Raw genomic sequence first — 57,671 nt, forward strand, 5'->3', positions numbered from 1 at the left:
GTTGAAGCTGAGTGCGAAAAACTCAAGGCGCAGCTGAAATTTGATACGCAAAAAATAGAAGAGACAGCACTTCAAACCTTACACGAAATCGAACAAAAAAAAGCTGAGGCTAATGCGGAGCGTCAATCTATTGAAGAGAAGATCAATGAACTCCAGATTGACTATAAAAGTAAGAAAGCCACCTACGACTCTCTAACTAAGCAAATTGCCATATTTAATGAGGATATTGAGCTTATTGAGCTTGGGTTCTATGAACCAAAGTTTGACTTTGATTCATCTGAAGCATTTAAAGAAGAGATTAACAAGTGCAAAGAACGCCAGAAAACTTTACTGAAAGAGAAGTCTTCTAGCGGAGCGATATATTGTTTCCGTGAATGGACTGTTGATGGTTCAAGAAGTGAAGGAAGGAAAATGACTGATAAGAGTATCCGCCTCACTGCTCGAGCCTTTAATAACGAATGTGAGGCAGCGACTGCAAATTGTACGTGGAAAAACGTCACAAAGATGGAAGAGCGTATAAATATGGCATTTGCAGCAATTAATAAGCTAAATGAACCAAATGCAATATCTATCACAGAACGTTATCTTAAAGAAAAATTGAGAGAACTTCAGTTGACCTATGAATATCGTCAAAAGAAACAACGCGAGAAAGAAGAGCAAGCGGAAATCAAAGCTCAAATGCGTGAGGAAGCAAGGATAGAGGCAGAGATAAAAAGAGCGGAAGATGAGGCTATTAAGGAGGAAAAGCGTTATCAAAAAGCCTTAGAAGTTGCGCGGCAGGAGCTTGAAAAGGCAAGTGATGAAATGAAATCAGAACTAGAAGAGCAGATAGCTCAGTTACAGGCCAACCTAGAAGAAGCTGAACGTAAGCACCAGCGTGTTCAATCAATGGCGGAACAAACCAAAAGAGGTCACGTTTATATTATTTCTAATATTGGTTCATTTGGAGAAAATATTTATAAGATAGGTATGACTCGCCGATTAGAGCCTATGGATAGAGTTAATGAGCTTGGAGATGCTTCGGTACCTTTTGCCTTCGATGTACATGCTATGATTTATACCAATGATGCACCAACTCTTGAGAAAAAACTTCACGACGAGTTTGATTCTCACCGATTAAATATGATTAATAGACGTAAAGAGTTTTTTAACGTATCTCTGGAAGGTATAAAACATGCGGTAAGTAAATTTTCCGAACAGTCTGTGGAGTTTATTGAAACAGCTGTTGCTCAGGATTATTACGAAACAAAAGCAATGAAGAAACAACTTTTGGTAAGACAAGGAAAGTTGGAATTAGAAGAGTCATATTCATCTAAAGCCATACCAAAATTTGCAGATGTACTGTAGAGCAGCTTAAAGCGTTTAGATTAAACGGGGGACATTTGAATAGCTTTGTCCAATCCTTAGATGACGAGATAGTTTGTGAATTGCCATTTTAGCACCAGTGACCGTTGGCGACAGGGCAGCTCATTCACATCTGACCCATAGGGATATGGGAAATGCCACTATGATGTTGGGAACATCATTGGCCATGTGATCGCTGCATTAGTACATCCTGTACCGCAGATGTCGCCGTCGAGCCTATATGGACACTTTTTGTGAAAGAATAGGACGGCGTGTCACTGGGGAGGTAATGGCAATTACTTTTACATTTTCGACCAACAGTACTCTGCCTTTTTCAAGACTATATTCATTCATTTGCTCTCTCTAAAAGTAAGTTTTTGAAGAATTAAGTTTGGCCAATATATATTTTGCTCTAACACCAACCATTCTACTTTATCGAAAAATCTAAGCGTGATTTCGCGTTATTCTTTTGCAAATTTCCTTGTTATTCTGCCTCCATCAGCATTGCCACTGTTTCACGCAGTCACTTCTAACTCAAGTGAGCGTGAGTGCACAGGCTAATGCCTTACGAGTTAGGAGCATAAAATGAAAGTCTTAGGTCAGTTTTCTGCTAAACCTGCGATGGATGGCGATGGGGTGAATATTCGCCGTGTGGCGGACTTTATCACGACCCATTTTGATCCGTTTTTGATGATGGATGAGATTAAATCCGATGATAAACAGGATTTTATTGGTGGCTTTCCACCGCATCCGCACCGTGGGATGGAGACCTTTACTTACATCCGTAAGGGTGGGTTTGAGCATCGCGATCAGATGGGTAACGTCAAAGCGATTCGTGCTGGCGATGTGCAGTGGATGAGCACGGGTTACGGCGTGGTGCATTCTGAAATGCCGTTGGCCGATGCGCTTAATGGTCTGCATGGCTTCCAAATTTGGGTCAATATGCCTGCCAAGGACAAACTGCGCCCCGCGACGTATCAGGATACGGCTTCAACCCCTAGCGTTGAAACCACGAACGACACAGGCGCCACCCTTAAAGCCTTGGCGGGGGATTGGGCTTTTGCGGGTAAAAGCGCGATCAGTGCCACCATTCAAGGATTAGCGGGCGAGGCGGCGATTGCCGACTTGATGATTAACGCCAATGGTGAGGCGCAGCTCGATTTATCCAAGCATGAGTTTGCCGCCCTCTATCTTTACCAAGGTGGCTTGAGTAAAGGTGAAGGCTCGCAGTGGTCATTCAATGAAGGCCAGTTTTTAGTGCTCGATAGCCAAACGCCATTGCAGCTCAAGGCCGATGAACGCGGTGCGGGCATGCTACTGTTTGTGGGTAAACCGATTCGCGAAAAAATCGTCCAAATGGGGCCGTTTGTGATGAACACCCAAGCGGAAATTCAGCAGGCGATTCGCGATTATCAAGAGGGCCGCTTTGGCAGTATCGCCTAAGTCTCGATTGCGTGAAATCTTGACTCCTGACTTGAAAACACCGCTATTACAAAGCTTGTTTTTCCGTAAGTCACACCCACTAAGCCCTGCCAACGCAGGGCTTTTTGTTAGCGCGCTTCTTATCTATCAGAGACTTCAAAGCAGGCAATTAAGCCTGCTTGGGTAGTTAAGCGAAAGACTTCAGGAAAAGAGCGCGCTTTATTGCTACAATAGCCGAGCTTTGGATGGTGCGGATAAGACTGAGCATGGCAAGTTGCCAACTTAGCCTTATTGCGCGACTGGCGTAGCTTATTTAAAGAGCTAGTTTAAAGGGCTAAGTTAAAGGGTTAAGTTAAAGACTTTAGTTAAGGTTAACCGCCAGAAATAAAGGCCTAACGAAATGGCTAAACGCCCCAAAGCGATAAGCGTATTTAATCAGTAACACTATGCAATTTCAGTGACTTGCCTGAGTTTAAGCCAGCGCGGGTTACCCACCACAGGATATTCGCCTTGAGCAATTCAGACACTCAGCCTTCAATGGCTTTCTCGACTCTTAAGCTAAAACCCGAACTGCTTGAGAACCTTACCACTATGGGCTATTACGAAATGACGCCGATTCAGGCGCAGAGTCTGCCAGCCATTTTAGCGGGCGAGGATGTGATTGGTCAGGGCAAGACGGGTTCGGGTAAAACGGCGGCCTTCGGTTTAGGCTTGTTGAACAAGTTAGATGTGAAGCGTTTTCGCATTCAAACCTTAGTGCTGTGTCCAACCCGCGAACTGGCTGACCAAGTAGCGCAGGAGATCCGCACACTGGCGCGTGGTATTCACAACGTAAAAGTGCTTACCCTCTGTGGCGGCGTGCCCATGGGGCCGCAAATCGGTTCGCTCGAGCATGGCGCCCACATTATCGTTGGTACGCCGGGGCGGATTGTCGATCACTTAGAGCGTAACCGTTTAGACCTAAGCAACCTGAATATGCTCGTGCTTGACGAAGCCGACCGTATGCTGGAAATGGGCTTCCAACCCCAGCTCGATGCGATTATCGAGCAGTCGCCACGCGAGCGCCAAACCTTGCTGTTTAGCGCAACCTTCCCCGAGCAGATCCAGTCGATTGCCAAGCAAATTATGTACGACCCTGTGATGGTGAAAGTGGCCGTGACCCACGAAAAGAGCACCATTGAGCAGCATTTCTACCACTTGGATGACGACAAGGCGCGCATGCAGGCGCTGCAATTATTGCTGCTGGATCGCAAGCCCGAGAGTGCGGTGGTGTTTTGTAATACCAAGCGCGAAACCCAAAAAGTGGCCGATGAACTCAGCGATGCAGGCTTTAGCGTTATCGCCCTGCACGGCGACTTAGAGCAGCGTGACCGGGATGAAACCCTGCTGCAATTTGCCAACAAGAGCGCCTGTGTGTTGGTCGCAACCGATGTGGCTGCCCGTGGCCTCGATATCGACGCACTGGACGCGGTATTTAACTACCATGTGGCCTATGATACCGAAGTGCATATTCACCGTATTGGCCGTACCGGCCGTGCGGGCAGTAAGGGCGCGGCTTTTACCTTCTTTAACGATCAAGATGGCTACAAAATTGCGTTATTAGAAGAGTACTTAGAGCGCGATATTCAGAGCGAAGCCTTACCATCATTAAGTTTGCTGGGCACTGCGCCCAATGCGCCAACCATGATCACCCTGCAAATCGATGGCGGTAAAAAAGAGAAACTCCGCCCCGGTGATATCCTCGGCGCCCTCACTGGTGAGAATGGTATCGAAGGCTCGCAGGTCGGCAAAATCCTTGTGACCGATTACCGCGCCTATGTGGCGGTGAATCGTAAAGTCGCTAAAAAGGCACTGAGTAAGATCACCAGCGGCCGCATTAAAGGCAAGTCCTACCGCGCGTGGTTAATGAAATAAGCCGCAGTTAAGTGATTAAAAAGCGAAGCCAAATGGCTTCGCTTTTTGTTTTACAGCATCTAGGTTGATAGTGCCTTGTTATGTCCGGGTGCTTGACTGTACTAGCGACGCTTGGCATTACTGCGTTTGTATCGAGGGTGGGTTAGCCTATTTATTCAATCACATAGTCACTGGCATCTTTTGGCCATGGGATGATTAGGGGTCAATTGCAGTAAATCCCAACGGTTGCCATAGAGATCCTCGAACACGGCAACGGTGCCGTAATCCTGCTGCTGCGGTTCACGAATAAAGCGGATCCCAATGGACTGCATATAGTGATAATCGCGCCAAAAATCATCGGTATTTAAGAATAGAAACACCCGGCCGCCAGCCTGATTACCGATAAAGGGTGCTTGCTCTGGCTTAGAGGCCTTGGCTAACAATAAGGCGGTACCACTGGAGTTGGGCGGGGCTACCACGACCCAACGCTTATCTTGCTCGGGTTGATAGCTGTCTTCAATCAATTCGAATTTGAGTTTCTTGACATAAAAATCAATCGCCTCATCGTAATCTCTTACGACAAGTGCGATATGGACAATCGCCTGTTTCATCTTTTTCTCGAGTTTTGATGTCTATTACAAGGGCTATTGTAATCGCTATCACAACGGTCGGGATACCGCTGCGATAGCATAAAACATCAATCAGTAGCGTAAGTCAGCGACTGACTTTAAGACTAAGGACAAGGCAATCTAAATGTATCTGACAGTTCGTTTAGTCGTGCGAGTAACTCGGGGGAGAGGCTGACCTTTAAGCTGTCGATATTCTCTTTCAGCTGGTATAAGTCCGTGGCACCAATGATATTTGAGCCAACAAATTTACGCGAGTTAACAAAGGCTAACGCCATTTGCGCAGGCGAGATATTAAACTCGCGGGCTAAGTCTACGTAGGCAGCGGTGGCATCGAGTGCCATTTGCGAGCCTGTATAACGGGCGAAGCGTTTAAACAGGGTTAAGCGCGCGCCTTCTGGCCATTGATTATTGCAATATTTGCCGCTCAAGGCACCAAAGGCCAAGGGCGAGTAGGCCAGCAGTGGCAACTCTTCGCGGTGGCTGATTTCACTCATGCCGACTTCAAAGCTGCGGTTGAGCAGGTTATAGGGGTTTTGCACTGTCACAATGCGCGGCAGGCCATGTTTTTCCGCCAGTTGCAGGTACTTCATCAGTCCCCAAGGGGTTTCGTTCGACACGCCGATGTAGCGCACTTTACCTTGTCGAATGACTTCGGCGAGGGCTTCGAGGGTTTCGAGGATCGGCGTTTGCTGCTCAATCTCTTGCTCGTCGTAAAATAATTCCCCGAAGAAGTTGGTATTGCGGTCTGGCCAATGCACTTGGTAGAGATCGATAGTATCGATTTGTAGGCGTTCGAGTGAGGCATCGACTGCTTGGTGGATATTGTTCCAGTCCAGCGCCATATTCTTGCGAATATAGTCACTCTTGCCACCCGGTGCGGCAATCTTAGTGGCGATTACTAGGTCATCACGGTTGCCACGGGCCTTAATGTATTGGCCCAAAATGCGCTCGGTTTCCCCTTGGGTTTCCGGCTTGGGCGGCACAGGGTACATTTCCGCAGTGTCAATAAAGTTGATGCCACTGCCGATGGCGTAGTCTAGCTGTGCGAAGGCTTCGGCTTGGGTATTTTGTTCGCCCCAAGTCATAGTGCCTAAACAGATTTTGCTCACCTCGAGATTAGAATGCGGTATGCGTCTGTATTCCATCTATTTCTCCTACGGAAACTATCTTAGTTCGAGGCTATCAAGCTTTTGCTGTAAAGCAAAGGTTAATAGGGCGTCAAACATTTTACTGCAGTAAAAATAACCAATGCTCTAAAGTCGGGAACCGCAGTGAGGTTGCGGGGCTGGCACCTTGGATTGCACACGAACTCGCCACCGACTTAGTGTTTTACGCCTTTGTCAAAAATTTGGGCTGAAAGGGGAGATTTTTGTCAGTTTTTATCTAGTTAAGTCGTAACTAAATCAGAAACACAGGAATTATGAATTATTTGTTATAAAACTACATTTGCAATTTCGCGCTGCAATTGATGTGAATCTATGTCACAAAATGGCGCGAATTTACGTATATTACTTACGAAATTGCGGCGGAATGTGACGCCAATATCGGATTATCTGTTAACAAACATCTACCCTAAATTTATCTAAAAATTTTCATGGTTGATATTTGTGATGGCAGATTTTTCAAACCAAGTTATAACGATCAAAAAAGGCCTCGACTTGCCGATTTCGGGTGAGCCTAGGCAGATCATCGAACCCGGTAACAGGCCATCCCAAGTGGCCTTGTTGGGTGAGGAGTATGTTGGCTTAAAACCGACTATGTTGGTGGAAGTCGGCGATAAGGTCAAAAAAGGCCAACCTTTGTTTGAAGATAAAAAAACAAAGGGCGTGCTGTTTACCGCTCCCGCCAGTGGTGAGATTGTTGCAATCCACCGTGGTGAACGTCGGGTGTTGCAATCCGTGGTGATCCGCTGCAATGGCTTAGACGCCGATGAGCAGATCCGTTTCGACATACACACCGATTTACAGGCCTTATCTGCGGATGTGGTTAAAGCGCAACTGGTTAAGAGCGGCCTGTGGACGGCGCTGCGTACCCGTCCTTTCTCCCGCGTTCCCGCACTCGATGCCAAACCCGCAGGCATTTTCGTGACGGCGATGGATACCAATCCACTCGCCGCCGATCCTAGATTGATTATTGCCGAGCAGAGCGACGCCTTTAAGGCGGGCTTAGCGGTACTGAGTCATTTAACCGAAGGCAAGGTTTACCTCTGCCAAGATAAGGGCGAGACCTTAGTCGGCGCCGACTTACCTAAAGTGCAAGTGCGCCGTTTTACTGGGGTACATCCTGCCGGATTAGCCGGGACTCACATTCACTTTACCTTACCCGTCAGCATTGAACGTCAGGTGTGGCATATCGGCTATCAAGACGTTATCGCCTACGGCAAGCTGTTCCAAACCGGTGAGCTTTATACCGACCGCGTCGTGGCGCTGGGTGGCCCGAGCGTGCTTAACCCACGTTTACTGCGCACTCAGTTAGGTGCAGAGCTGAGCGCCTTAGTGGCCGACGAAGTGAAACCCGGTAACAACCGTGTGGTATCAGGCTCAGTGTTATCTGGCCATACAGCTAGGGGCGTACATGACTTTTTAGGTCGTTTCCACAACCAAGTATCGGTTCTTGCTGAAGATGCGCAGCACCAAGTATTGCCTTGGGTGCGTGGCGGTTCGGACAAGTTCTCTATCACCCGTGCGGTGACTTCACGCTTATTTGGCCTGACCAAGTCCTTCGAATTTACGACGCATCAGGGCGGCTCTCACCGCGCCATGATGGCCTTTGGTCAGCTCGATCGCGTTATGCCATTAGATATTTTACCCACTCTACTAGTGCGTGACTTAGTGGTGCGAGATACCGACGAGGCGCAGGCGTTAGGCGCATTGGAGTTAGATGAAGAAGATTTAGCCCTGTGTACCTTTGTGTGCCCCGGCAAGTATGACTTCGGTAAAGAGTTACGTGCCTGTCTAGATGTTATTGAGAGGGAAGGTTAATGACGACACAACCTAAAAAACCTGATTTACAGGACGCCCCTGATTTGCAGCAAGAGTATTACGCCACGGGTAAATCGATGAAGGGCTTTGTGCGCTCATTGGTGATCGCCAGTGGTCGCAGCACTAAGGGACAAGTACACGTACGTGACGCCATTGACGTAAAACGTACCATGACCTTAGTGGGTCTTTGTTTATTACCCGCCATTTTATTTGGCTTATATAACGTAGGCTTACAGGCTCAGCTCGCACTAGCAAGTGGCCTAACGACGCCAGAAACCTGGAAACTCGCACTGTTTAATGCCCTAAGCGGTGGCTTAAGTGTCGAGACGGGCGTGATTGGCCTGTTCCTCTATGGCTTAAGTTTTTATCTGCCGATTTACTTAACGGCCTTGCTGACCAGCCTGTTCTGGGAAGTGGTGTTTGCCAAGGTGCGTCGTCAAGAATTGCACGAAGGCTTCTTCGTCACTGCCTTGTTATTTACGCTGATTTTACCCGTTTCGATTCCACTCTGGTTGGTGGTGATGGGGATTAGCTTTGGGGTGGTAATTGCCAAAGAGCTGTTTGGTGGCATGGGATACAACTTCCTTAACCCCGCATTAGCAGGTTTGGCGTTTATCTATTTTGCTTACCCTTCTGAAGTGTCAACCGTTAAGCAACTGGTTGCTGTAGATGGCTTTTCAGGCGCGACAGCCTTAGCGCAAGCCGCAGCCGGCAAGCTGCAATTTGCCGATTACGCTTGGTACAGCGCCTTTAGCGATCCTAACTGGTGGAATAATTTCTTCGGCTTTACCGTAGGTGCGATTGGTGAAACCAGCACACTTGCTGTGCTGCTCGGTGGGTTATTGCTGCTTATCACCCGTTTAGCCGACTGGCGCATCGTGGTGGGCGTGATGTTGGGCATGATTGCCACTGCAACCTTGTTCAATGTTATTGGTTCAAGCACTAACCAGATGATGGCAATGCCTTGGACATGGCACTTAGTCACGGGCGGCTTTGCTATCGCGATGATGTTTATGGCGACCGATCCAGTGACGACCTCTTATACCCGCCAAGGCAAGTTTGCCTACGGCGCCTTGATTGGTTTTATGACAATCCTTATCCGTGTGGCTAACCCCAAAATGCCAGAAGGCGTGATGTTAGCCATCCTGTTCGCCAACCTGTGGGCGCCGCTGTTCGATTATCTGGTGGCCCGTGCCAACATCAAGCGGAGAGTAAAACGTCATGGTATTTAAGAAAGATACTGTGGTGGGGACCATGATCTTCACCATCACGCTCTGCCTTTTGTGCTCCTTTATGATTACTGGCACCGCAGGCGTGTTGAAAGAGCGTAAGCTCGCGAAAAAACGCGATGAGTTACAACGTTATGTGTTGATGGCGGCCGATGTAAATATTGGCCAAGGCAATGAGTTTAGAGAGATTTTTGCTAAATCCGTTAAGCCATTATTGATTAATCTCGACACAGGCAAAGTGGACTCTGATGCCAATGTACTCGACTTTGATGAGCGCATGGCGGCGATTAACCCAGAAACCTCAAGCGCCCCTAAAAAAGATATCGCCAAAATCAAGACCCGCGCCAACGATGCCCGCGTGTTTAAGGTGTTCGATGATAGCGGCAAGTTATCCAGCGTGGTCGTGCCTTTCTACGGTAAAGGGCTGTGGTCGATGATCTACGGTTACGTGGCCGTCGAACCTGACTTTAACACTATTAAAGGCATGGTGGTTTACGAGCACGGTGAAACCCCTGGTATCGGTGACTTTGTGACTGACCCACATTGGTTATCCCTGTGGAAGGGTAAACAACTCTTTGATGAAAAAGGCAAGTTTGCGATGCGCCTCGTGAAAGGCGGCGCCAAAGAGGGTGATATCCACGGTGTTGATGCTGTGAGTGGCGCGACCATGACCGGCCGTGGCGTGCAGCGTGCAATGGAGTTTTGGTTTGGCGTCGAGGGTTTCCAAACCTTCTTCAACCAATTAAAAGCATCGGCTGAACAAGGTGAGTTGGGAGGTGCAAAATGAGCAACAGTTTATCCATGCGGGACATGCTAGCAGGCCCTGTGTTTGCCAATAACCCAGTGGCGATGCAAGTGCTGGGCGTATGTTCGGCGCTGGCGGTGAGTAACTCCATGCAGACGGCCGTGGTGATGACACTGGCGGTGACCTTCGTACTGGTGTTCTCAAACCTTATCATCTCCGCCATTCGCAACTTTATCCCTAACAGCGTGCGGATTATTGCCCAGATGACGGTCATTGCCTCCTTGGTGATTATCGTCGACATGGTGTTGCAGGATGTGGCTTACGAGCTATCTAAGCAACTATCTGTATTTGTTGGGTTAATCATCACTAACTGTATCATCATGGGCCGCGCCGAAGCCTTTGCGATGAAGTATCCACCTCACTTAGCCGTGGTCGATGCCGTGGGTAACGCGGCGGGTTATGGCTTGGTGCTGATCAGTGTGGCCTTTGTGCGTGAGCTATTAGGCACGGGCAATTTGTTTGGGCATAGCGTGTTGACTACGGTTGAAAACGGCGGCTGGTACTTACCCAATGAGATGTTTAAGTTGCCCCCAAGCGCCTTCTTCCTAATTGGCCTGCTGATCTGGACCATTAACGTGATCCAGCGTAAACGCGGTTAAGGAGCGGATATGGAACACTATATTAATCTGTTTTTACAGGCCACATTCTTAGACAACATGGCGCTGTCGTTCTTCCTCGGTATGTGTACCTTCTTAGCCGTGTCTAAAAAGGTGTCGACCGCCTTCGGCTTAGGCGTAGCGGTTATCGTGGTGATGACCTTAGCCGTGCCTTTAAACCAACTGATCTATGTGAAGGTGTTAGCACCGGGCGCATTGGCTTGGGCGGGCATGCCTGGTATCGACTTAAGTTACCTGCAACTGATCACCTTTATCGGTGTGATTGCGGCCTTAGTGCAAATCCTTGAAATGTTTTTAGATAAATACATTCCAAGCCTGTATGACTCCCTCGGGATCTTCCTGCCACTGCTCACCGTAAACTGCGCGATTTTTGCCGGGGTGATCTTTATGGCTAACCGTGATTACAACTTTGCCGAATCGGCGGTGTTTGCTATGGGTTCGGGCACGGGGTGGGCGCTGGCGATTGTGATGCTGGCCGGGCTGCGTGAACGGATGAAGTTTCATGCGATTCCCGAAGGCTTACAGGGGATTGGTATCACCTTTATTACCACAGGGTTGATGGCACTTGGCTTTATGTCTTTCTCGGGGATCTCGCTGTAACGCGTGGCTGAGAAAGTGAAACCGCATTCTGTTTAGAAAAAGGGTTATCGAATGGAAATGGCAATAGGCATAGGCATGTTCACCTTAGTGGTGTGCCTACTGGTGATAGTAATCCTTATCGCCAAAAAGAAATTAGTGACTACCGGTGAGATCACTATCGGGATTAACGACGATGCCGAGAAAAGCATTAAAGTTGCCGCGGGCGACAAACTGCTTGGCGCCTTGGCGAGTAAGAATATTTTTATTCCCTCGGCCTGTGGCGGCGGCGGTACCTGCGGCCAGTGCCGGGTGAAAGTCAAATCGGGCGGTGGTGATATTCTGCCAACAGAACAAGGGCATATCACTAAAAAAGAAGCCAAAGAAGGTTGTCGTCTCGCCTGCCAAGTCGCGGTGAAAACCGATATGGAACTTGAGCTAGAGGAAGAAATATTCGGTGTGAAGAAGTGGCAATGTGAGGTGATCTCAAACGATAACAAGGCCACCTTTATCAAAGAGTTATTGCTAAAACTGCCCGAGGGTGAAGACGTACACTTCAAGGCGGGTGGCTATATTCAAATTGAAGCGCCAGCCCATGTGGTGAAGTATGCCGATTTTGATATTCCGGCTAAGTACCGCGACGATTGGGAAAAATACGGCCTGTTCGACTTAGTTTCCACCGTCAATGAAGACGTGCTGCGCGCCTATTCGATGGCGAACTATCCCGATGAAAAGGGCCGCATCATGCTTAACGTGCGGATTGCCACGCCACCATCGGCCAATGTGCCACCGGGTAAGATGTCTTCTTACATCTTTAACCTCAAGGCGGGGGATAAGGTGACCATCTCTGGCCCATTCGGCGAGTTCTTTGTGAAAGAAACCGATGCGGAAATGGTATTTATCGGCGGTGGTGCGGGTATGGCACCGATGCGCTCGCATATTTTCGATCAGCTAAAGAGTAAAAAGACCAAGCGTAAGATGAGCTTCTGGTACGGCGCACGCTCAAGCCGCGAAGTGTTTTACCAGCAGGACTTCGACACCTTGGCCGCCGAGAACGACAACTTCGTCTGGCATGTGGCGTTGTCTGAGCCGCTGCCAGAGGATAATTGGACGGGTTACACTGGCTTTATTCATAATGTGCTCTATGAGAATTATCTTAAAAATCACAAGGCACCAGAGGATTGTGAGTTCTATATGTGTGGCCCACCGATCATGAACTCCTCGGTGATCCGTATGCTCGAAAGCCTAGGGGTCGAGCCTGAAAATATCCTGCTCGATGACTTTGGTGATTAAGCAGTAAGTGGAAAAGAAAATCGCGTTAGGCAGGGCTAGTACAGCTGAGTCTAACGCGATTTTTTTTTATAGGGCTTTTGATATCTAGCTAAAAGATTTTCCACTATGGCGGATTAAATAGCCCAGCATACGCTGACTTTCAGCGGTGTAAGACGGCATATGAAACTCACCATGCCAAATTGTTGAGCCTCAAACGAAGGCCAAAAACTTCTGGTAGGCAGGTTATTGCCTTGTCTTACAAAAGATATTCATTTATATCTCGATAAACTTAGTGATTAAGCACAGCCATTCCAGTGACACGCAGCAAGTACGTATATGGACACCTCGAATAGATCAACCACTTTTTAAGTAACAGAAAGTAATACTGCGTACGTATATCCGACCTGTTTATGAGAATCTTTGCTCTCTGGCCTTAATGAGAACCGCGCCTTTGCAGCTTATCGTCCGTCCGGAGTCATATGCTCCTTGTACTCTCTCAGCATCTGCAAAGGCCGGTATTACCTGTTACTTCATTATCTGTAGTCGTGTTTTTGGGGTGAGTTTAATACTCGATTTTTACAAATTAACAAGACCGATATTCGCTGCGATGAAACAGCAGCGCCCAAATGATCCGCGCCAATTTGTTTGCAATTGCTACTGCCGCTTTCTGTTTACCCCGCCGCTCAATCACCTTTAAGGCCCATACGGAGATCCTGTCATTACTCTTACTTGCATAGCGAATAATCGACCAAGCTCCCTGGATCAGTTGCCGCCGCAGATAGCTGTTACCTCGTTTGGTTATGCCGCTTAATTTCTGTTTTCCCCCACTGGAAAACTCTTTAGGAACCAGTCCTAAATTTGCAGAAAAATGCCGAGCACCATGATAGCCAGAGCCATCTCCGGCAAATGACACCGCGGCAGTGGCAATGATTTCTGCAACGCCTCTTATACCCATTAGTCGCTTGGCATCTGGGTGCGTTCTTGCCTGCAGTTTGATGTCTTTTTCCAGTGAACCTATTGCAACGTTGATCGCACGCAACTCTTCCATCAGCTCACGCATGTATTGGCGTGCAATCGTAGTGAGTTGATTACTGGCATCCTCAAGTAATTCCGGCAGTAAAAGATTCAATGGATTACGTCCTTTAGGGAGGGCTATTCCATATTCACTTAGTAAACCTCTGATTTGATTGGTTAGTGCAGTGCGTATTCTGATCCGGCGCTCGCGAATTCTGTGAGTAATGATGATATCAACCTGCGCTAAGGTTCTCGGCTGGACGAAAATCAGGTTCGGTCTCTGCGCCGCCTCACAGATAGCGAAGGCATCATTGCGATCGTTCTTATTGCCTTTGACAAATGGCTTAACATGCTGAGGCGGGATCAGTTTGACGTCATGCCCGAGAGAAAGTAACTCTCTGCCCCAATAGTTAGAGCCACTGCAGGCTTCCATCGCAATAGTGGCATCAGGGTAAGTACGCAGAAAAGTAAGGAGCTGAGCACGTTTAATCGAACGGTTAAAAACACTCTTGCCAGCTTGATTTACCCCACATACTTGGAAGATATTTTTTGCGAGATCAATTCCTATTAGTGTAACTTTCATTTTGGACACCTTTTGTTGTTATTGAACGTGCAAATTCAATATGGCGTAAATGACGCCTACTTCACAAGAGGTGTCCATCCCATCATCCATGTATGCTCGACCGTGACATCCATGTCACGGACGGCCACTTCCATATCTGTGCTTAATCCTGCTGACCACAGCGTATCCTCTTAGCTTGAATATGCCTCAAATTTGTCTTTTCTTTGTAAAATTTAACAATGGGTGTCTCAATAGATTTATTACTTGAACCTCAGTCAAAAGATTTAACCTTAGTCAATTCAGCTTAAGTTTCTTTAGTTTACGAGCGGAATTTCGTAAGTTGAATCGTCTTATCTAAGTACTTATGCCTATAGGTATTATTTAATCATGGATTCAACCGTTTGTAGGATAGGAGGTTCGTTTGAAAAGGCTAGCCATAGCATTACTTATCAGTTTCTCCCTTAGTGCATGTTCTTCACTCAATGAAATTAAATTAGACGCTCAATCGGCACCCAGTTATATCGGCGAAAAAGTCAAAGTCACCACTGTATCGGGTAAACAGGTGGAATTTACCGTCGAAAGAGTGACTGATCAGCAGATTGAGGGAGAAGGAAAAGAAGTCAAAATTGAAGAGATACAAACATTGGAGGTTGAAGAGTTTAGCCCGCTAAAATCGATATCACTCACAGCGGGTTTATATATGTTGGGTGCGGTAATTATTGCCGTTGTGGTGTTATAACGAATTATCAATTGCTTCCTAACTGGCACTCCAAACCTCAAGTCACACTTAAGGTGTGCCTGTGATAAGCTGCCGCTTTCTAATCAGGCTGTATTTGCTAATTAAGTTAAGGATAACCCATGCGTTTGAGTGTTATTGGCTCCCTGCTATCGGGGCTGTTATTACTCCCAAGTGCCAATAGTGTTGGCGAGTCACTTGAAACTGCAATTGTGCCGGAAAGCGCGCAAGGCGGTCAGTCAGTTAAGCTTGAAAGCCAAACTGCATCTTCAGAATCTAAGCTTGGGGAGATTAAGAGCTTAATCCAAGCGGCGATAATGGATTCGCCGCAGCCATTTAGCGGTAGCGTTATTCTACTTGAAGAGGGGAAACCACTGCTTGAATTACAAAAGGGCGAAGGTATCAATCAAGATTCGCGGTTTGTAATGGCATCGCTCTCGAAACAAATTACCGCAACGCTAGTGTTGCAGGCACTCGATGCGGGGAAACTCGATTTAAATCAAACGCTAAACCATTACCTTTTTGGCGATCTTGAGGCGGAATCTAAGGCGCTAAAAGCCACTGATGCGGGCGCCAATGCGGGGGATTTGAATCCCAACCGTTATGATGAGCGCATTACTTTGCACCAACTGCTGAACCATACATCGGGTGTTGCCAGCATTGGACAGGCCAATCGCTTCGAGCCGGGTAGCCAATTTGAATACTCTAATTTGGGTTATTCACTGCTTGGGCAAGTGCTCGAGAAGGTGAATCACCAATCCTTTACCGAGCAGCTGGCACAATTTGCTGCGCGGTACCAACTCAATGGCTTAAGTGCCGAGCTTGGCAGCCTTGAGGTGATTCATGCCAAAGTGCCAAGTCTGGCAGTGGGATTGCAGGAAAGCGAATTGATTGCGCCTGCTGAGCTGGTGATTGATGAAGCGTTATTGCCCGCAGGGGGATTAATTGCCTCGACGGCTACTTATGCCGCCTTTCAGCAGCAATTACATGCTGGCAAGTTGTTGAGCCCTGAGAGTTATCAGCGGATGACCACTGCGTATATCGAGTTGCCATTTTTGTGGCCGAATATGCGCTATGGTTATGGGATAAGGATCAATAAGGACAATGACTTGGTCGAATATAGCCATACGGGGTATGTTTCGGGTTATATGTCGATGACGCTGCATTATCCCGAGTTTAATCTGGACTTGGTAATGCTGGAAAATCTCTCCTTAAACCTTAACGACCGTAACCGGGTATTTGAACTGCATAATCAAATACGCCAAATCATTCGTAGTCAGTTGCTTGCTAAAGCTTTTAAGGCTTAAGACTTGCCATTATGTTGGCTAATAGCCATCCAAGTGTGCAGGTGCGAAGGTAGGCTTAACTTCGAAAGCATAAAGCCCCTTTAAATGACGATATAAAAGGGGCTTTATCTTGGGTTGCTAGCTAAGGAGCTCTCTGTTACCAAAAGCGATTTCTTAGCGCAGTTTCGATTTCAATCTCTACCCTAAAGTATTGCAAAATTGTCCAGACAGAATCGACTAAAGTTTCGGTAAGCGCGGGGTAATCATCCCCGATAATTTTGTTGATTTCATCCACCATTTCATCGAGATAGTCCTGAACTCCTTCTTCAAACTCAGCTTTAGTCGCTTGATTGCGGAAAAAGCTGAAGTGGTCGAGCTTTTCAATCAATAGTTCCACCTGTTCTTTAACCGAATTTAACTGCTGAGTCGTGATGCTTGGATCGCTGGCAATCGGCTTAAAGAAATGCAGTACCTTGCTTTTGAGATCGAACAGCGTCGGAATTTGGCTTCTATCCACCGCCGCATCACTGACCTCTAGTCTAGTTTTTTGGGGTTGAGCGGTTTTTGGTGCCTCCACATAGGTCGTGGGTGAGTCTGGCGGGAGTGATGCTTGTTCTGACTTCGCTGCGTTAAGGCCGATAACTGTTGGGGCTGGAGGTATTTCACGCCCTAGTTTCTGTAATAGCCGACGTTGGAAATAACTTTGTGGTTGGGCTTTGCTCAAGGCGTGCTCAAGTTGAGTCTCGCTGTAGGGAACGATTTGCAACAGTACTTCGAATACCTCTTTGTACTCCTGCTCCATAGTCACGCTTAACGGGTTATAACCTAAGCTGTTACTTACGGTTAAGTCAGCGCCATATTGCTGCAATAGTCTTAAAATCCGCACCGCCGTTGACTCAAAGCGTGGAAACTCATTCGAGCTGCCGCCCATCACGGCGCAAAGCGCTGGAGTGGTGTCTTCGGCATTGATGGCATTTGGGTTAGCATTATGTTCGAGTAACACCTCAACGCAGGACTGCGCGCCGTAATAGCAGGCGCACATTAGTGGCGTAAATTGCTCATCTACTGAGAATTCTTCAATTTTGGCTCCGTGGCGCAGTAATAGTTCCACGGTATTACGTCGCATGGGGCCAGTAATCTGATCCCACCAATAGGTTGAAATTGCCTTGTGCAGAATAGGCGAATTATCATGGCCGCAATGGGTAAAAATATCCCCGCCTTGGTTAATCAGCCATTCAAGTACTTGGGTTCGACAGGCGATGGCCGCAGCGGACACATAGTTAGTGTTGTAGATATTGGTAAGGCTTAAATCGAGTCCCTTGGTGAGCAGATATTCCATCACTTGGATAAGTGTTGCCTGATCTTCCTTACCCGAACCACGTTGGCAGATAGTCAGCAAGCTTGGTTCATCCACAGCACCAAACTTTTTATTGATATCCATGCCATATTTTATGAAGAGGTCAAGAAACTCCGGCAGAAAGGTTTTCTTCTCGACCATCGGATAAACCAATAGTCGCAAGTTCGACCAGGCTAACATTTCATAGGGTTTACCCGCATTCATAAATACGGAATTTGGATCCGCGCCATATTTGAGCAACAGCTCTAGTGCTTGGTAGATATACTCCCGTTTATTCACATCGGTAAATTGGGCGTTATCAATAAATTGGTTGAGCACGGGTGAATGGTCGGCATCAGGCGGTGTCATCCTATAGATGCGATTGATATCGACGGTCGCCTTAATCAATTTTTCGATAATGCTGAGGTCAAATTCTGAGGTCAATGCCGCATAGAGCAAACTTTTCGCGTGGGAGTCGGCCTTGAGTTGCGGATAATGATCTAGCAGATATTCAGTGTATTCCTGCGCTTTTGCGTAGACACAGAGTTCGAGTAAATTGGCGTCATCCCAAAAGCTGCTATCGTTGGCCATAATATAACGTGACTTTTTATACTCAGGATAGCGTTTCACTAATGGTTCGAAGGTTTCAACTCCCCAAAAATCGCTGGAAAGAATAATCTCTTCTATCAGGCTTAATTGGCCAATGTCCAAATAAATGTCTTTATTAATAATATGTAAAAAGACTTCTTTACTGCGATCTGCATAAAGGATTTCTAAGGGATGATTTAACTCGCCATTGGTCCAAAAACTCACCGAATGATTGATATCCAGTCCCTGCTCCAGCAGCAGTTCTAGCATAGCGATGCGCTGATTATCTTGATAAATATACTGAGGGTTAGGGTGGTATAAGTAGTTTAACCAGCAGTTATTATATTGATTTTGGTAGTAAAGATTAGCGCCAGCCTTGAGGTAGAGCTTTACCAATTCAGGATTATTAAATTCAAGTGCAGAGTGTAAGGCACTAAAACCATTACATTCAATTTGAGCGCCATTATCCAGCAGATATTGTATCAATTCGAGGTCGGATTCAGGACTACGAGAAAGCGGGACTAACACATTACAGGGGGAAATATCGGGATCAATAAAATTAATATCACCGCCATTGGCGAGGTACTTGGTTATTTTTTGTATTTTCTTGGTCGTCGACAATTCGTTATTTAAACATATTTCCCGCAGTGTGAGGTTATTATCACCAAAAATCCAATTTAGCATATGCTTCCCTATTTAATGCTTTAACAAAAATGCAGCAAATTTCATCTAGATAAATATCATTTTACCGGATGAAAAAGAGGCCTAGTTTAATACAGGTGCTGAATAAAAAACTATGTGAATTAGGAGGGATAAAAACAGACTTGCTCGAATTTTGGCATAAATCACAACACATTATTCAATGAGTAAATTACTCATTTACAGGTTCAGCAGGCCTATAGCCTGCTGATATTGGCGAGTGGTTATGGGGTTAGTTCGGCGTGCAGTGGTAATAGCATTGGGATTTCACAGGCGTCGTGGCCAGTATTGCCAAGGGGGGCGCTTAAGTAGTTAAACCCTAAGTGTTCGTAGAGCTTTAGGGCCTCTTTGAGTAATGCGGTGGTTTCGAGATAGCAGCTCTGATAACCCGCTCCACGGGCGAAGTCTAGAGCCAGCAGTGCTAAACGTTTGGCTAAGCCTTTACCACGGATCTCGGGTATAAAGTACATTTTTTGCAGTTCACAAATACCGGCATTGTTAGCCAGTGGCGCTATGCCTGCGCCGCCAACCACTTGGCCTTCATGCTCTATCACCCAGTATTGGGCGCCCGGCTGCGAATAGATTTGGCTTAAACAATCTAAGGTTGGGTCGGCCACGCTATAGCCTTTATCCGCGGTTAAGCCGTATTCGGCGGAAACTGCGCGGATCACTTGGGCAATGGCAGCATCATCGGCGGCGGTCGCTTCACGGATAAGATAACCCGATTGTTGTTTGGCTTTATGTATGGCTTGGTTGTATTGCATTAGGGCTTGCTCGATTTGTTGAATTTGCTCTGGGGTCAGCTGAGCCAAGATTTCTTGAAAGAGTTGATTTTGCTGGCTATCTAACTTAGCGAGCAGCTTTTTACCCGCAGGAGTCAGTTGAACGACGAGGCAGCGATTATCCCGCGGATGCATTTGGCTCTGGGCGAGGTTTTTATCGACTAAGTGCTTGATTGCGCGGCTAGCATTGGATTTATCTATGCTCAGTTTGCAGGCGAGTTCCTTAATGGTTTGCGGTTGATTGCCTATCTCAAACAAGGCGTGGGCCTGTACTGGGGACAGAGGTAAATCGCCAAAGGCCGCATTGAGCATGCCTAAGTGTCTGACCATATAGCGGGAAAGGTGTCTCAGTTGGCTAGATGAGCCGGGATCATTTGCCATAGTCGGATTGAATGCCATCAGGGTTAACCAAAGTTGAGCCATGCAAGCACTAGTGTGGGCTGGCAGTGGCTCAGTTCGAATCATTTAGTTGCAAGTTACAACGAAATTAGCGGGCTTTGCTCGGCTTTGCAATATTTCATTAACAAAATTTAAGGGTACAACTCAGGATTTAAAAACGGCGCCATGGCGAGGATGATCGCTTGGGTATAATTGCTCTCACGGGTGGCGTGGCCGCGGGTGAGTAGGCCTATTGCGCCGCCTTTTTGTTTGATGTTAACCGTATTAAACAGTCTATCCATCACATGACCCAACTCTTCACCCGCCTCGAGCGCCTGATAGACCTGCATAGGTAGCGGCAACAAGGCGCCTCGGCCAATGCTCAAACGGGCTTGGTGGGCAATAGCAATATAGGCGAAGGTCGCAGGACCAAACTCGAAACAATCGACGCCGCCTTCCATCGCAAAGTAATAATCCGCTTCAATTTGTTGCTGGCAATAGTGGACACGGTTGATAGCCCCTTGGCGGGTGTCGCTATCTGTCATGGGCTGCGCGGGGACGCCTGAGGGCGCATCCATACCTTGAGTTTGGATCTCATATTCAGGGAAGAGCAGCGCCATGGCATTGGCCGCCGCGTTAATTTTGACGGGGTTTTTCGAACCGACGATCACTTTGATAATGTTTTGTTGCATATAAGTTATTTATTTTGGTTTTTAATGTGGACGCTCGTTTGAATCATTGCTTAAATGGTCGGAGGTGTCTCGCCTCTGGGTTTTCTATTTTGCCATATTCATCGCCTTGGCTCAGTAAAAAAGCGAATGTATGGGGAGCAAATAGCCAGAGTCGTGCATCAGGAAGCGACATACGACTATTGCTCCTTCAGTCAATTAGCTGATTTAAGCAGTAAAGCTATGTCATTGAAGGAACTAAAATTAAGAGATAATAATAATGAAATTCAACAAACTCATGATCGCGATGGGGATGGCCTGCGGCGTTATGCTCACAGGCTGTAACGACAGCGAAGATAGCACTCCACCTACCGAACCTGAAACCCAGCTGCAAACCTTTGCCCCCAACGGCTTACTCAAAGCCAATATTCGTCGAACTACCTACGGTGTGCCCCATATCCAAGCCGATAACTTAGAAAGCTTAGGTTTTGGTAGCGGTTACGCGCAGGCGCAGGACAACCTCTGTGTGCTCGCCGATGGTTTTATTAAGGCCAACTCCCAACGCTCTATGTACTTTGGTCCCCATGCGTCGATTGATTTCACCACAGGGCAGCCCACCGCCGAAGACAATGGCAACTTAATCTCCGACTTTGCCTATAAAGCCTTAAAAATCCGTGAGCAAGCCGAGGCCAAATGGCCGCAGTTTAGCGAGCGCTCCCGTGCATTAATCCAAGGTTTTACCGCAGGTTATAACCAATACCTTGCCGATGTTGAGGCGGGTAAACAAACCGCCGAACCTTTCTGTGGCGGTCAGCCGTGGGTGAAGCCCATAGTGCCAGAGGATGTGGTCACTTATCTTTTTTCCATCGCCCTATTACCCGGCGCGGCTAACTTCCTCGATTTGATTTTCTACGCCAACCCAGGGGATGGGCAGGAGTACATGCCGCGCATCGTCGGACCTGCACCAAGCCAAGAACAAACTGCGTTTGTCAGCGATATGCAGTCTAAGTTGCTTGCCCGTGCGGCGCGCATTAGCACACCCGAGACTAATCCACGGGATTTAGGCTCTAACGGTTGGGGACTGGGTAAAGATAAGACCGAAAATGGTCGTGGCATGGTGCTAGGCAATCCGCATTTCCCACACACGGGCAACCTGCGCTTCTGGCAATCACACATTACTATCCCTGGCCAATTGGATATGATGGGCGGCTCGCTCGTGGGCATGCCAGGCCCTATCAACATCGGGTTTAACAAAGACTTAGCTTGGACTCATACCTTCTCAACCGCTGAACACTTTGTGATGTACAACCTCGAGCTGGTTTCGGGCGACAGATTGCAATACCTGTTCGATGGGCAGCCGATGCCGATCAATAAAGAGACAGTGTCTATCCTAGTGAACGCTGGCCCCACTGGCATGTTAGTGGCTGAAAAGGATATTTACACCACCGCAAAAGGACCTATGGTCGAGGCGCCACCCTCGCTTGCACCTTTTGGTTGGGATGATGGCAGTGCCTTTATGATCCAAGATGCCAACATGGCTAATATGGATCCGGTCGATCATTGGCTCGCCATGAACTTAGCGACCAATAAAGACGAATTCCAACAAGCCTTTAAAGACTACGATGGGGTAATTTTCAATAACACTATGTATGCCGATAAAGAGGGTAACGCCTTCTATATCGACGACTCGACCGTGCCCGGTTTATCCGAGTCTGCCGTGGTGGTGCTCAAGACTTCGCCCGATATTAAGGCGGCCAAGCAGCAGGCGGGCTTTACTATTCTGCCGGGGAATACCTCGTTATTTAGCTTTAGTGGCCCAACCCCCTATGAGCGTGCGCCTAAGCTTGAGCGCAGTGACTTTGTGCAAAACTCCAATGACTCCTTCTGGTCTACCAACTTAAACGAGCCACTGACGTACTTCTCGCCCATGTATGGTCCAGAAGCCGGGCAATTATCGCTGCGTACTCGTATGGGCTTAACCCTAATGCAGGATGCGGCGGGTAGCGATGGCAAGTTTAATCTGGAAGAGTTAGAAGCTGCGGTATTGTCGAATCGCAGTTATTTAGCTGAGTTGGTATTACCGGATTTGATTGCCCAATGTGAGGCGCAGGGCAGTACGCCTGTGGTGGTATCTGCGAGCTTATCTAAGGATCTCACCTCAGCCTGTGCAGCGCTCAAAGCTTGGAACGGTAAGCAAGATAACGACAGTAAAGGCGGTGCCTTACTGCGTGAGTTTGCCCATCAGTTCAGCCAAAAAACCATGCTGACCAAGGGATTCGACCCCGTGAATGCGGCGACCACGCCTAATACGCTTACCACCGACGGTAGCGCATTAGTGGCGCTTGCCCATGCGGCCTTGAATCTTGAAGCCGCAGGTTTTGCCTTAGATGCACCGCTCGGTGATGTGCAGTTTGTCGAGAAATCACTCCCCGATGGCACTGCCAGCGGCGCGCGTTTACCTTGGCCGGGCAGCCATAACGCAGAAGGTGGATTCAACGTATTTTCGACGAGCTTATCGGGAGATGACACTCTGATCCCGCAGCATAAGTACGCGCCTTTGATGGACGTTGTTACGGGTAAGGCGATGGCCTCAGGCATGACGGTCAAGGGTTACCAAGTGCGTTACGGCTCAAGCTGGATGATGGCGGTAAGCTTTACCGATGAAGGCCCTGTCGCGCGCGGCATACTCACCTATTCGGAGTCGAGCAATATACTGTCACCTTCCTTTACCGACCAAAGCAATCTGTATTCCAGCAGTAAGAGTTTCCGTCCTTTACTGTTTAAGGAAGCCGATATTGCCCCTGCGGTGATTTCGACTACAGAGCTGACACTGCAAAAAGCTCAGTAATGGCTTAGCTATTTGTTTGATTAATTGGCCCACTTAGGTGGGCCTTTTTTATGAGGCGGGGGCATGCTGTAACAAAATGTAAAAATTTAACAATTTGCACAGTGATCTTGATCAAGCTTTTATAGGGCTGGCCTGAGATGGCTCACGTTAAGTGCGTTTTTGTGACTTTAGTGTGGCTTTGTGGTTTTTATCGACAAACCGCTCGTGTCAAAGCTTAGGAGCAAGCGTGAATCAACTGTACGTTATTGGTGTTTTTATGTGATCTTTTTGATGCATTATTGGAAATTTATTACGAAAATTCATGGATCTAGATCTCAAACTCGGGTTTATTTGAAATTTCATTACTTAAAATAGTGTTAGATCAACTTTTGCTAAAGCTTTTTCGTTATCCTTACGTCGAATTTTTTATGCGGTATCACCGTAAGGTAATTTTAATATGCAAAAAGATGCGATCAGTGTTCTCGAAACACCTCAAAGCACGCAAGAAAACACAACAAGACACTTACCATGGACGCGCCAAGACACGACTTGGATGCTAAGTTTATTTGGCACCGCTGTGGGGGCGGGCATTCTATTTCTTCCAATCAATGCGGGCATGGGCGGTTTTTGGCCCTTAGTCTTGATGGCCATTATCATTGGGCCTATGACCTATCTCGCGCACCGTGGCCTATCGCGCTTCGTATGTTCATCGAGCATTCCCGGCAGTGACATTACCCAAGTGGTCGAAGAACACTTTGGGATTGGCGCGGGCAAGGCGATTACGCTGCTGTATTTTTTAGCGATTTATCCCATCGTATTGATCTACGGCGTGGGGATCACTAATACCGTCGACAGCTTTATCGTCAACCAATTGGGCATGGCTTCACCGCCACGTTTTTTGCTGTCTGGCATTTTGATTTTCGGCATGATGGCTGTGATGGTCTCTGGTGAGCAATTTATGCTGAAGGTGACTCAGTTGCTGGTGTATCCGCTGGTGGGCATTTTAGCCTTTATGTCCATCTATCTGGTCCCAGAGTGGAAAATGGATGCGCTGCAAGTCGTGCCAGAAACGGGCGCCTTTTTAGGCACAGTATGGTTAACCATTCCTGTACTGGTGTTTGCCTTTAATCATTCTCCGGCGATTTCGCAATTTTCGGTTTCCCTTAAGCGTGACCATGGGGCCAACGCGGCCCGTAAGGCCGATGTGATCCTGCGTAATACCTCGATGATGTTAGTCGGCTTTGTGATGTTATTCGTGTTCTCCTGCGTCTTGTCACTGTCGCCAGAACAGTTGGCTGAAGCGAAGTCGAAGAACCTGCCGATTTTATCTTACCTTGCGAACGTGCATGACAGTGGTTTTGTCAGCTATTTCGGGCCTTTCATCGCGTTTGTGGCGATTGTATCTTCTTTCTTTGGCCACTACATGGGGGCGACTGAGGGCATGAAGGGCATTATCGTTAAGCAGCTGCGTTCAAGTAACAAACAAATCAGTGAGAACAAGCTGAACAATTTTATCTTAGTGTTTATGTTTGCCACGATTTGGGCCGTTGCGATTATAAACCCAAGTATTTTGGGAATGATCGAGGCGCTGGGCGGCCCGATTATTGCGGCGATTTTGTACTTAATGCCAATGTATGCCGTGTACAAAGTGCCGGCGCTGAAGGCTTATCGAAACCGCATCAGCAACGTATTTGTGATTATTGCGGGCCTACTGGCGATGACCGCCATTCTGTTTGGTCTCCTGAGATAAGCTTGAGATTTATTGCCGTTTGAAATGAAGGATCGGGTTATGCCCGATCCTTTTTTATTACTTCTCTTCGTACATCAGATAGTAACTCTGCTTCATCCCTAGCGCTTGGTAAGTTTGCTGAGCGGCGGTATTTTCCTGCTCCACATAGAGACGGAAACTGGCGGCGCCACCATTGATCTCAGCCAGTTGCTTTACCTCAGCATAGAGCTTGCCATAAATCCCCTGACGGCGATTTTGCGGACGAATATAAACGCTTTGGATCCAGTAATAATCTTTGGCGCGCCAGTCGCTCCATTCGAAGGTCACCATCAGCGAACCGACAATTTCGCCATCAATCTCTGCTACCAGATAAAAGCCTTTTTCTGGGTGATTCAGTAGGGTATTAACGCCTTTAATCAGGGTCGTTTCGTCTAAGGCGAGACCTTCGGTTTCCTGCGCCATTGCCTGATTAAATTGAACTAGGGCGGTGAGATCTTGCACTTTAGCTTTACGGATCAACATATAACAACTCCTCGGCGGTTAGTACATCTACCGCTCTTGTGTATGGGGATGACGCTTATGCATCGCTTTTATTCGGCGGCACACTTTAGCACGGAACCGTTTAGAAGAACGAGTGAACAGCATTTCAAATCCTGCTTTAATCGCGGCTAATTTTTGTACGACCAAAGTCTAATCTGCTAGGCTTGAATAAGGTTTTCATCCTAAGGGAGTGGTGCGATTATGGCATTCGTAAAATCAACTCGTCGCTTTAAGCTAAGATTTTTACAACCCTATGATGTGCAAAAAGATCTTCAGATTAATCACGCTATGCACTTTATGCTCACCTTAATCACCTTTGGGCTATGGGGGCTGGTTTGGTGGTATTTGATCCTCAAATCGCAGGGGGATAATCAGTCACTCTTCAGCGGTTTTGACGATGACTATTGGAGCTACCTTATCGAGTGCGAACAGCCGCCCGCATCCCTTTATCGCCAACGTTTTGCCGCCTCAGCCAATTCGGTGCAATTTGAGGCCTAGGCTTTGCCTTAGCTGGATTTTGCAGCGGTTGGCATCAACGTGATATAGATCATCCTTAGAATTTTATCCCTTATGTTAGACTCGGCGGCTGGCTAATTTAAGTTAGTCCCGCCAAGGATAAGGCTCAGCCCTATCATCATTTCAAACTCAAGGTTATAAACATGTCAAAACATAGGTCATCAGCCCTAGGCCGGATCTGGTCTTCCTGGATGTCAGTGCCCCTGTGGCTGCAAATTTTCGTTGGTATGGTGTTGGGGATTGCGGTGGGCGTCAGCTTAGGTGAGCAGGCTTCTTACCTGAAACCTATTGGCACCCTGTTTGTGAATACCATCAAGATGCTGATTGTGCCTTTAGTGTTTTGTTCATTGATTGTCGGTGTGACCTCAATGGAAGACACCGCCAAAATGGGCCGAATTGGTTTTAAATCCTTTGCGTTTTACCTTTGCACCACCGCGATTGCGATCAGTTTAGGTTTAGCCGTGGGCTATGTGGTGCAACCCGGTGCGGGCGTGCCTTTACTGCAACACGAAGCGGTGCAAACGGCGAAAGAAGTGCCTTCGGTGATGCAAACCCTGATTGATATTGTCCCTACTAACCCCGTTGCCGCCTTGGCGAGTGGCCAAATCCTGCAAGTCATTGTGTTTGCCGTGGCCTTAGGGATTGCCTTGGTCTTGATTGGCGACCATGGAAAGCCTGCGATTAAGGTATTTGAAAGCCTTGCCGAGGCCATGTACAAGCTTACCGACATGGTGATGAAGCTTGCTCCTTATGGGGTATTTGGTCTGATGGCATGGGTCGCGGGCGAGTATGGCATCGATATGCTGTGGCCGCTGATTAAAGTGATTATTGCCGTATATATTGGCTGTATTATCCACGTGTTAGGCTTCTACAGTATAGTGCTGCGCCTATTTGCCAAGCTGAATCCACTGCATTTTTTCAAGGGGATCAGCAATGCGATGGCGGTGGCATTTACCACTTCAAGTTCGGCGGGTACCTTACCGGCCAGCATGAAATGTGCGAGCGAATATCTCGGGGTCAATAAGAAGATCTCTAGCTTTGTGCTGCCCTTAGGGACCACCATCAATATGGATGGTACGGCCTTGTATCAAGGCGTGACCGCGCTGTTTGTGGCGCAGGCCTTTGGTATCGATTTAACTTGGGTCGACTATCTAACGATTATTTTAACCGCGACCTTAGCCTCAATCGGCACCGCGGGTGTGCCGGGCGCAGGCTTAGTGATGTTGACCTTAGTGCTTTCGACCGTGGGCTTACCCTTAGAAGGTGTGGCCTTGATTGCGGGGATTGACCGTATTCTCGATATGGCACGTACTGTCGTAAACGTTTCTGGTGACTTAGTGGCGACGACTGTGATTGCTAAGTCGGAAGATGAGCTGGATGTTGAACATTACAATGCCGACATGGTACAGAGCGCTATGATTGCCGAGCAAAACGCCGCGACGAAAAGTTAATTCATCGAATAATAAAAAACCGCCAACTAGGCGGTTTTTTATTATCGAAGCGAGCTTATTTAAGCTGGCTTAGGACGAGTACGGGCTTATCGTCGCTGCTAAGCAGAGTTAAACGACCTTGCACTAACTTGGCCTTAGCGACTAATGGGAGGGCTTGCATCACTTTATGCTCTTGCTGCATCAGCGCATCGACGCAGGCCTTCATCGTGCTGCCGCCAGGAATGATTTTTAGCTCCTGTCCCTGCTGGCTATATTGGCCAAAGAAGTTGTTGCAGCTGTTATTGCCAGAGAGTTTACCTTCATCGGCGAAGGTGATTTGCGCAGGGCTGTAATCCACTGTGGGTTGCCCTTGAACGGCTTCAATATGCCAGCTTCCCTGTAATGGCACTGTGTCCTGATTGGCAACGTCTGTGCTCTGGCATGCGGTTAAACCAAAAAGTAATGCGCTTAATAGAAATGTTTGTTTTAACATTGTCTCAGTTCCTTTTTCCGTATTCATGCCCATAGTGTACAAGTTTAGCGGGAGATAAAAAGAGGTTTATATGACAGATACCATTAAAAGCACTATGAATTTATTGAAGTTTTTACATTGGTTAGGTGTTTTGATGTTAGTTTGTGGACTTGGGATCTATATGTTGACCCAATGGAGTCTAGAAATCAGCGGTATGTTATTGATCTCAAGCCTCATAGGTTTAGGGTTGGTGCTGATGTCTCCCTATCCCGTGGTGCTGTTTATCCAATGGGCGAAGCGTCAGGACGAGCGTCCCAAAGACTGACGCCCGCCTATAGCTAAAGTTCGGCGGAGTCGGCGGCGGGATTATCGTACTGCTTGGCATCGATCTTGGCCGTTTGATTGGCCGAGGTTGGTTCAGGCTCTGGCTGCATGGATTTGAGTTTACTGCGGGCATCTTCCATCATGGGCGCTAACTTGGCTGTCGATTCGGGGGTAAAAAAGCTGTAACTGGCATCGAGTTTGAGATGGTGATTTTGCTGCTCTAATTGTTTTTCGACCCGTTTCATAATGTGCAATATATCGCGCTCACTATCGACAAAGGCTAACACCACAAACTGAGTTGCACTGTAATGGGCGGCCACATCGGCGGTGCGAATAGTATCCTGGACCAAATTGCCCAGCAGTCTGTGGTGTTTCTCTTCTAAGTTGTTTTCTGACGTGTTTGCCCCAATCAATTCGAAGAATAGGAGTCCTGCATGGGCGCCGAAACGGCGTCCGAGATTGAGCTGCCGAGGCGCCATCATCATAAAGCCATAATGGTTGAGCATGCCGGTCTCTTGATCGCGCATCGACAGCGATTCAATCCGGTGGTTTTGGCATAGCAGTGACAATTCCTGCTGCAACAAGATTTGGAAAGGCTCCAGCATAGCACTGTTGTTCAAAGGATCGACCATATGGGGATTTAACACGCACAGGGAGCCAAATTGACTGCCGTCGGGCCAAGCGATAGGGCGGGAGAGAATATGTTGAATACCATCAAAATCCCGTGGTAATTCATCGAGCATAAAACGGCCGAGATTAAGATAGTCTCCCTCGGCAGGGCTATGCTTTAGTTGTTCAAACAGGGGGAAATCGTTCGCAAACAAAGTGCCTGAGGTAAACAGTGGCGTCTCACTCACCGAGCTGACAATTACTTCAAACCCAGACTGAGTCATTTGCAGCACAAATACACTGCTGGCGCTGTAGTAGCTTTTAATCAACTCGCATTGGTGCATCCAGCGACCGAGATTGACCTGTTGGTGATCGCTATCGAGTAGGCTGACATTGGGGTTGATGGTTTCGGGCAACATGGTGGCGCCTAATGGGCAAAAAATATGCCTTAAGTTTGGAAAACAACAGGATAATTTGCAAATCAATGGGCTAAAAAAACACCATTTTTTGTGCATCTATTATTGGGATGATTTATGACTCCTGTATACTGGCGCGCCGCCAGCCATACAGCTCGCCAAATTGAGTGAAGAGAATGACAGTGAATATACGCCCAGCTACGACTCAAGATATTGATTTTTTAGTTGTATTAGAAAGAACCTTTCTTAATGACGAGCTGACATCTTCGGCGATGGGCTTGGAGGGACAAGCCTTTGGCCGTGGTGAACTGACTGAGTTAGTGACTCGACATTGGGTCGTTGTCGCCGAGGAAAAAGGGCGGATTATCGGCTATGTGATTGCCGGGCGCTGGGCTTTTTTCGCCACTTGGCCAATTTATCGCACCATGCTCAACCGCTTGGCTAAGGCCGAGTGGGATGGCCCTAGATTAACGCAGCAGAACAGTTGCCAATATGGTCCGATTTGGATTGATCAACATTACCGAGGTCAGGGGATTTTTGAGGCCTTAGTTAAAGGTATTTATCAGCAAATTGCTCCTCATTTTGCCTATGCGGTGACCTTTATTGCGGAGGAAAACGAGCGTTCCTTTGCGGCACATACGCAAAAGGCAGCAATGCAGGTTGCAGATTTCTTTACGGTTTCGGCAAGGGATTACTATTTAATGGTGGCACGTACTTAAGCTTAATGAACCGTCATTGTACGGCTTGTTCTTGCTTGGAAATTCAGTATTTAGCGCATTGGGTTATGAGGAATACTGAGTATCGACTATGGTTAGTGCATATAAACCTATATAAATAGCGCTATGAAGTTTGAGCTACGTCAATTTCTCGATAGAAGCTTTCTTATCTCGATACGTGAATCCTTTATCGCGTTACTGCCTTTTATTTTAATCAATTCTTTTCTCTCCCTGATAATTACATTGCTCGACCTTAGTATTCCGGCTTGGCAGAGCACTGCATTTCATCAGAGTATTAGTTTCTTTTCGGTACAACTTTCAAAAATTTTCCCGTTACTTGCGCTGATTTCTCTGTCTTTTCACTTTGCTAAATATTTACAGTTATCGGCGATTGTGGTGTGTTCTTTGTCGCTGAGTCTTTTGCTCGCGATTAATGCCCAAGATACGGGGAATGTATTTAATCTCGATTATGTGCGCGCTATTTTAGCGGATCCTAGGATTGCGGTTTTACCGATTATTTCAGCCTATTTATTACGATTTTTAACCGCTTGGAACGGATTAACCTTTATTAGGGCAAAGGCTCTTAGCCGTTACTTAAAGCTGCACTTAAACTTATTTTTCCCCATAGTAATCGGCTTTATTGGCCTGTTCGCCATCGTTGCTGAAGCCTCTATCTTTTTAGAATGGTTGTTTGCCCCATTCATCGATGCACTACAGCAGGCGAGTCTTGGCGTGCAATTGTTTATGCGGATCCTAATCACCCATGTACTTTGGTGTTTTGGGGTGCATGGCGATAATGCCTATCTGCTGCTGATTGGTGTCGATAATGGCTTAATGGAATTGGTGCCGCACCTGACTGCGAGCCAGTTTATGGACTTGTTTATTATCTATGGCGGTAGTGGCGCCACCCTATCCTTAATCATTGCCATTTTTATCGGTGCCAAAGATAGCGCCACTCGGCATATTGCTAAAATTGCCACGCCCTTTGCGATTTTTAACATCAACGAGATTTTGATCTATGGCCTCCCCATTATCTTTAATCCACGTTTATTAGTGCCGTTTATTCTGTCGCCGTTGATTAATTTCATCTTAGCTTACAGTGCTATCCATGCTGGGATCTTGAGTTTTGAGGGACAAAGCTTTCCTTGGATCACGCCGCCACTGCTAAACGCTTACATTGCCAGCGGCCATTTGAGCGCGGTGTTTTTTCAAGTGTTTTTAATCGGCCTTGGGGTGTTGATTTATCTTCCCTTTGTGCGGCGTTTCTCCTTGATGTCTGAGCACTATGAGTTTGATAGCGAGTTAATCAAACGCGTGCAGTTTCAGGCGGATATTGACCGTATGACCGAGCAGCATTACTCACAGCAGCAGTCTGAATCACTAAAAGCTGAATTAAACCTCGAGAAGACCATTAAAGAAGTCTTGGCTGGGGAGTTACAGCTGCATTATCAGCCAAAAATTGCCCTCAGCAGTGACCATGTAGTGGGGTTTGAGGCGCTTATACGATTGAAGGATGAACATGGTCACTTGAAGGGACCTTACTTTATTGATGCCTTTCAACGAGCGGGGTATTCCCACATCATCGACCGTTTTGTAATAAATACGGTGGCAGAGGATCTGGCCCGCTGGGAATTAGAAGGCTTTTTGCCTAAGGTGAGCATCAATATCGACCCAAACAATATTACCGATCCCCAGTTGCTCGCGACGTTGCACGAAAGATTAGGCAGCGTTGCCGACCGAGTCGAGATTGAGATGTTAGAATCGGCCTTTATGTTAGATTTGAATCGCATCGATAGCAGCATGAGGCAGCTTAAACAATATGGCTTTCGCTTCTTATTAGATGATTTCGGTACTGGGTTTTCGAGTTTAAGTTTACTGAGTCGGATCAATGTCGATGGGATTAAGCTCGACCGCAGTATTCTGGCGAATACCAATGAGCCTAAAGGGCGGACTTTGTACCTACAAATCTGTAAGCTTTGTAATAGTTTAGGCTTTAGTTTGATTGCCGAAGGGGTTGAAACGCCCGCCGAGGCCGAGTTTGTCAAAGAGGCGGGTGTGGGTTATGTGCAGGGCTGGTTATACGCCAAAGCGATGCCAGGCCCCGAGGCCAAAGCCTTTTGGTTGGAGAGAAATAGTGACTAATACTTTAGTCAGCACCCTGCTGACGACATACGCCAATGTGAGCTTGTCGGCTTGGGATAATTTGCGAGTCTTGCTATCCGAGTGTGCGTTGCAGCAATGTGAAGCCCGTGGATTTGAAGTCGATTGCGACGACAGTCGCCCCCATTATTGGCTGCAGATTGAAGATTGTTGGCTCGATTGTGGCAAAACCAATGCATACAGCGCGGCTATCGTCCGTTTAGCGCCTGAGACCGTTAAGGGCGCAAGGATAATCGGCGTGCAAGACTGTGCACTGTTATCCGCCGCGCAGATAAACCTCTTGTGTATGCAAAACGCCCACTTTGACCACTGTTAATCCGGATTACAGGATTAACCATTTCCCCGTCGGGTAATTTCCTTGATAGCCAAAAGGAAGCCGTCCCTGCAAGTACCAGGCTAAACGTTCTTGTGTGAAGTCACATAGCGTGACTTCGGCTAACAATAAGGTGGCTAAGGTATCGGCATCATCTGCGACTAGTGCGCAAATTTCGGCAACGGGCATTATTTTCCACGTTTCCAGATAGGCGGTTTTCGCGATTTGAGCAACGATTTCGCTAGAGACTTGGGGCTTTAAACTGTCGGCTTGTTGATGGTCGCTAACACATAAGCTTTCATAGGGTTCAGTGTAGGGCGGTTCGAAAAAACGGTCGGGATCCCTTTTAAGGCAAGTGGCGATGTCTTCTAGGCTGCCTAAGGTGTTGGCCATGGGCTCGAGATGGCCCACCTTGGTCGCCCAAGAACAGTATTGGAGTTGTGCGATTAACGGCTTCATTGAGTCTCTGCCTTTTGCCTACAATGAAAGCCATCTTGCTGAGGGGAATGGAGTTAGGCAATACATCCTAAGCATAAAAAAACCGCCCTTAGGCGGTTTTTTCGTGCGAAAGCGTGAGCTTAATGCAGATTATAGACCTGCATCGGCGCGCAGTGCGTCAGCTTTATCCGTCGCTTCCCATGGGAACTCGTTACGGCCAAAGTGACCATAAGCGGCGGTTGCTTGATAGATTGGGCGAGCTAGGTTCAACATTTCAGTCAGGCCGTATGGGCGCAGGTCGAAGTGTTGACGGACTAACTTGATTAAGACTTCTTCTGACACTTTACCTGTACCGAAGGTCTCAACGCTGATAGAAGTAGGTTCAGCCACACCAATAGCGTAAGACACTTGGATCTCACAACGATCTGCCAGACCTGCAGCTACGATGTTTTTCGCTACGTAACGGGCAGCATAGGCCGCACTACGGTCAACTTTTGATGGGTCTTTACCAGAGAAAGCACCACCACCGTGACGCGCCATACCACCGTAGGTATCTACGATGATCTTACGACCGGTTAAACCACAGTCACCCATTGGACCACCGATAACGAAACGGCCAGTTGGGTTGATGAAGTATTTAGTGTCTTTGTTAAGCCATTGTGCTGGCAGAACTGGCTTGATGATGGTTTCCATCACGCCTTCGATCAGATCCGCTTGGGCGATATCAGGGCTGTGTTGGGTAGACAGTACGATCGCATCGATACCAACAATCTTGTTGTCTTCGTAAGCGAAGGTGACTTGGCTTTTCGCATCTGGACGTAACCATGGCAGAGTGCCATCTTTACGCACTTCTGATTGACGCTTCACTAATGCGTGGGCATAAGTGATAGGCGCTGGCATCAGAATGTCGGTTTCGTTGCTGGCATAACCAAACATTAAACCTTGGTCGCCGGCACCTTGCTCTTTGGGATCGGCACGGTCAACACCTTGGTTGATGTCTGGAGACTGTTTACCAATCGCATTTAATACTGCGCAAGAATCGGCATCGAAGCCCATATCTGAATGGACATAACCAATTTCACGAACCGTTTTACGGGTTAGTTCTTCAATATCAACCCAGGCAGAGGTGGTCACTTCGCCACCTACTAATACCATGCCAGTTTTGACATAGGTTTCGCACGCAACACGTGCTTTAGGATCTTGGGCTAGAATCGCATCTAGCACAGCATCAGAAATCTGATCTGCAATCTTATCGGGATGACCTTCTGAGACCGACTCAGAAGTAAACAAGTGCTTTGCCATAGTAGGAAAATCTCGTCGTTAGCAATCAAACGTGTAGAAGCATCTACATCTAGACGGCTATTTTAGTGGAATTTCCCTTAGTTGACACCCCCTAAACTAAATATTTGTGTGTAAAGTGAGGTAAGCCCCAAATCGGGGAGCGTTTATAGGTTTTGAGTTCCTGTTCTAACTAAATGAATTGATAGCAGTATGTGGTTTTTGACCAATGTGAGTTACGTAAATCGCCGCTAAATTGGGCTAAAACTAAGGTTGTAGCCTTATCGCTATGGGGGCAATGTAATAAAGGATATAACATATTTGAGTTATTGTATTACAAATATGTTTAATGTGTTTTAAGATGAAATTAGCCTAAACCTTCAAAGGTGTAATCCACCAGACTGGGCATTGGAATGCAATTTTCGTTTGCGTCGCTTCGCTATGTAGGGGAAAATATGCGTCCAAATTGCCCGCTAGACCCCACAAATTAAGCAGGAGAGAGCATGTCTTCCCGTAAAGTACTCGCCAACGCAATCCGTGCGTTAAGTATGGATGCAGTTCAAAAAGCAAACTCAGGCCACCCTGGCGCCCCAATGGGCATGGCAGATATTGCTGAAGTGCTGTGGAATGATTTCCTTAAGCACAATCCGAACAATCCGAAATGGGTAGATAGAGATCGTTTTATCCTCTCTAACGGTCACGGATCTATGCTGATCTACTCTTTATTACACCTGACTGGCTACGACCTGCCTATCGATGAACTGAAGCAATTCCGTCAGTTACATTCAAAAACTCCGGGTCACCCAGAATACGGTTACACCCCAGGTGTTGAAACCACCACTGGCCCATTAGGGGCGGGGATCAGCAACGCTGTGGGTATGGCGATTGCAGAAAAAACCTTAGCGGCACAGTTTAACCGTGAAGGTCACGAGATTGTTGACCACTACACTTACTGCTTCCTCGGCGATGGCTGCTTGATGGAAGGTATTTCCCACGAGGCTTGTTCTCTTGCTGGTACCTTAGGCCTAGGCAAACTGATCGCATTTTGGGATGACAACGGCATCTCTATCGACGGTCATGTTGAAGGCTGGTTTACCGATGACACGCCAAAACGTTTCGAATCATACGGCTGGCATGTGATTGCTAACGTTGATGGTCACGATAGCGATGCGATTCGCGCGGCTATCGAAGCGGCAAAAGCGGTGACCGACAAGCCAACCATGATCTGCTGCAAAACCATTATCGGTTTTGGTTCTCCAAACAAATCTGGTAGCCACGATTGCCACGGCGCACCATTAGGTGATGCCGAAATCGCAGCGGCCCGTGAATTCTTAGGCTGGTCACATGCGCCATTCGAAATCCCTGCCGACGTATACGCAGGTTGGGATGCTAAAGAAGCCGGTAACGCCCGTGAAGCCGCATGGAACGACAAGTTTGCCGCTTACGCGAAAGCTTACCCAGAACTGGCTGCCGAATACGAGCGCCGTGTTCTGAAAGGTGAATTACCAGCAGATTTTGAAGCCAAAGCACAAGCCTTTATCCAAGAATGCCAAGCGAAAGGCGAAGGCATTGCGAGCCGTAAAGCGTCACAAAACGCGATTGCAGCCTTCGGTGCAGTTCTGCCTGAACTGTTAGGCGGCAGTGCTGACTTAGCGGGTTCTAACCTGACCCTGTGGGCAGGTTCTAAAGGTATTCAAGAAGATCCAGCGGGTAACTACGTGTACTACGGTGTGCGTGAGTTCGGTATGAGCGGCATCATGAACGGTGTGTCACTCCACGGTGGTTTCATCAACTACGGCGCGACTTTCATGATGTTCATGGAATACGCACGTAACGCAGTACGTATGTCTGCGCTGATGGGCATTCAAAACATCTTCGTTTATACCCATGACTCTATCGGTCAAGGTGAAGATGGTCCAACTCACCAACCAGTTGAGCAATTAGCTAACCTGCGTATGACGCCAAACATGGCGGTATGGCGTCCATGTGACGCGGCTGAAACCGCAGTGGCTTGGAAAGCGGCTATCGAACGTCGTCATGCACCAACATCGCTAGTATTCAGCCGTCAAAACCTGAAGGCTCAAGTACGTACTGCTGAGCAATTAGCGAATGTGGCAAAAGGCGCTTACGTACTGCAAGACTGTGCAGGTACGCCTGAGTACATCCTGATTGCGACCGGTAGTGAAGTGCAATTAGCGGTAGAAGCTGCAGCTGCGCTGACCGAACAAGGCAAACAAGTTCGCGTTGTTTCTATGCCATCAAACACTGAGTTTGATAAGCAAGATGCCGCTTACAAAGAATCTGTACTGCCAAAAGCTGTGACTAAGCGTATCGCTATCGAAGCGGCCCATACTGACTTCTGGTACAAGTATGTTGGTTTCGAAGGCACTGTTGTTGGCATGACCACTTTCGGTGAGTCTGCGCCAGGCAACGTGCTGCTGAAGCACTTCGGTTTCACCGTTGAAAATGTGCTGAATGCTGCAAAATCACTAGGCTAATCGCTTAGGTGATGAGATTACCGACAAAAGGTTAAACTTTTGAAAGGTTAATCTGTATAATGCGGCCTGCAATCGTTTGCAGGCCGTTTTTGTATATGCAGTATTGTTAAGAGGAAATAAAGACCTCAATGATCCGAGTCGCAATCAATGGTTATGGTCGTATTGGCCGCTCAATTCTTCGCGCTTTATATGAGTCCGGAAAACGTCAGCAAATACAAATTGTCGCAATCAACGAGTTGGCTAAGCCCGAAGCCATTGTTCACCTGACCCAGTACGACACTACCCACGGTCGGTTTCAGCCCAGAGTCAAATTAGTCGATGATCAGATGCTGATCGGCGATGACGTCATCAAAATTCTCCATGAACCGGATCCTGCTAAGTTGCCTTGGCACGAGATGGATATCGATATCGTCTATGAAGCGACTGGCGCCATCTTAGATCGCAACAGCTGCGAGGCCCATATCCACGCAGGCGCCAAACAGGTCTTAATCAGTCACCCTTCTTCTGCCGATGTTGATGGCACTATCGTTTACGGTGTGAACCAAGACTTACTGCGCGCCGAGCATACCGTGGTCTCCAACGCCTCTTGTACGACCAACTGTATCGTGCCCGTTATCGATGTACTGGATAAACACTTTGGTGTGAAAAGTGGCGCGATTACCACTATCCATTCGGCGATGAACGATCAGCAAGTGATTGATGCTTATCATGATGACTTACGCCGCACCCGAGCTGCGGGCCAGTCTATCATCCCAGTCGACACTAAACTTGCACGCGGCATCGAGCGAATTTTGCCGCACATGAAAGACAAGTTTGAGGCGATTTCGGTGCGCGTTCCCACGATCAACGTTACCGCTATCGATCTTTCGGTAACATTAGATAAAACAGTGGATATTGCGACCGTCAATCAAGTGTTAGAATTGGCCGCCAATGGACGATTTAACGGTATCTTAGGCTATACTGATGAGCCGCTCGTATCCTGTGATTTTAACCATGATCCGCGCTCAAGTATTGTCGATGGCACCCAAACTCGGGTGAGCGCAGGGCAGTTGGTTAAACTGTTGCTGTGGTGCGATAACGAGTGGGGCTTTGCAAATCGTATGCTAGATACCAGTTTGGCGATGATTGCAGCTAAACAAAGCTGAAGATAAGAATTTATACCAATGGGTTAAGCCTAGTGGCCAATTCGACGGGATGTCGAGTGCCGAGTAGCTATCTAAGCTAACCGATTGATGCAAAACCAGTTTGTTTTTTTGATTATAAAAGGAAGCGTTACCATGGCAATTATCAATATGTCAGATTTAGATCTCCAAGGTAAGCGAGTGCTTATTCGTGAAGATCTCAATGTGCCAGTCAGCAACGGCGTCGTCACTAGTGATGCACGTCTTCGCGCCTCTCTTCCCACTATCGAATTAGCCCTTGCCAAAGGCGCAGCGGTAATGGTGATGTCTCACTTAGGTCGTCCAACCGAAGGTGAATACAACAGCGAATTCTCCATGCAACCTGTGGTCGATTACTTGGCTAAAGCTCTGTCTTGCACCGTCCGTTTAGCGACCGACTATTTAGACGGCGTTGAAGTCGCGGTAGGCGAAGTGGTTGTGTTTGAAAACGTTCGCTTTAACAAAGGCGAGAAGAAAAACGACGAAGCCCTGTCAAAGAAAATGGCAGCCTTATGTGATGTGTATGTGATGGATGCCTTCGGCACCGCTCACCGCGCAGAAGCGTCAACCAATGGTGTTGGCTTACACGCTCCTATCGCCTGTGCTGGTCCATTATTAGCGCAAGAATTAGAAGCGTTAGGCAAAGCCTTAGACAACCCAGCGCGCCCATTAGTGGCCATCGTTGGCGGTTCTAAAGTGTCGACTAAGCTGACCGTATTAGAAAGCTTATCTGGTATTGTGGACCAGTTAGTCGTTGGCGGTGGTATCGCCAACACCTTTATCGCTGCGGCGGGCCACAATGTAGGTAAATCCTTATACGAAGCGGATTTAATTGATGAAGCTAAGCGCTTAGTGGCAAACGCCCAAAGCCGCGGTGGCGACATTCCTGTGCCTACCGATGTAGTTGTTGCGGGTGAGTTTAGCCCTACAGCTGCTGCGACCTTAAAAGCGGTCAACGAAGTAGCCGATAGCGACATGATTTTCGACATCGGTCCCGACAGCGCCGAAGCCTTAGCGAAAATCATCGAGTCTGCTGGCACTATCGTATGGAACGGCCCTGTGGGCGTGTTCGAATTCGACCAATTCGGTGAAGGCACTAAGCGTATCGCACAAGCTATCGCTGATTCTAAAGCCTTCTCTATCGCGGGCGGTGGTGACACCTTAGCGGCGGTCGACAAGTATGATATCGCCGATAAAGTCTCTTACATTTCTACTGGCGGTGGCGCTTTCCTTGAGTTTTTAGAAGGTAAAGAGTTACCCGCTGTAGCTATGCTAAAACAACGCGGTGCCTAATATTGAGTTAGGTATTGCGCCATCGCGGCAGGGTGCTGCGATGGCACTAAAGCTTGATAAAAAATTATAAAAAACCGCTCATTCTCTTAAGAGCATTAACCTGTTCTTGAGTGATTGAGCATAAAAATCCATCCAAACGATAGCGACCTCGGTGACCTAACGTCGATGTGACAGTCACCCTATTATTGGAGTTAAAAAATGGCGTTAATTTCCCTACGACAACTACTCGATCACGCGGCAGAGCATGGATACGGTGTGCCAGCGTTCAACGTAAACAACCTTGAGCAAATGCGCGCCATCATGCAGGCCGCAGAAGCTACAGACAGCCCAGTTATCGTGCAAGCCTCTGCGGGTGCACGTAAATATGCGCGTCCACAATTCTTAAAATACCTGATGACGGCTGCACTTGAGCAGTATCCTGATATCCCTGTCTGTATTCACCAAGACCATGGTACCGATCCTGACATCTGTCAGCGTTCTATCCAATTAGGTATGTCATCAGTCATGATGGACGGTTCATTAATGGCCGACGGTAAAACCCCAGCTTCTTACGAGTACAACGTTGATGTGACTCGCAGAACTGTTGCATTCGCCCACGCGTGTGGTGTGTCTGTAGAGGGGGAAATCGGTTGTTTAGGCAGCTTAGAAACCGGTACTGCCGGTGAAGAAGACGGTGTGGGTGCAGAAGGCGTATTAAGCCACGACCAACTGCTGACCAGCCCAGAAGAAGCGGCTCGCTTCGTTGCTGATACCCATGTTGACGCGCTGGCGATTGCGATTGGTACTAGCCACGGTGCATACAAGTTCAGCCGTAAACCAACGGGTGATGTACTGCGTATCGACCGCATCAAAGAAATCCATGCCCGCATTCCTAACACTCACTTAGTGATGCACGGTTCTTCTTCAGTGCCACAGGAATGGTTACAGATCATCAACCAATACGGTGGTCAAATTCCTGAAACTTACGGCGTGCCATTAGAAGAAATCGTTGAAGGTATCAAACACGGCGTGCGTAAAGTGAACATCGATACCGATTTGCGCTTAGCATCTACCGGTGCGGTACGTAAATACTTGGCCGAACATCCAAGCGAGTTCGACCCTCGTAAGTTCCTGAAAGCCTCTATGGAAGCGATGGCAGACATCTGTACTGTTCGCTACGAAGCTTTCGGTTGTGCGGGTCAAGCTTCTAAGATTAAGCCATTGTCTTTACAAGCAATGTACAAAGCTTATCAGTCAGGCGCATTAGATCCTAAGATCAATCTCTAAGCCTTAAATACTGCTCTAAAAAGCCCGCCAAAGTGCGGGCTTTTTTATGCAAAAAACCGTTGAATTTTCATTTTTTAATCGTAAATGTTAGTATTGCCATGATTTTTAGGGGATTAAACGGAACGGGAACGGATAAACATGAAGAAAGTACTGACCGCAGCACTATTAATGACGGCACCATTTATGGCGAATGCGGGAGCCGATTTTGTTAAAGGCGATAGGACATTCGCAGGCGAAGCCGAGTTAGGTGCAACCTTAACCACAGGTAACACCGATACCTCATCCTATAAGGGTCGCTTAAGCCTTAAACATGAATTGGGTGACTGGGAAAACCAATATCTTTTAGAAGGTTTGTATAAAGAAGATACGGGTGAAGTGACCGCTAAGCGTTATTTAGCGGGCGCACAGGGTAACTATAAAATGACAGATCGCAGCTATCTGTTTGCCAACGCTAACTATGAAGTTGACCCTTTTACCGGTTATGACTATACAGCCTCTGGGGCCGCGGGTTATGGTCACAGACTCTATGACACCAGCAAAACATTTTTAGATGTGGAAATCGGTCCCGGTTACATCTATCAGCGCCTCGATTCAGAGCAAGCGCTGTTAGAAGGCACAGATTCGAATGACAGTGTGGTTGCCCACGGTGTGATCAACTTCGAAACTGAAATCACAGAAACCTCAAAATTCCAGCAACGTTTTGTGGCCGACTATGGCGATAAATTGGATGCGCGTTCAGAAACCTCGCTCACGGCCAATATCATTGGCGCCTTGGCGATGAAGTTTGCGATTATTGTGCGCTACAACAGTGAGCCACTGGACGATAAAAAGAGCACTGATACCGAAACGAATATGACCTTGCTCTATTCGTTCTAATCAATGTGATTGATATCAATAAAAAAGCACCGAGAGGTGCTTTTTTATTGGCTGTTTTTGGACTAACTTGAAACAAAGTTAGTTAATTCTTTATTAGTTGTGTCTGTAGTTATACAAAAATTAATGTTGTAAGCGCCTTTAGTTATCGGGAAATACATAGAAAGTTGCGTTTTATCAAAATTTACACCGCCCGAGCTATGGTAATTTTCGAACTAATTTCCCTTGCAGAGATCAACTTTGATGAAATTACAACAGTGGTTTAAAAACAGTGGAGTGGTGCTATCTAGCCTATTCTGCGTTGCAATATTGAGCGGATTCTCACCAGCAGTTTGGGCAATGACCGAAGGAACAGAACGGCTCGATTTAACCGCTGCATCAGTGGGGTATATTGCCGTATGCGTCTTCGTTCTCGCCTATATTTTGGTGATGGCCGAAGAGGCGCTGCACCTGCGTAAATCCAAACCCGTATTGGTCGCAGCCGGCATTATTTGGGGCATGATAGGTTTTGTGTATGTGCAAAATGGCATGTCGGAGGTTTCCGAGGCGGCCTTTAAGCACAATCTACTGGAATACGCCGAGTTATTACTTTTCCTCTTAGTGGCGATGACTTATATCAACGCCATGGAGGAGCGTAACTTATTCGATGCGATCCGCGGTTGGTTAGTCGGACGGGGGTTTAGCCTGCGAACCGTGTTCTGGCTGACCGGGTTTATGGCGTTCTTCATCTCGCCGGTGGCCGATAACTTAACCACGGCGCTCTTGATGTGCGCCGTGGTGATGAAAGTGGGCGCTGGTCAGCGCAAATTTATTACACTGGCGTGTATTAACATTGTGGTCGCAGCGAATGCGGGCGGTGCCTTTAGCCCCTTTGGCGATATCACCACCCTGATGGTGTGGCAAAAGGGCTTAGTGCACTTTGCGGACTTCTTCCATCTGTTTATTCCCGCCTTGGTTAACTTTGCCTTACCCGCGGCCATCATGAGCGTGTTTATCCCAAGTTATGTGCCCGAGCCTGAAAAAGAGCAGGTGTACACTAAACCTGGCGCGAAACGTATCGTGGCGTTATTCCTGCTGACCATTGCGACGGCGGTATGCGCGCATTCCTTCTTCGGCATGCCGCCGGTCCTTGGGATGATGACGGGTCTAGGCTTCCTACAGTTCTTCGGTTACTACCTGCGTAAGACCTTCGATAAATCCGTTGCCCGTGAACGCGCGAAGGCGGAGTTACGCCGCGATGAGCGACGCCTACAACAACTCGGCAGTGTGGTGCCCTTCGATGTGTTTAGCCGGATCTCCCGTGCCGAATGGGATACCTTACTGTTCTTCTACGGTGTGGTGTTGTGTGTCGGCGGCCTTGGCTTTATGGGGTATTTGAGCCTAGTGTCTGAGGCGATGTATTCCCACTGGGATGCGACCTATGCCAACGTGGCTATCGGTCTGTTGTCTTCGGTTGTCGATAATATTCCGGTGATGTTCGCCGTGTTGACCATGAACCCTGAGATGGCCTTAGGCCAATGGTTACTGGTGACCTTAACCGCGGGCGTTGGTGGCAGTTTGTTGTCCATCGGCAGTGCGGCAGGGGTGGCATTGATGGGACAGGCGAGGGGGATTTACACCTTTGGCGCCCATTTACGTTGGACACCTGTGATCGCCCTAGGCTATATCGCCAGCATTTTAGTACATATGTGGATCAATGCTGCAATGTTCTAAAAACAACCGAAACAGAATGTAACTGCGTTTGTATTTAGCATTAAATGTTTTATTGATGCATTTCACAGATTATTCATCTGGTTCTGTTAGGTGGCGTTAAGAATACTGCGCTGTTTTCGTTCAAATTGTATACTCGGCCCCACATCAAATAGTGAAAGGGGCCGAGATGCAAATAGGCACTTGTTGGTTTAGTGCACAGGAACAAGTGCTGGTCGATGCAGCCTCAGGACGTAGCTGGTTATTGAGTGCGGATGAATTCCAAGCGCTTTCACTCTTGAGTGCGCAGCGTGGCAAAGTGGTCTCACGCATGGAGTTGCTGCAATCGATTACGCCCCATCTTAAGTTATCGATGCGCGCCGATGACTTGCTCAATAGTACTATTCGCCGCTTACGGTTATTTCTCGGTGACGACGCCGCTCATCTGTTGGTGAGTATCGCCAATCAAGGCTATATCCTTTACGCCACGCCCCGAAAACATTCACGTACCGCGCTGAACTCGCCTCTGTTCAAACTGAGTATGCCGCAGTTTATGCTGCTTACCCTTATGACCCTAGCTATGTTGTTGTGGGTAGGCTCTCATATCACGCATCCCACTAGCATTGCGCCGAATTATGCGAAGCAGTTGCCGACGCACGATGGGCATTATTCGGAAATTCAATTCTATACAGGTCAGCCGTCGGACCATTCGATGCGGCCCTTAGTCGACCATTTTGTCGAACAAGTGTCGGCTTGTGCGGTGTTTCCGTGGCAATCCATTGCGGCGACTATTTCGACGGATCAAAGGTTTGTGAGTCTTGTGCTGAAGAATAAGGATGCCGATGGCTTAAATTTCGAAACCATCAAAATGATGTCGGAAAACTTCAATGTCGATGTGATTGATGAGTTATGGCTAAAAAGAGTGGGGATCTGTGCTTAAACTGACAGGGATAAAAAACCACAACCGCCGACTTCGCCTCTGGCATGTGATTGCCATAGTGCTGGTGTTAGTCGGCATAGGTTTGGGCGCCTATGCGATGACGTTTAACAGCAAACAGTTAAATTTGAGTTGCCGCGCCAAGTTGTATGAGGCGCCTTTTAAGGCGGAGTCTTTTCCCACGTACAGCCAAAGTTTGGCACTGGATGTGAAGATTGCGGCTAATCACGCCAAGTTAAGTTACCGCTATGGGCAGAATGGCCAGGATATCGCCGCCTTGATTTATGAGGGAAGAGTCAGCGCCTTAGCGCCTGGCACTATGACCTATAAGCTCAACTTAGATCAGGCCAATTTAAAAATGGATTTGTTGCAAACCGAGGTACCGGAGTTAATGCGTGCGGAAGTGCAAAAATCCCGTAAGGCCTTATTTGAGCAGGGTGGAATGAGTTTTGATATGCAGATTGTGGACATGGAACCCTTAAACAATTACGTGCTGATCAAGTTTTATCCCAGCGGTCATTTGTGGGCTTGCCAGAGCAAATAGCATTATTAAGACGTAGAAAAGGCATCCAATTGGATGCCTTTTTTTGGGCGCGATGATGGGATTACTGCGGTGAGACTTGGACTAATGTCAGTCCATTATTGGCTTTAGCACCATAAATCTGAATGGCGACCTTGATTTGGGACACGGCGCCGCTTGGGTCTTGTTGCTGCCAATCGAGACCCGCGATTTCAAACTGATATTGGCCATTCTTTACTTCGGTCAGCTGACCCGTACATTCCCCTTGGCTCTGACAACGATAGCTTTGGGTGACATGCCAGCGCTTCCATGCCTTAGGATTGGCCGAGGCTTTATCCTTATTAGGGAAACCAAAGTAATAAATGTCATAGCTCTTGGCGGCGGTAATGGCCGCCTGGTTAGCATCGGTTAATGAGAAGACTAAGCTGCCGGTATTGGGGTCAAACTGTTCTACCGCCAGATTAATCTGGCTGGCCTCATCGATACTCACCGTGGTTTCTACCGGCGGCGGTGGCGGCGGAGGTGTGACCTCCTCGGATTTATCATCGTCACTACCACAGCCGACAAGGACGAGTGTACCTAGGGTTAATGCGAGTAATGGGTATTTCATCACTGCCTCCTTAATTGAAGTGGCCAGTGTGGCACGTGGTGCATTCCATATCGGTTTTAACACTTGCCGCCGAACCTAAGGTGCTGGTGCTGCCGTGGCAGACTTGGCAATCCTGCGCTTCGAGTGAGGGTTTACTGCCGGGCAGGGCGCCAATATTCTCGCCCTGATAGGCACGGTTTAGCAGTTCAACCAAGTAATAGGCCATAGAGGCAGATAGGCGATAGCAGCGCTCACCTTTCTTGGCGAAAGGCAGGCCCGAGGCCCGTGACCAGTTACTGATAGAAGAGTGGCACAATACGCTCATCGCCTTCGATGAGCTGCCTACGAGCGCGGTTTTTTCTGCGGTTGAACCTATACCTGCGACGAATTCGGGGGTCGATAGTGGCAAGGTGGTGTTTTCATAATAGCGGAAGGCATTGGCAATCACCGCGCTATTCTGGCCGTTAATATCATCTAAGATGTTGACTAACATGCCGATGGCGTTGAGGTTGCCGCAAAGTGTGCCTTGGCCTGTGACCCCGGCAAAACCATAACCCGCCAGAGCGGTGGGGATGGTTTTAAATTTATCGGCATCGGCACTATTAGATTGCGCTAGCATAGTGATAACCGAATGAAACACTTGGTGCATACAGCCGCCACCTGTCTCGTAGGCGAGTTTTGCGGTCGCCATGGCATCGAGTGGCACATATTTGAGTTTTTCCCCGAGGGCTAATTGATATTGACCGTCGGCATTGGTCGCCGCAAATGCTGACGTCCCCATTAAAGTTGCGCCCGCAGCCGCCGTGCTGATACCGATAATGCGAGTTAATGCTTGGCGTCGATTAATGCTCATCATGAATATCCTCTTTTATTAATTACTTTTATTTATCAATCAGTAACCATTGGTTGATGGCATCATTCTAGAAACTGCAGCAATAAATAGTGTGATTTGCGGCCGGGGATATTTGGTCTCCCCAAATCGCTGGCGGTGGGAGAAGAACAATCGTTTTAGCCGATGCTCGCGAAGTGGTTTTGTGGATATGTTCGATTTCAATGTGCATCAACGCACATTATTTGTGGCATTTATGTAAATTTATGCGGATTTATCACCAAGCTAAGCCGCTGCAAATGGCATTTATCGCTGTGAGCTAACGCAGATTTTTGTTTTATGGCGATCCGCTTGCGGGCTGGTTCACGAAATTTAACTATTTACCGCCTTGGGTTAACGGGATCACAGTAATCATTAGCAGGCTTGCATAGACTTAATTCGATGATTTTACAGGTTGGAGTTTGAGTTATGCAGGTGGGGGGCTGTTGGTTTGACCGTGAGCGTGGCTTACTTGTCGAACAGGCTCGTGATGAATCTTGGCACCTTCCCCGTGCCGAGTTGCAAGTGTTGAGCCTGTTGGTTGAACATCAAGGCAAACTGGTCTCCAAGCATGAGCTGAAGACTGGCGATGGGGCGCATCCTCCTCTTACTGACACTTCGTTAGCGCGGGCGGTCTTTATGATCCGCTCCTTCCTCGGGCCCCAATATGAGGGGCTGATTGAAACCGTCAAAGGTCAGGGCTATCTGCTGCACAGCACCCAAGGACAAAGGTTTAAAAGCTTACGTTATCCTAGGCTGCAATCCTTACCTTGGTGGAGTGTGTTGCTGGTTTTTGGATTTATGCTCGCGATTTCAGGCTTTTATCTTAGCCGAATCGACCACAGCGTACCGACTCAACCTTTGCTCTCTACCGATTTGCCCTTAGCCTCGGGGCAACATATTCGGCTGCATTTGTATGCCAATTCGAAAACCAACAACACCCTATTGTTTGAGTTAGGCGACCGCTTGGGCCAAGGGCTGAGTCGCTGCGGCCACAGTGATTGGTCCGAAGTGTACTCCTCGCTCTCCCACGATAAACAGGTGCTCAACATTACTATGCGGGGTTACAAACTCGGGCAATCGGTGATCCGTAACTTGAAGATCAGCGACTTTAGACGACCGAAGGAATTTATCGATGCAAACTGGCTGCTGGAGGTCGGGATCTGTGGCTAAGTGGCTCAAGTGGACGATAAATCTGACCATACTCTCGGCGCTTATCGTGGCCTGTGGGGTGATTTATCTGCAATCTGTCTCCAATAAGGCGGTGATCTTAAATTGCAGCTCCGAGCTTTTTGACCGCCATACTCAGCAAGTGGACGATGGTAAATTTTATCTATTGGTTGATGTACTGATCTCGGCTGGCAATGCACAGATCAATTATCGCTACTTTAACCTCGATGGCTCGAGTGCGGGGGCGATTCTGATGCAGGGCGAGGTCAAGAGCATGGAGCTAAACCGCATGACCTACAATGTATCGGTCAAAACCAAGACTGAGTCCGAAGACGTCGATAAAAAGTATTGGCCCGAGCACATGAAGTACCTTTCTTACATCAGCAGTTTGCACTTTAGTGAGTCTGGTCGACACAATCTCAGTATTGAAGTGTTAGACAGCGATGCCAACCAAGACTACGCGGTTGTCTTGTTTCAGCCGAGTAACACCGTTTGTGGCTGTAGAATCGTCAATAGCCGAATTTAATCAGTGAATTTGCCGCGCTTTCGGTTTAGATTATATTTTCCATGGTGTTAATGCCGACTCTTCCATCTCAATCATAAGGTTGTTGTGTTTAAGATACGTGTCAAACAAGAAGAATCCCTGTCGATTAAGTTCAGCCATCAGATGGAAAAGGGCGATAATCGTCAGCTCGATCTCTATTTCTTTTTACCAAAGGAAATGGGCATAGGCGCGCACACCTTAAATGAGGAGGAGTACTACCACAGCTCTATTGTCGGTCGTCGATCTTATTACTCCGAAGGGTTGCACTTGCCACTGGTGCAAGGACGTTTTGCCAGTATGAACCGTCGCACGGTGGAAGAATTCCGGCTGTACTTAAACCTGTTTGCCTACCAGTTTGCCGTCGCGGTTGAAAACGATGTCAAAGAACTCAATCGCATCGCCGATGTGGAACACTTCTATCTGGCGCTCGATGAGCTGTGCGAGCAAGTGACGCAACTGCTGAAAAAGTTTCGTCGCAATGAGCCGGGCGATCCTAAATGGAAATCCTATTTCGAGAATGCCGATAACTATCTCTCCTGGTTCTGCGAGCAGCAACTGTTAAAAGTGCTCGCCCATGCCACGCGCACCAGTGATTTTGCCGACATCCAAGAACGGGTGCTGACCCTATGCCGCAACGAATGCGCTTACCGCGACGCCAACAACTACAACTCTGCGCAGACCAAGCAAGATCCTAACCGAATCTCTAATAAGATGCTGTTATTACGGCGCTTAATTCAGCAAGGTGTGGTACTCAAAGAAGAGTTAAAACCCTTAGGCATTGGCCTTAAAAAGTTTACGACTGGACTTGCGACCGCGTTGGTTATGTTGGTGGTATCGGCGCTTATCATCGAGGCGCAGGGCGTCTTTAGCGGCTTTACCATCGCATTGGTGCTGACGTTGGCGGTCATTTACGGATTTCGTGAAATCTTTAAGGACGATGTGCGTAATGCTCTCTGGCGCTTTATTCAGCGTGGTCGGCCGCGTTGGAGCCGTATCTTAAGGGATACCACCAGTCAGTCGGTGATCGCTAAACAATTAGTTTGGCTCGAATTTATGCGGCAACAGGATTTGCCTGAAAAGGTTAACGAAATTCTAAAACAACGGCATAGCCAAAATAAGGTCGATGCCGAAGTCCTGCATTATAAGATTGCTACTCGGGTAAACCATGGCGAGTTTCAGGCGGGATATTCGACGATACAAGAGCAAGTGAACTTTAGTTTTGTGCCTTTTGCCCGCTACTTAGAGCGGGGCAAGGCCAAGATTTATAAGGAACTTGAGGGCAAGATCAGTCACGAGTCGGTCGAACGTCGTTATCAAGTGAATCTGATTTTAGTGCTGCGTGATGGCCGTGAAGAGCCGGAATACGCCCGCTATAAAATCACCATGAACCGCTCGGCCATTATCGAGATCACCCAAAGTAAGCTGCCCGATTCCTTTAACCCGCCCGCTAAGGCTGGTGGCGAGTAAAGGCCTGGCCGATATTCTGATCGTTATTCTGCTTCGCCCGTTTGAGCGCCAGCTCGGCATTGCTGAGGTATTGCTCTAGGCTTTGTCCTTCCTGATAACTCGCTATCCCTATGCTGATCCCTTCACCTAAGCCATTGCTGTTAAGCTTTTCAATGGTATTGAGTGCGAAGTGATGCGCCGCCGTAGCATCGGTATCTGGCAGTAACAACAACAGTTTACCTAGTTGCCAGTGAAGGATTTGGTAATGGGTTGGGATTTCGAGCAAGAGCTGCACTTCCACTTCCTGCTGGCGTGTCTCGAGTTGGTCGATATCACTCATATGGCTGAGTAAGCCTTCTGGGTTGATATCCATCACCAGCAAACTTGAGTGATTGCGGCTTTGGGGCGACAGCGAAGCAAAATAGCGTTCTAAATCGGTGAGATGCTGCAAAATGGTGCTGCGGTGCGGTACAAAGCTGCGCGGCTCGGTGCCTCTTAGGCTATCGGCGGCTTGCTCTAAGGTGCAGATGATGTAGTCAATCTCACCGTCAGAAGCCACATGGCCCTTCAAGGTGGCCTGTAAACAATTGGAATGGCGCAGATTAGGCGAGCAGAGGATCTGCCCTTGCCATTGGCCCTGCATGCTGATTTGGGCGGTGATCCGCTGCCACTGGTTACCCAAATCATTAGCGAGCAGTGAGGCTAAATCATGGTTTAAATCGCCATTAAGCTGCATTAACTGGTCGAATACTGGATTGATTTTTATCAGCTTACCATTGGCGTCTGTTAGCGCTGTGGCAACAGTGGTATCGCAGAGTAATTCGCTTAAGAAGGCTTGATTCTGGCAATCGAGCATAGCGCTAATATCTTCGAGGGATACTAACAAGTGAGGCAAACCGCGCCCTAATCTTGGCGCCTGACGCACACTGACGCTAAGTCTGGAGCCATTCTCATTGTCCAGCGACAGCTTGCCCGTCCATTCACCCTGTCGGTGTACTTGATCTAGCATTTGGGTATAGGTGAGATCATCGAGGTTGAGCGCACGTTGTAGGCTGCGGTCTGTGAGCTCATCCTGCGGCACCTGAGTCGCCTCGGCCGCCTTAGGGTTGGCACTGATAATCCGTGCCTGCTCATTGGCGAGAATAAAGCCTACATCACTGTTAAATAATGCGTTTGCTACATCGATGCTATATTGACGCGAGCGATACTGTAGTCGATACATATGACTCAGCAGGATAACCCATGCGGCCAGCATGGTTAGGATTAGCGAGGCAATGATGACGATGTTTTGCCACTGGGAAAATTTGGAGGCGATATCGGCATTGCGAATATAGGAGAGTAAAAAATACTCACGGCGCAGTTCTGGCTGATTGGTTAACTCGACTTTGAGATACACGAAGGTCGCATCTTCACCATGGAACTGGCCAAAGTTGCTCATCGACATTTCCCGCCACAGCGCGGGGTAACTCTGGCGCAAACTGGCGCCTAAGGTATCGGGAATATGAGTTAAGGGGGCCAGATCGCTCACGCCAGCGTAGAGCAAACCTTGGGTATCCAGCACTAGCATGGGCGATTTATTGCTTGAAAATGCAGGTTTTATTGCTTCGAGCATCTGTACCATAGAGTTATAGGTAATGAGATAACCCATAGCGCTTTGATCGGGTTTTTCAAGCCAAGTCATTTGATACATATAGGGTTCGAGCATGCCATTAAGGGGCACAAACTCTAAGGGCGAGGTGAAGACTTCTTTGCCACCTAAATTACGGCTCGAACCTAACAGGGCGGCGGGAAGCGCATCCTGACTAAAGTTTGAAGGTGTCGCAAACTTATAATTGCCTTGGGGATCGAACAGGGCAATTCCGAGAAGTTCGGGAATATGCTGCACCAGCTCCTGCCAGCTTTCCTGTAATTTCTGTTGAGAAGAGGCCGTTGGATTTTTCAGGTACTGCTTGAGCAGCTCATCCTTGGCAAATAACTGAGTACGAAATTGCTGGAAGGCAACCTTGTCGGTGATCAGTGTGCCTATGGTTTGCAACTCGCTATATCTTTGGGTTGCCCATTCTTCCTGTAAGCGGCGTTCACCTAAGGTTATGATTAAATTTGTTAAAATAATCATACCTATTACCAGCATCGATAACTGGCTCGCGACAGCCAACATGCGTTGGTGAGACCAATGCAGTCCTTGGGTTAATGATCGTAATGGCGCGAGTGGGTGTAGGCTTGGATTCTTTTTCAGCATGGGCCGATTTTGGGTTGATGAGCTGTTAATTAGGCTATGTTAACACGAATGAAATGTTACGACAGTGGCAAGTTGCTCGGCGACTGTGTTATCCCGAGCAGTGAATCAACCCAATGGAGACCAAGCCTGTCTGCTAGCCGAGTGCGCCTAGGACTCTATGTTTAAACTCGCAGCCAGCGGCGAGCACTTGTTCGCGGCAAAGATCGATGTCGACTCCTTCTAATCCCTCAATCGCCGAGACTTGTACCCGCTCAATGTAATGGGGGGCGAGGGCGATAAAGGCATTTACAGCGGCGTAGGAGCCTGCCAGTTTGGGGCGGCAATGTTGGTTATAGGCGGCTTCATTGTCGGCATTGAGGGAAATGGATAAGCCATCCACGCACTCGGCCAGTTCGGGCAGAATGTTACGTCTGTGCACTAGGTTGCCTAAACCATCGGTATTGACCCGCACACGCCCGCCACGGCGTTTGATTTCCTTGGCAACGGCCAACAGTGTCGGCAGGTTCATCGTTGGTTCACCATAGCCGCAGAACACATATTCCTCAAAGTCTTCCACTTTGCCTAATAGCGGGATGATTTCCTCCGGCTTAGGCTGGTGGGTCAATGCCAATTGATACTCGTGAATTTGTTTACTGCCATTATGTTTAGGGCAGAAGGCGCAGCGCAGGGTGCAACGTCCTGTGATATTTAGATAACGACTCCTGCGAATATCGTAGACTAAGGTTTCGGTCGCGCAGGTCTCATTGGTGCACACTTCTGCCGTTGTGTTGCCATTGGCTAGGGTTTCTGTGGTTTTGAGTGGAGCGGGCTTGATTCGGACAGGCTGTGAGTTTGGCATACTATCGATTTTCATTGGCATCTTGGCGATCACTTACGCTGAGTGTAACTAATGCCCTGTGTGATAACTGCCACCTAGATCGCACAATGCGCTTTCCTATTAAGTGGGGGCCAGACATAAAAAGAGAGCCTAGGCTCTCTTTTTATGGGGTGACTATGATGACTGAACGACCACTAATCCTGTTTATAGTCAGGTTCATTAAAGGCGTCTAAGGACACCTTGTGGGTCTCATTGGCATGTAAATGTATCTCCTGCGATGTTTTTGGACGCCACCACCAATGGTAGAAGCGGCTTCCAACGCGTTTCGCATCATCGAGTATGATGTACAACAAAGGCACCAGAATTAAGGTCACCACAGTCGAGAACAGGATACCGAAGGCGAGGGAGGTCGCCATGGGGATCACAATCTGCGCCTGTAAGCTGCGCTCAAGAATAATAGGCACTAGACCGACGAAGGTTGTCAATGAGGTCAAGATAATCGCCCTAAAACGATAACATCCCGAGTCCACCGCCGCTTGTTTTATCGATAGCCCTTGCTCCCGTGCTCGGTTCACAAAGTCCACTAAGATCAAGGAGTCGTTTACCACCACCCCGGCGAGCGCGACGATACCGCAAAGGCTTAACACGCTCATGGCGAGCCCTTGGATCAAATGTCCAAACAGGGCGCCGATAATCCCGAAGGGGATCACTGACATAATGATCAGCGGCTGGCTGTAGGACTTGAGCGGCACCGCCATTAAGGCATAAATGGTAAACAGCGCAAAGAAGAAGCCCTGCATTAGACCGACCATAGCATTCTGTTCATCCAAACTGCCACCATCGAGGGTGGTTTGGATTTTCGGATACTTGGCCTGTAACTGCGGCAGGAAATCCTTCTGGATTTCATTTACTACCTTAGAAGGTTCAACCTTGTGTTTGTTGGCATTGGCAATGATGGTAATCGCCCGTTTGCCATCGACACGGGTGATAGAGGCATAGGACTCACCCTTTTCGACTTCGGCTACGGTGGAGAAAGGCACCGACTTACCCTGCGGCGTGCGGATCAGCATATTCTCGAGGTAGCCAACGGTACGGCGCTGTTCTAATGGGTAGCGCACCATGACTTTGATTTCTTCTTTATTACGCAAAATGCGTTGTGCTTCATAACCATAGAAGCCATAACGGACTTGGCGAGCTAAATCAGACAAGGTTAAGCCTAACGCTTCGGCCTCTGGGCGGATCTTTAAGCGGATCTCATGGCTGCCCGAGGAGAAGTTATCGGCAATGTCATACACACCTTCGTAGGTGGCGAGCTTTTGCTTAAGCTCACGGGCGGCTGCGGATAATTCTTCGAGATCGCTCGAGGTCAATCTAAAGGAGATGTCACCACCGCCACCGCCGTTACCGCTGGCGTTAAAGTCGAGTTTTTTCACCGACAGTAATTCGGGCAATTGCTCGCGCCACGCGGCGGCAATGGTTTCGCCATCTACTTCCCGGTCTTCGCCCTTAGTGAGTTCGGCAAAGATAAAGGCGGAAGTGCGTGAGCTCATGTTGATAAAGCTGTGCTTCACCACTTCGCTGCCGTTGTCCTTCTCCATTTTGGCGTTCATCTTGTACAGGGCTTCTTCGATATCCTGCACCACCTTGAGGGTGTTCTGTTCAGAGCTGCCCTCATCCATCTCCAATTGCACTTGGATAAAGTCCGATGGAATATCGGGGAAGAATACCCAGCGCACTTTACCGCTGACGACTAAGGCGACGGATAAAATCAACACACCTATAAAAGCCGCGACCACGTTGTAGCGATGTTGGATACAGCGCTCGAGGAAGTTACGGTAACTGTGGTGAATAAAATGCTGAACGCGATTGTTAAATCGATCCTTAAAGCGACCAAAGAATCCCGTGGGTTCGCCTGGTTTTCTAAACTTCATGTGGGCTAAGTGCGCTGGCAGGATAAATTTAGATTCCACCAGTGAAAATGCCAGACACATGATGACCACCATGCCGATGGATTTCCAAATAATCCCCATTGGGCCAGAAACCATCAACATAGGGATAAAGGCGGCGATAGTGGTTAACACCCCGAAGGTGGCGGGCATGGCCACTTTTTGCGCCCCGCGGATCACGTTGTCAATCGAGTGTCCGTGCCGTTCGACCTCGCTGTAGGCGCTTTCGCCTATCACAATCGCATCGTCGACCACTATCCCCAAAACGAGAATAAAGGCGAACAATGTCAGCATGTTGATGGTCATGGAGAAAGGTTCTAGCGGCATGATCAGCATAGTGCCGAGGAAACAAACGGGTAATCCCATCATCACCCAGAAGGCGAGTTTGAGATCGAGGAACAGGGCTAAGATCACAAACACTAGCAGGGCGCCATAAAACATGTTTGACATCATCATGTTCAAACGGCCCTTGAGGTAGTGGGTTAAATCTCCCCAAGTGTCTAATTTTGCATTGGCAGGCAGAGTGGCACGGCGTTTCTCGACGTAGTCTTTGACCTGCTGAGCAATGTCGAGGGCGTTTTGATCGTTAACGCTGGTCACTTCAATAATGGCCGCAGGCTTGCCGTTGAAGCGGGTGTACTCTAAACGTTCTTCAAAATCGTCCTTAATGGTTGCCACTTGAGGCAACATCACTCGGCTACCATCGGCGCGGGTCGTGACGACGATATTGGCAAAATCATCGCCGGTATAGGCTTGGCCTTTAGTACGCAGCAGAATGTCGCCATCTTCGGCGCGGATCGAACCGCCCGGTAAGTCGATAGAAGAGTTTTGCACCGCCAAGGCGACTTGCGAGAAGGTTAAGCCGTATTCCCGTAGCTTATCTTCCGAGACTTCGATACCTATTTCATAGTCGCGCACACCTGTGACTTTCGCGCGGGTCACGGCGGGGAGTTGGGTCAAATCATCACGCACCGATTTGGCCAACTCCTTCATATCGTGCAGCGACATATCACCGTAAACCGATACCCAAATCACGTTGTTTTCAGGTTCGATTTTAAAGATTTGTGGTTTTTCGATGTTCACCGGAAAGGTGGAAATCGCGTCCAGTCGTAACTTGGCTTCGTCGAGTACGGTTTGCACGTCGTAGTCATCTTCGACTTCGACCGTGATGGCGCCAACCCCTTCACTGGCAACCGAGGTCACTTTTTTAATGCCGTTGATATCTTGGATGGCTTCTTCAATCTTGATGTTGATGCCTTCTTCGATTTCCTGTGGCGCAGCGCCGGGATAAGCAACGGTAATGCTCAATAAATTCAGGTTAAAAGAGGGGAAGACCTCTTTATTAATCAACACTGTGCTAAATAGACCGCCAATCAGTAGCGCCCACATTAACAGGTTGGCTGCCACGCTGTTGCGGGCAAACCAGGCTAAGATCCCTTTTTGAGTATCCATTAGTTCACTCCAGCGGCCGCAAGACTCGACTCAGGAGCATCTTCCTTAGGTGTGGGTGTCTGCACTGGCTTGGCATCTTCACCTATGATTTTGACCAGCTGGCCATTCGCCATATTGCTAAAGTGAGTGATGGCAACGCGCTCACCGGTTTTTAAGCTGTCCTTGATAAATACATGTTCAAGATCGCTACGCACTACATTCACGTGGCGCATTTCGACAATGTTTTGATCGTTAATCAAGGCAACATGCTCATTACGCACTACGTGGCGTGGCAGTTTGACAATGCCATCGACGGTACGACCTTTAATCACGGCGTTGACAAAGCTGCCATATTTCAGCGGTAAACTGCCAGGGGTTTTGTGCTCACGCAGGTAAGGATCTTTAATCTCGGCGACGAGGTAAACCATGCGGTTATCGGCATCGATCACGCCTTCACTGCGAATGATATTTCCTAGCCAAGTGTTTTCTTTACCCGCTAAAGAGGCGCTCAAGGTGACTTGGGTATCGGGATGATCGACCGATTCTAAATAGGCTAAATCATCGTTAGAGATAGGCAGACGAATTTCCGCAATGCGAGTGTCGTACAGCTCACCCAAGTTAGTGCCTAATGTAACGTACTGACCTAAATCGACATTTCTGGCTTTGATAATGCCGTCAAAGGGCGCGCGGATGACAGTGCGCTCTAAGTTACGTTGGGCGCGTGCCAGTGCTGCCTGGGCATATTTCACGTTGGCTTGTTCTTTTTTCAGCTGTGGAATACGTAAACCCAGCTCTGGCGGCAAGCCTTTGTCGTAGCCTTTAAATTCGATTTTAGCGACTTCGCCACGGGCGATTTCTTCATTGAGCGCCGCAGTTGCCTGAGCCAAGGTGGCTTCGGCTTGCATTAAATCGGCTTCGTAATCCGAAGGTTCGATCTGGGCTAATTGGTCGCCTTTCTTCACTATGCCACCGGCCACAAATTGCGGTGAAATGCTCAGCATCCGCCCTTGAACTTCGGTCACTAGTTGCGTCTTATATTTAGGCGTGACGACCCCGTAGGAGGGAAGATTAAGCGATACCGTTTGCTGCTCAACCTGCGTGACATCCACGATAGGTACTGGCATTTCTTCGGGTTTCTGTTCGGGAGCTTCCTTGGTTGACATCAGTGCAAACGCGCCAATAACAAATAACAGCAGTATAAACAGAGGAGATAATCTCCTGAGTAAAGTTTTCATCATATGATTGTTACATCCGTGCTAAATCGCTTAATGCGCCTAAAGTATCAGAGTAGAGCGGTGCAATAAATTTATTTTTGTAAATAAAATGTGTCGAAAGGTGATGTCGAGTTTTACGGTACGCCACATTTTTTTCACGACAGACAAGAATACGGACGATTAGAGTGTTTGGGTCACTCTGGTTTTGTTTGCTATGGAGACTTTTTGCGGCAAGTGAGCATAAAAAAGCCGCATTACGCGGCTTTAGGGAGTGTTTAAGATTGCTTCTTGCGGGCAATTTTACTGGCCTTTTTAGCGGCCTCTTTCTTGCTAGTTCGCTTCGCGGCTTCTTTGGCTTTCACTTTAGCCTTTTTCTTGGTTGGTACTCGAGCTTCTTTGTTCTTAGGGCGCAGTTCCTCAATGATACGGCGCTTAAGCGGCTGTTCGATATAACGCTCAATCTTACCGACAATACGCATATCGTGGGCTTCGGCTAATGAAATCGCTGTGCCTTTTGCACCAGCACGGCCAGTACGGCCAATACGGTGAATATAGGTATCGGCAGAGCGTGGCATATCGAAGTTAA

48 protein-coding genes (2 of these 48 only partly in view) are annotated in these 57,671 nt (G+C 48.0%); 30 read left to right on the forward strand and 18 right to left on the reverse strand.

All coding sequences use genetic code 11. The features are described from left to right. The 3 genes from SHEWMR4_RS03875 to dbpA all read left to right on the forward strand — a co-directional run. A protein-coding gene (locus SHEWMR4_RS03875; protein ID WP_198134662.1) for a DUF4041 domain-containing protein crosses the window boundary here: on the forward strand, positions 1–1,347 show its 3' portion. It extends 168 nt beyond the left edge of the window; only the last 1,347 of its 1,515 coding nucleotides appear in the window; its start codon lies off the left edge, out of view; its stop codon occupies positions 1,345–1,347. A 582-nt stretch (positions 1,348–1,929) separates the two neighbouring features. Beyond that, complete coding sequence (locus tag SHEWMR4_RS03880) at positions 1,930–2,787, forward strand: pirin family protein (protein ID WP_011621540.1); 858 nt, start codon at positions 1,930–1,932, stop codon at positions 2,785–2,787. Between the two features lie 516 nt (positions 2,788–3,303). Continuing rightward, positions 3,304–4,680: an ATP-dependent RNA helicase DbpA gene (dbpA, locus tag SHEWMR4_RS03885; protein WP_011621541.1), complete on the forward strand. Its 1,377-nt coding sequence runs from the start codon at positions 3,304–3,306 to the stop codon at positions 4,678–4,680. A 167-nt stretch (positions 4,681–4,847) separates the two neighbouring features. On the opposite strand, the gene SHEWMR4_RS03890 is transcribed toward dbpA, so the two are convergent. Beyond that, positions 4,848–5,270, reverse strand: coding sequence for a VOC family protein (locus SHEWMR4_RS03890; RefSeq protein ID WP_011621542.1), 423 nt, complete (start codon positions 5,268–5,270; stop codon positions 4,848–4,850). A 122-nt stretch (positions 5,271–5,392) separates the two neighbouring features. After that, entirely contained in the window at positions 5,393–6,433 is a 1,041-nt protein-coding gene (locus tag SHEWMR4_RS03895; RefSeq protein WP_011621543.1) for an NADP(H)-dependent aldo-keto reductase, read from the reverse strand. A gap of 465 nt (positions 6,434–6,898) precedes the next feature. Between SHEWMR4_RS03895 and SHEWMR4_RS03900 the strand changes: the two genes are divergently transcribed. From SHEWMR4_RS03900 to nqrF, 6 genes are read left to right on the forward strand one after another with little or no spacing between them, the layout of a single operon-like run. Next, a complete protein-coding gene (locus SHEWMR4_RS03900; RefSeq protein ID WP_011621544.1) occupies positions 6,899–8,269 on the forward strand; it encodes a Na(+)-translocating NADH-quinone reductase subunit A in 1,371 nt (456 codons plus the stop codon). After that, positions 8,269–9,501 (forward strand): NADH:ubiquinone reductase (Na(+)-transporting) subunit B, encoded by a 1,233-nt coding sequence (locus SHEWMR4_RS03905; protein WP_011621545.1) that lies wholly within the window; start codon positions 8,269–8,271, stop codon positions 9,499–9,501. The genes SHEWMR4_RS03900 and SHEWMR4_RS03905 overlap by 1 nt, the downstream gene beginning before the upstream one ends. Then, on the forward strand, positions 9,491–10,285 hold the full coding sequence (locus SHEWMR4_RS03910; RefSeq protein ID WP_011621546.1) for a Na(+)-translocating NADH-quinone reductase subunit C: 795 nt from the start codon (positions 9,491–9,493) through the stop codon (positions 10,283–10,285). The genes SHEWMR4_RS03905 and SHEWMR4_RS03910 overlap by 11 nt, the downstream gene beginning before the upstream one ends. Beyond that, entirely contained in the window at positions 10,282–10,902 is a 621-nt protein-coding gene (locus SHEWMR4_RS03915; protein WP_011621547.1) for an NADH:ubiquinone reductase (Na(+)-transporting) subunit D, read from the forward strand. Before SHEWMR4_RS03910 ends, SHEWMR4_RS03915 begins: the two co-directional genes overlap by 4 nt. A gap of 9 nt (positions 10,903–10,911) precedes the next feature. After that, on the forward strand, positions 10,912–11,520 hold the full coding sequence (gene nqrE, locus SHEWMR4_RS03920) for an NADH:ubiquinone reductase (Na(+)-transporting) subunit E (protein ID WP_011621548.1): 609 nt from the start codon (positions 10,912–10,914) through the stop codon (positions 11,518–11,520). 51 nt (positions 11,521–11,571) lie between these two features. Next, the gene (gene nqrF, locus SHEWMR4_RS03925) at positions 11,572–12,789 is read left to right on the forward strand and encodes an NADH:ubiquinone reductase (Na(+)-transporting) subunit F (protein WP_011621549.1); all 1,218 of its coding nucleotides are present in this window, start codon (positions 11,572–11,574) and stop codon (positions 12,787–12,789) included. Between the two features lie 562 nt (positions 12,790–13,351). On the opposite strand, the gene SHEWMR4_RS03930 is transcribed toward nqrF, so the two are convergent. After that, the gene (locus SHEWMR4_RS03930) at positions 13,352–14,365 is read right to left on the reverse strand and encodes an IS110-like element ISShes7 family transposase (protein ID WP_011621306.1); all 1,014 of its coding nucleotides are present in this window, start codon (positions 14,363–14,365) and stop codon (positions 13,352–13,354) included. 400 nt (positions 14,366–14,765) lie between these two features. Between SHEWMR4_RS03930 and SHEWMR4_RS03935 the strand changes: the two genes are divergently transcribed. Beyond that, a complete protein-coding gene (locus SHEWMR4_RS03935; protein ID WP_011621550.1) occupies positions 14,766–15,083 on the forward strand; it encodes a hypothetical protein in 318 nt (105 codons plus the stop codon). 119 nt (positions 15,084–15,202) lie between these two features. Beyond that, the gene (locus SHEWMR4_RS03940) at positions 15,203–16,387 is read left to right on the forward strand and encodes a serine hydrolase domain-containing protein (protein ID WP_011621551.1); all 1,185 of its coding nucleotides are present in this window, start codon (positions 15,203–15,205) and stop codon (positions 16,385–16,387) included. A gap of 136 nt (positions 16,388–16,523) precedes the next feature. Here the strand turns inward: SHEWMR4_RS03940 and SHEWMR4_RS03945 are convergent, their stop codons facing one another. The 3 genes from SHEWMR4_RS03945 to yjjX form a co-directional block, all read right to left on the reverse strand. Next, entirely contained in the window at positions 16,524–18,974 is a 2,451-nt protein-coding gene (locus SHEWMR4_RS03945; RefSeq protein ID WP_011621552.1) for an ankyrin repeat domain-containing protein, read from the reverse strand. A 239-nt stretch (positions 18,975–19,213) separates the two neighbouring features. After that, positions 19,214–20,194 (reverse strand): bifunctional helix-turn-helix transcriptional regulator/GNAT family N-acetyltransferase, encoded by a 981-nt coding sequence (locus SHEWMR4_RS20695; RefSeq protein ID WP_198134663.1) that lies wholly within the window; start codon positions 20,192–20,194, stop codon positions 19,214–19,216. A gap of 107 nt (positions 20,195–20,301) precedes the next feature. Then, a complete protein-coding gene (gene yjjX / locus SHEWMR4_RS03955) occupies positions 20,302–20,841 on the reverse strand; it encodes an inosine/xanthosine triphosphatase (protein WP_011621554.1) in 540 nt (179 codons plus the stop codon). A gap of 256 nt (positions 20,842–21,097) precedes the next feature. On the opposite strand from yjjX, the gene SHEWMR4_RS03960 reads away from it, so the two are divergent. Together SHEWMR4_RS03960 and SHEWMR4_RS03965 are read left to right on the forward strand one after the other, a co-directional pair. Beyond that, positions 21,098–23,665 (forward strand): acylase, encoded by a 2,568-nt coding sequence (locus SHEWMR4_RS03960; protein ID WP_011621555.1) that lies wholly within the window; start codon positions 21,098–21,100, stop codon positions 23,663–23,665. A 436-nt stretch (positions 23,666–24,101) separates the two neighbouring features. Next, positions 24,102–25,394 carry a serine/threonine transporter gene (locus SHEWMR4_RS03965; protein ID WP_011621556.1) on the forward strand — a complete coding sequence of 431 codons (1,293 nt, stop codon included), beginning with the start codon at positions 24,102–24,104 and terminating at the stop codon, positions 25,392–25,394. Positions 25,395–25,451: 57 nt separating this feature from the next. Here the strand turns inward: SHEWMR4_RS03965 and SHEWMR4_RS03970 are convergent, their stop codons facing one another. Beyond that, positions 25,452–25,895, reverse strand: a complete 444-nt coding sequence (locus SHEWMR4_RS03970; RefSeq protein WP_011621557.1) for a GNAT family N-acetyltransferase — start codon at positions 25,893–25,895, stop codon at positions 25,452–25,454. 219 nt (positions 25,896–26,114) lie between these two features. Between SHEWMR4_RS03970 and SHEWMR4_RS03975 the strand changes: the two genes are divergently transcribed. After that, positions 26,115–26,411, forward strand: coding sequence for a DUF4234 domain-containing protein (locus tag SHEWMR4_RS03975; RefSeq protein ID WP_011621558.1), 297 nt, complete (start codon positions 26,115–26,117; stop codon positions 26,409–26,411). A gap of 161 nt (positions 26,412–26,572) precedes the next feature. Continuing rightward, positions 26,573–27,880, forward strand: a complete 1,308-nt coding sequence (locus SHEWMR4_RS03980; RefSeq protein ID WP_011621559.1) for a dicarboxylate/amino acid:cation symporter — start codon at positions 26,573–26,575, stop codon at positions 27,878–27,880. 55 nt (positions 27,881–27,935) lie between these two features. Here the strand turns inward: SHEWMR4_RS03980 and SHEWMR4_RS03985 are convergent, their stop codons facing one another. Beyond that, on the reverse strand, positions 27,936–28,352 hold the full coding sequence (locus tag SHEWMR4_RS03985; protein ID WP_011621560.1) for an META domain-containing protein: 417 nt from the start codon (positions 28,350–28,352) through the stop codon (positions 27,936–27,938). Between the two features lie 70 nt (positions 28,353–28,422). On the opposite strand from SHEWMR4_RS03985, the gene SHEWMR4_RS03990 reads away from it, so the two are divergent. Continuing rightward, the gene (locus SHEWMR4_RS03990) at positions 28,423–28,656 is read left to right on the forward strand and encodes a hypothetical protein (RefSeq protein ID WP_011621561.1); all 234 of its coding nucleotides are present in this window, start codon (positions 28,423–28,425) and stop codon (positions 28,654–28,656) included. A gap of 13 nt (positions 28,657–28,669) precedes the next feature. On the opposite strand, the gene SHEWMR4_RS03995 is transcribed toward SHEWMR4_RS03990, so the two are convergent. Continuing rightward, complete coding sequence (locus tag SHEWMR4_RS03995) at positions 28,670–29,683, reverse strand: GGDEF domain-containing protein (RefSeq protein ID WP_011621562.1); 1,014 nt, start codon at positions 29,681–29,683, stop codon at positions 28,670–28,672. Between the two features lie 173 nt (positions 29,684–29,856). On the opposite strand from SHEWMR4_RS03995, the gene SHEWMR4_RS04000 reads away from it, so the two are divergent. The 3 genes from SHEWMR4_RS04000 (at position 29,857) to SHEWMR4_RS04010 (ending at position 32,872) form a co-directional block, all read left to right on the forward strand. Further along, complete coding sequence (locus tag SHEWMR4_RS04000) at positions 29,857–30,399, forward strand: GNAT family N-acetyltransferase (RefSeq protein WP_011621563.1); 543 nt, start codon at positions 29,857–29,859, stop codon at positions 30,397–30,399. A 123-nt stretch (positions 30,400–30,522) separates the two neighbouring features. Further along, entirely contained in the window at positions 30,523–32,538 is a 2,016-nt protein-coding gene (locus tag SHEWMR4_RS04005) for an EAL domain-containing protein (protein ID WP_011621564.1), read from the forward strand. Then, positions 32,531–32,872, forward strand: a complete 342-nt coding sequence (locus SHEWMR4_RS04010; RefSeq protein ID WP_011621565.1) for a hypothetical protein — start codon at positions 32,531–32,533, stop codon at positions 32,870–32,872. Before SHEWMR4_RS04005 ends, SHEWMR4_RS04010 begins: the two co-directional genes overlap by 8 nt. Before the next feature lie 6 nt (positions 32,873–32,878). Here the strand turns inward: SHEWMR4_RS04010 and SHEWMR4_RS04015 are convergent, their stop codons facing one another. Continuing rightward, entirely contained in the window at positions 32,879–33,328 is a 450-nt protein-coding gene (locus SHEWMR4_RS04015) for a hypothetical protein (RefSeq protein ID WP_011621566.1), read from the reverse strand. A gap of 129 nt (positions 33,329–33,457) precedes the next feature. After that, entirely contained in the window at positions 33,458–34,609 is a 1,152-nt protein-coding gene (metK, locus tag SHEWMR4_RS04020) for a methionine adenosyltransferase (protein WP_011621567.1), read from the reverse strand. Positions 34,610–35,088: 479 nt separating this feature from the next. Here metK and tkt point away from each other — a divergent pair, with 479 nt between their 5' ends. The 8 genes from tkt to SHEWMR4_RS04060 all read left to right on the forward strand — a co-directional run bounded on the left by tkt (position 35,089) and on the right by SHEWMR4_RS04060 (position 44,845). Next, the gene (gene tkt / locus SHEWMR4_RS04025) at positions 35,089–37,083 is read left to right on the forward strand and encodes a transketolase (protein WP_011621568.1); all 1,995 of its coding nucleotides are present in this window, start codon (positions 35,089–35,091) and stop codon (positions 37,081–37,083) included. Positions 37,084–37,211: 128 nt separating this feature from the next. Then, entirely contained in the window at positions 37,212–38,228 is a 1,017-nt protein-coding gene (epd, locus tag SHEWMR4_RS04030; RefSeq protein WP_011621569.1) for an erythrose-4-phosphate dehydrogenase, read from the forward strand. 132 nt (positions 38,229–38,360) lie between these two features. Next, a complete protein-coding gene (locus SHEWMR4_RS04035) occupies positions 38,361–39,536 on the forward strand; it encodes a phosphoglycerate kinase (RefSeq protein WP_011621570.1) in 1,176 nt (391 codons plus the stop codon). 198 nt (positions 39,537–39,734) lie between these two features. After that, complete coding sequence (fba, locus tag SHEWMR4_RS04040) at positions 39,735–40,802, forward strand: class II fructose-bisphosphate aldolase (protein WP_011621571.1); 1,068 nt, start codon at positions 39,735–39,737, stop codon at positions 40,800–40,802. Positions 40,803–40,940: 138 nt separating this feature from the next. Further along, complete coding sequence (locus SHEWMR4_RS04045; RefSeq protein ID WP_011621572.1) at positions 40,941–41,678, forward strand: YdiY family protein; 738 nt, start codon at positions 40,941–40,943, stop codon at positions 41,676–41,678. Between the two features lie 240 nt (positions 41,679–41,918). Further along, a complete protein-coding gene (gene nhaD, locus SHEWMR4_RS04050) occupies positions 41,919–43,388 on the forward strand; it encodes a sodium:proton antiporter NhaD (protein WP_011621573.1) in 1,470 nt (489 codons plus the stop codon). 166 nt (positions 43,389–43,554) lie between these two features. After that, positions 43,555–44,304, forward strand: a complete 750-nt coding sequence (locus SHEWMR4_RS04055; RefSeq protein ID WP_011621574.1) for a winged helix-turn-helix domain-containing protein — start codon at positions 43,555–43,557, stop codon at positions 44,302–44,304. Beyond that, entirely contained in the window at positions 44,297–44,845 is a 549-nt protein-coding gene (locus tag SHEWMR4_RS04060; protein ID WP_011621575.1) for a hypothetical protein, read from the forward strand. The genes SHEWMR4_RS04055 and SHEWMR4_RS04060 overlap by 8 nt, the downstream gene beginning before the upstream one ends. Before the next feature lie 61 nt (positions 44,846–44,906). Here the strand turns inward: SHEWMR4_RS04060 and SHEWMR4_RS04065 are convergent, their stop codons facing one another. Further along, the gene (locus tag SHEWMR4_RS04065; RefSeq protein ID WP_011621576.1) at positions 44,907–45,431 is read right to left on the reverse strand and encodes a hypothetical protein; all 525 of its coding nucleotides are present in this window, start codon (positions 45,429–45,431) and stop codon (positions 44,907–44,909) included. A gap of 10 nt (positions 45,432–45,441) precedes the next feature. Then, positions 45,442–46,263 carry a hypothetical protein gene (locus SHEWMR4_RS04070; RefSeq protein WP_041408969.1) on the reverse strand — a complete coding sequence of 274 codons (822 nt, stop codon included), beginning with the start codon at positions 46,261–46,263 and terminating at the stop codon, positions 45,442–45,444. Positions 46,264–46,707: 444 nt separating this feature from the next. Here SHEWMR4_RS04070 and SHEWMR4_RS04075 point away from each other — a divergent pair, with 444 nt between their 5' ends. The 3 genes from SHEWMR4_RS04075 to SHEWMR4_RS04085 all read left to right on the forward strand — a co-directional run bounded on the left by SHEWMR4_RS04075 (position 46,708) and on the right by SHEWMR4_RS04085 (position 49,459). Beyond that, positions 46,708–47,451: a winged helix-turn-helix domain-containing protein gene (locus tag SHEWMR4_RS04075; protein WP_011621578.1), complete on the forward strand. Its 744-nt coding sequence runs from the start codon at positions 46,708–46,710 to the stop codon at positions 47,449–47,451. Continuing rightward, entirely contained in the window at positions 47,444–47,974 is a 531-nt protein-coding gene (locus tag SHEWMR4_RS04080; RefSeq protein ID WP_011621579.1) for a hypothetical protein, read from the forward strand. Before SHEWMR4_RS04075 ends, SHEWMR4_RS04080 begins: the two co-directional genes overlap by 8 nt. 84 nt (positions 47,975–48,058) lie before the next feature. Next, positions 48,059–49,459, forward strand: a complete 1,401-nt coding sequence (locus SHEWMR4_RS04085) for a hypothetical protein (protein ID WP_011621580.1) — start codon at positions 48,059–48,061, stop codon at positions 49,457–49,459. Here SHEWMR4_RS04085 and SHEWMR4_RS04090 read toward each other — a convergent pair. The 5 genes from SHEWMR4_RS04090 to srmB all read right to left on the reverse strand — a co-directional run. Then, positions 49,440–51,677, reverse strand: coding sequence for a PAS domain-containing protein (locus SHEWMR4_RS04090; RefSeq protein WP_011621581.1), 2,238 nt, complete (start codon positions 51,675–51,677; stop codon positions 49,440–49,442). The two genes, SHEWMR4_RS04085 and SHEWMR4_RS04090, sit on opposite strands and share 20 nt — an antisense overlap. A gap of 133 nt (positions 51,678–51,810) precedes the next feature. Continuing rightward, positions 51,811–52,515, reverse strand: coding sequence for a TatD family nuclease-associated radical SAM protein (locus SHEWMR4_RS04095; RefSeq protein WP_049764539.1), 705 nt, complete (start codon positions 52,513–52,515; stop codon positions 51,811–51,813). 173 nt (positions 52,516–52,688) lie between these two features. Further along, positions 52,689–55,892, reverse strand: a complete 3,204-nt coding sequence (locus SHEWMR4_RS04100; RefSeq protein WP_011621583.1) for an efflux RND transporter permease subunit — start codon at positions 55,890–55,892, stop codon at positions 52,689–52,691. Next, positions 55,892–57,109 (reverse strand): efflux RND transporter periplasmic adaptor subunit, encoded by a 1,218-nt coding sequence (locus SHEWMR4_RS04105; protein ID WP_011621584.1) that lies wholly within the window; start codon positions 57,107–57,109, stop codon positions 55,892–55,894. The genes SHEWMR4_RS04100 and SHEWMR4_RS04105 overlap by 1 nt, the downstream gene beginning before the upstream one ends. Positions 57,110–57,360: 251 nt before the next feature. After that, positions 57,361–57,671 carry the 3' portion of an ATP-dependent RNA helicase SrmB gene (srmB, locus tag SHEWMR4_RS04110; RefSeq protein ID WP_011621585.1) on the reverse strand. It continues 952 nt past the right edge of the window, so only the last 311 of its 1,263 coding nucleotides appear in the window; the start codon falls outside the window, past its right edge; it ends in the stop codon at positions 57,361–57,363.

It is taken from the genome of Shewanella sp. MR-4, from assembly GCF_000014685.1.
Lineage (GTDB): Bacteria > Pseudomonadota > Gammaproteobacteria > Enterobacterales > Shewanellaceae > Shewanella.

Excerpts from the sequence above, each read along its gene's own strand:
- SHEWMR4_RS03880 (WP_011621540.1), top strand. The coding sequence starts at position 1,930 with ATGAAAGTCTTAGGTCAGTTTTCTGCTAAACCTGCGATGGATGGCGAT.
- dbpA (WP_011621541.1), top strand. The coding sequence starts at position 3,304 with ATGGCTTTCTCGACTCTTAAGCTAAAACCCGAACTGCTTGAGAACCTT.
- SHEWMR4_RS03890 (WP_011621542.1), bottom strand. The coding sequence starts at position 5,270 with ATGAAACAGGCGATTGTCCATATCGCACTTGTCGTAAGAGATTACGAT.
- SHEWMR4_RS03895 (WP_011621543.1), bottom strand. The coding sequence starts at position 6,433 with ATGGAATACAGACGCATACCGCATTCTAATCTCGAGGTGAGCAAAATC.
- SHEWMR4_RS03900 (WP_011621544.1), top strand. The coding sequence starts at position 6,899 with ATGGCAGATTTTTCAAACCAAGTTATAACGATCAAAAAAGGCCTCGAC.
- SHEWMR4_RS03905 (WP_011621545.1), top strand. The coding sequence starts at position 8,269 with ATGACGACACAACCTAAAAAACCTGATTTACAGGACGCCCCTGATTTG.
- SHEWMR4_RS03910 (WP_011621546.1), top strand. The coding sequence starts at position 9,491 with ATGGTATTTAAGAAAGATACTGTGGTGGGGACCATGATCTTCACCATC.
- SHEWMR4_RS03915 (WP_011621547.1), top strand. The coding sequence starts at position 10,282 with ATGAGCAACAGTTTATCCATGCGGGACATGCTAGCAGGCCCTGTGTTT.
- nqrE (WP_011621548.1), top strand. The coding sequence starts at position 10,912 with ATGGAACACTATATTAATCTGTTTTTACAGGCCACATTCTTAGACAAC.
- nqrF (WP_011621549.1), top strand. The coding sequence starts at position 11,572 with ATGGAAATGGCAATAGGCATAGGCATGTTCACCTTAGTGGTGTGCCTA.
- SHEWMR4_RS03930 (WP_011621306.1), bottom strand. The coding sequence starts at position 14,365 with ATGAAAGTTACACTAATAGGAATTGATCTCGCAAAAAATATCTTCCAA.
- SHEWMR4_RS03940 (WP_011621551.1), top strand. The coding sequence starts at position 15,203 with ATGCGTTTGAGTGTTATTGGCTCCCTGCTATCGGGGCTGTTATTACTC.
- SHEWMR4_RS03945 (WP_011621552.1), bottom strand. The coding sequence starts at position 18,974 with ATGCTAAATTGGATTTTTGGTGATAATAACCTCACACTGCGGGAAATA.
- SHEWMR4_RS20695 (WP_198134663.1), bottom strand. The coding sequence starts at position 20,194 with ATGGCTCAACTTTGGTTAACCCTGATGGCATTCAATCCGACTATGGCA.
- yjjX (WP_011621554.1), bottom strand. The coding sequence starts at position 20,841 with ATGCAACAAAACATTATCAAAGTGATCGTCGGTTCGAAAAACCCCGTC.
- SHEWMR4_RS03960 (WP_011621555.1), top strand. The coding sequence starts at position 21,098 with ATGAAATTCAACAAACTCATGATCGCGATGGGGATGGCCTGCGGCGTT.
- SHEWMR4_RS03965 (WP_011621556.1), top strand. The coding sequence starts at position 24,102 with ATGCAAAAAGATGCGATCAGTGTTCTCGAAACACCTCAAAGCACGCAA.
- SHEWMR4_RS03970 (WP_011621557.1), bottom strand. The coding sequence starts at position 25,895 with ATGTTGATCCGTAAAGCTAAAGTGCAAGATCTCACCGCCCTAGTTCAA.
- SHEWMR4_RS03975 (WP_011621558.1), top strand. The coding sequence starts at position 26,115 with ATGGCATTCGTAAAATCAACTCGTCGCTTTAAGCTAAGATTTTTACAA.
- SHEWMR4_RS03980 (WP_011621559.1), top strand. The coding sequence starts at position 26,573 with ATGTCAAAACATAGGTCATCAGCCCTAGGCCGGATCTGGTCTTCCTGG.
- SHEWMR4_RS03985 (WP_011621560.1), bottom strand. The coding sequence starts at position 28,352 with ATGTTAAAACAAACATTTCTATTAAGCGCATTACTTTTTGGTTTAACC.
- SHEWMR4_RS03990 (WP_011621561.1), top strand. The coding sequence starts at position 28,423 with ATGACAGATACCATTAAAAGCACTATGAATTTATTGAAGTTTTTACAT.
- SHEWMR4_RS03995 (WP_011621562.1), bottom strand. The coding sequence starts at position 29,683 with ATGTTGCCCGAAACCATCAACCCCAATGTCAGCCTACTCGATAGCGAT.
- SHEWMR4_RS04000 (WP_011621563.1), top strand. The coding sequence starts at position 29,857 with ATGACAGTGAATATACGCCCAGCTACGACTCAAGATATTGATTTTTTA.
- SHEWMR4_RS04005 (WP_011621564.1), top strand. The coding sequence starts at position 30,523 with ATGAAGTTTGAGCTACGTCAATTTCTCGATAGAAGCTTTCTTATCTCG.
- SHEWMR4_RS04015 (WP_011621566.1), bottom strand. The coding sequence starts at position 33,328 with ATGAAGCCGTTAATCGCACAACTCCAATACTGTTCTTGGGCGACCAAG.
- metK (WP_011621567.1), bottom strand. The coding sequence starts at position 34,609 with ATGGCAAAGCACTTGTTTACTTCTGAGTCGGTCTCAGAAGGTCATCCC.
- tkt (WP_011621568.1), top strand. The coding sequence starts at position 35,089 with ATGTCTTCCCGTAAAGTACTCGCCAACGCAATCCGTGCGTTAAGTATG.
- epd (WP_011621569.1), top strand. The coding sequence starts at position 37,212 with ATGATCCGAGTCGCAATCAATGGTTATGGTCGTATTGGCCGCTCAATT.
- SHEWMR4_RS04035 (WP_011621570.1), top strand. The coding sequence starts at position 38,361 with ATGGCAATTATCAATATGTCAGATTTAGATCTCCAAGGTAAGCGAGTG.
- fba (WP_011621571.1), top strand. The coding sequence starts at position 39,735 with ATGGCGTTAATTTCCCTACGACAACTACTCGATCACGCGGCAGAGCAT.
- SHEWMR4_RS04045 (WP_011621572.1), top strand. The coding sequence starts at position 40,941 with ATGAAGAAAGTACTGACCGCAGCACTATTAATGACGGCACCATTTATG.
- nhaD (WP_011621573.1), top strand. The coding sequence starts at position 41,919 with ATGAAATTACAACAGTGGTTTAAAAACAGTGGAGTGGTGCTATCTAGC.
- SHEWMR4_RS04055 (WP_011621574.1), top strand. The coding sequence starts at position 43,555 with ATGCAAATAGGCACTTGTTGGTTTAGTGCACAGGAACAAGTGCTGGTC.
- SHEWMR4_RS04065 (WP_011621576.1), bottom strand. The coding sequence starts at position 45,431 with ATGAAATACCCATTACTCGCATTAACCCTAGGTACACTCGTCCTTGTC.
- SHEWMR4_RS04070 (WP_041408969.1), bottom strand. The coding sequence starts at position 46,263 with ATGAGCATTAATCGACGCCAAGCATTAACTCGCATTATCGGTATCAGC.
- SHEWMR4_RS04075 (WP_011621578.1), top strand. The coding sequence starts at position 46,708 with ATGCAGGTGGGGGGCTGTTGGTTTGACCGTGAGCGTGGCTTACTTGTC.
- SHEWMR4_RS04090 (WP_011621581.1), bottom strand. The coding sequence starts at position 51,677 with ATGCTGAAAAAGAATCCAAGCCTACACCCACTCGCGCCATTACGATCA.
- SHEWMR4_RS04095 (WP_049764539.1), bottom strand. The coding sequence starts at position 52,515 with ATGCCAAACTCACAGCCTGTCCGAATCAAGCCCGCTCCACTCAAAACC.
- SHEWMR4_RS04100 (WP_011621583.1), bottom strand. The coding sequence starts at position 55,892 with ATGGATACTCAAAAAGGGATCTTAGCCTGGTTTGCCCGCAACAGCGTG.
- SHEWMR4_RS04105 (WP_011621584.1), bottom strand. The coding sequence starts at position 57,109 with ATGATGAAAACTTTACTCAGGAGATTATCTCCTCTGTTTATACTGCTG.